Below are 57,671 nucleotides of genomic sequence, written 5' to 3' on the forward strand. Positions count from 1 at the left end.
CAGTTTTCAAAGAACTAAAAGCGGGTGAAGAGAATCGAACTCTCGACCAGAGCTTGGAAGGCTCTTGTTTTACCACTAAACTACACCCGCGTGGTCGGGAAGACAGGATTTGAACCTGCGACCCCCTGGTCCCAAACCAGGTGCTCTACCAAGCTGAGCCACTTCCCGTTATGGCGCGCCCGAGAGGAGTCGAACCCCTAACCTCTTGATCCGTAGTCAAACGCTCTATCCAATTGAGCTACGGGCGCTTATTCATGATGTTTTTTCGTCGTTGTATTTTGGCGACTCAATTATCTTATCATACTACATTTTCAAATGCAAGTACTTTTTTAAAAAAGATTTTTGATGCGGCCGAGAGGACTTGAACCTCCACGGGGTTTCCCCCACTAGGCCCTCAACCTAGCGCGTCTGCCGTTCCGCCACGACCGCGCGGAAAAAACAAAAGTGAGCCATGAAGGATTCGAACCTTCGACCCTCTGATTAAAAGTCAGATGCTCTACCAACTGAGCTAATGGCTCGTAAATGGCTGGGCTAGCTGGATTCGAACCAGCGCATGACGGAGTCAAAGTCCGTTGCCTTACCGCTTGGCTATAGCCCATCGAAATATTTATCATCTTTTCAAAGACAAATGTTATTGTAACATAATGTCCAATAAAAAACAACTGCCAAATAGCAGAAGTTAAAATGGCGGTCCCGACCGGGGTCGAACCGGCGATCTCCTGCGTGACAGGCAGGCATGTTAACCACTACACCACGGGACCATTTGGTTGCGGGGACAGGATTTGAACCTGCGACCTTCGGGTTATGAGCCCGACGAGCTACCGTGCTGCTCCACCCCGCGATGATATTACTTATATAATTTATATGGTGGAGGATGACGGGATCGAACCGCCGACCCCCTGCTTGTAAGGCAGGTGCTCTCCCAGCTGAGCTAATCCTCCGAAGTGGTGACCCGTACGGGATTCGAACCCGTGTTACCGCCGTGAAAGGGCGGTGTCTTAACCACTTGACCAACGGGCCAGTATGTATGGCAGAGAAGAAGGGATTCGAACCCTCGCACCGCGTTAGCGATCTACTCCCTTAGCAGGGGAGCCCCTTGAGCCACTTGGGTACTTCTCTGTATGGCTCCGCAGGTAGGACTCGAACCTACGACCGATCGGTTAACAGCCGATAGCTCTACCACTGAGCTACTGCGGAATAATAAAGACAATTTGTATCTTATAAAATTTCTCATCGTAAGTCAAGATGTTTTTTCATAACATCTTGTACAAACGTGACATGTTTATAATATACTGGATTGCGTTTTCACTGTCAAGATGTTTTCTTTATCAGGTTCAGTTTCCCTTTACACTTTCCGCAGACATATCTTTTTGTATTTATTTGACGTCTTCTTACATATTGAAGCGAACAGCCCATACATTCATACGTATAAACCTTTTTTTCCTTCTCTTCATTCATTATTCGTTTACAAAAGCGTGGCGCATCAACTTCTTTTAACAATTCACGAAAATCTCTATCCCGGTGCTTATAGCCCCTTCCTGTAATATGCAAGTGATAATGACAAAGCTCATGTTTAATGATTCCAACTAACTCTTCTTTCCCATACATTTCGTAATATCGATAATTCACTTCAATATTGTGTGTATTCAATAGATAACGTCCACCAGTTGTACGCAACCTACTATTGAACATAGCTTTATGTAAAAATGGCATTCCGAAGTATTGTAGTGATACTTCTTCCACCAGACGCTGTATTTCTTGCTCATCCACTCTCATTCCTCCTAAACTAAAAAATATTTTTACACTTTTCTCCTCCCTTATACATATATTAAATAGTACATATACCCATCCTCATTCAAGAAGCGTGGTTTCTAAAAATATAGCATGAATAGAAATCCACTCACCAACCTCTCATCAATAGTACCTTAGATTGTTGAGAGTAGGATTAAACAAGGAGGGATTCCTATGCCTACGTGGCTAAAAAAACAAATGCAACGCGCATATTTTGAAAAAAACCGGTATCAAATTAAATTACTAAATGAATGCTGGTTTTATTATAGCAAAATACACCAAAGCTCATAATCCATTACACGTTTTATCCCATAAAAAAAGAGAGCAGTTTCATCCGCTCTCTCCTCTTACTATTCTATCGGCAACATGGATAGTGCAACGCGACCTTTTTTCGTATCAATATCATCTACCCATACCTTGACGATTTGTCCGACAGATACAATATCTAACGGATGCTTCACATACTGTTTGCTTAGTTTAGAAATATGTACTAAACCATCTTGTTTTACACCTACATCAACAAAAGCACCAAAATCAACAACGTTACGAACTGTTCCTTCCAGTTCCATACCACGTTTTAAATCTTCTAATTTCAAAATCCCTTTTTTCAGAAGCGGTTTAGGCAACTCATCCCTCATGTCTCGCTCCGGACTAATGAGCGCATCTATAATATCTACTAATGTCGGCTCCCCAACTCCCGTTTCTTGCGACAACTTAGAAATCTCCACTTCTTCCAAGCTCTTTTGTAATTGCAATTGCCCTACGTCATCTTTTGATAACCCTAGACTCTTCAATAACAATTCAACATTTTTATATTGTTCTGGATGAATACCCGTTCGATCTAACGGATTTGCCCCTTCTAATATACGTAAGAAACCTATGCATTGTTCATATGTCTTCGCACCTAGACGCGGTATTTTCTTTAAGTCTGTTCGTTTTGTAAATTTCCCTTCTTCTTCACGCTTTGCCACAATATTTTTCGCAACGGTTTTCGATAAACCCGAAACATATTGCAATAACGCAACTGAAGCTGTATTTACATTCACACCAACTTGGTTAACTGCCGTCTCTACTACAAATGTTAATGATTCATTCAACCTCTTTTGAGATACATCATGTTGGTATTGTCCAACCCCAACTGATTTAGGATCAATCTTCACAAGTTCAGCAAGTGGATCTTGCAGACGTCTCCCAATAGAAACAGCACTTCTTTCTTCAACCTGCAAATTCGGAAATTCCTCACGAGCTAAATCAGAGGCCGAATACACACTCGCACCAGCTTCGTTCACAATAATATAGAAGACTTCTTGTTTCACATTTTGTAATACATCAACTATAAATTCTTCCGATTCTCTAGAAGCTGTACCATTCCCAATCGCAATCATTTCAACTTGATATTTATCTATAATAGAAAGAACTTTCGTTTTTGCATCTTCATATTTACGAACAGGTGGATGCGGATAAATAACATCAATATATAGAACCTTCCCCGTATCATCTACAACAGCTAATTTACAACCCGTTCTATATGCAGGATCTACAGCTAACACAACCTTTCCTTTCATTGGAGGTTGTAATAATAAATTACGTAAGTTCTCAGAGAAAATATGTATCGCTTGTTCCTCAGCTGTTTCTGTTAATTCTTTTCGAATCTCTCTTTCAATGGAGGATTGAATTAATCGTTTATAACCATCCTCAATTGCTAACTTTACATAATGTGCACTTTTCGAATCGTTATCACGAATTACTCTCTTATATAAGAAAGTTACTATCTCATCTACTGGTGGAACAACAGAAACTCTCAATATATCTTCTTTCTCACCGCGATTCATCGCTAATACACGATGCGGTACTACTTTCTGCAACGGTTCTTCATAACTGTAATACATTTCATATATATTCTTTTCATCTTTCTCTTCATCTTTCACGGACGAAGACATAACACCTTTTCTAAAAGTAACATTCCGAATCCAACTTCGATAAGCTGCTTCATCTGAAACGATTTCTGCAATAATGTCTTGGGCACCTTGTAATGCTTCTTCTGCAGATTGCACTTCTTTCTCTGCGTCAATAAACTCCACTGCCTTCTGATTTGGATCTTCTTTCTTATATAACAATAACCATTCAGCTAACGGCTCTAGTCCTTTTTCTTTTGCAATCGTTGCTTTCGTTCTTCTTTTCTCTTTATATGGACGATATAAGTCTTCTACTTCTTGCAACTTTACAGCTTTAACAATTTGCTGACGTAACTCTTCTGTCAGTTTCCCCTTCTCATCAATAAGACGAAGAACCTCTTCTTTCCTATCTTCAAGCTGCATCATATATTGCCATCTCTCTAAAATTGTACGAATTTGCACCTCATCTAAAGAGCCTGTCCATTCTTTTCGGTAACGAGCAATAAATGGAACTGTGTTACCTTCTTCTGTTAATTGAATAACATGACGAACTTGCTTTTCGGTAAAGCCTAATTCCTTCACTAACATTTTCATTAACGCTTGTCGATTATCTACCATTTCCATATACAACCGTAACCTCCTCTATAATAAAAAAAAGTTGCCCTGTAAAGAGAGCAACTTAAACTGCCGATTTAAAAATCTATTAGTCCTAAACTAATTTGTAGCGCTTCATCTACACGAATCATCATCACTTCATCTAAGTGAGTGATTTTGTCCGTTAAGCGCTGCTTATCGATTGTTCGAATCTGCTCAAGTAAAATAACAGAATCTCTCTCAAAACCGTACTTTTTCGCATCAATTTCCACATGAGTGGGTAATTTAGCTTTTTGAATCTGTGCAGTAATAGCCGCTACAATCACCGTTGGACTAAAACGATTTCCGATGTCATTTTGAATGACAAGAACCGGACGAACGCCTCCTTGCTCAGAACCAACAACTGGGGAAAGGTCTGCAAAATACACGTCGCCGCGTTTTACAATCAAAATATTACCCCCCGCTAACTAAGCGTTCTACTGTATGAGCTGCTTCATACTCTGCTAAGAAAGCTTCCGATGCAATACCAAGATTAATTTTTCCCATTTCAATGTACCCACGTCGCATTGATTCATGTTGGTAGCGTTTCTTCGTCTTATGTTGACGCAATAACAGTTGTGTTGCCTGGCAAATTAGTTCATGGCGATTCTTATTCTCTTGTTTTCCAATTCCGTCCAATTCCGTTACCATTTGCTTTGGCAACCGAACCACGATTTCAGTAGTTACACTTGATTCGGACACAAAAATACACCTCCACCGTCAACTACACACCCAAATATATATATGACACCTATTGTAATAATACCATTGTATGGAGCCTGTTGCAAAGACTTCCTTATTCCTTGCTTATGTTTTCCAATTCACAAACAAAACATTCATATTCTTTTATTTTTATCTTATTACAAACAAGAAACGAAAGAGTTTCCCAGCAAAATTCACTTTAAATTATGTTAAAAGTAATGATAAGTAAAAAGCTTCTCATCAAAAATGAGCTTATTCTTAACCAATGAACAGTCCTCTCAAATGACAAGAAGCAAATCATACTACCTTCTATATATTGTTCAAATAATTGATTACTTCTACAACCTTGCCGTGCCGTATGAATATTCTCGGCACACGGAAGCTTATCGTTGCAATAATTTCATAATTAATAGTCCCAGAATATTCAGCAACCTCAGTAGCACTAATATACTCATCACCTTGTTTTCCAATGAGTGTAACTTTCGTACCAAGCGGCACTTCACAAGGAAGGTGTATCATGAATTGATCCATTGTTACTCGACCTACAATCGGTACCCTTTTACCATTTATAAGCACTTCGAACCCTTGTAATCTTCTAAGCCATCCATCTGCATATCCAATTGCAACAGTTGCAATCCATTCCTCCGTCTTCGTTCGGTAAGTGACGTTATAACTAATCCCATCCCCTTTAATCACCTGTTTAATATGAGCAACTTTCGTATGCAATGATAGCGCTGGTTCTAATTTAAACGGTAAAAAAGGGCGTATTTCTACAGACGGGGATAACCCATACATCGCAATGCCAATTCGTACTGCATTAAATGTAATCCCTTGAAAACGTAGCGTTGCAGCACTATTAGCTGTATGGACAAACTTAGGATCCACTCCGAACTCTTTCAACCAACTTAACTGCTGCAAAAATGTGTTATATTGCTTATCAAAGTAAGAAGTCTCCACCTCATCCGCTGTTGCAAAATGTGTATAAACTCCTTCTAATTCTAAAAATGGTGCACCTTCTAAACTTTTTAAAAACCCTTTTAATTCTTTGCGTTCGCGTATTCCAATTCTCCCCATACCACTATCGAAATTAATATGGTATTTCATTGTAGATGAACCATCCCAAAGTTTGATCGCTTCATCCACCCATTCTTTTTGAAAGACAGTTAACGCTACATCATTTTCAGCAGCTACATTGACATCACGAGGCGGGGAAGGACCTAACACTAAAATTGGCACAGTAATACCAGCCCTTCGGAGCACTAGAGCTTCATCTAAAAAGGCAACCGCTAACCTTGTCGCCCCTGCTTCTAATGCCGTTTTAGCCACCGGTACATAATCGTGTCCATATGCATTCGCTTTAACTACAGCAAAAATCTCTACATCACTTGGAATGAGATCTTTAATGTGTGTAATATTGTTATAGATCGCATCTAAATCCACTTCCACCCAAGTATCACGGTAAAATGGTGCTTCTTCCATAAATACACTTCCTTATACACGATATGCGAAGCTTATTCTTTTATATGCTTCTTTTATGAAATCCACCTTCAAACTAAGAAAAGACGTGGTGCACATATATCACCACGTCTAAGAAGTTTACTTCACTTGCTTCTCTGTAACTGAACGAGCAACCATTAACAGCTCCTTCGGCTCTAAACCTTTAGACACGAGCATATATTCTACTCCGTTATGCGACCACGTTAAAGAGTCTTTCGTCAATGCACCAATCGTAAAGCCAAGATCAACCAATTCTCCACTCACACTTATCGCTGACGAAGCCTCTGCAACTTTTGCCTTTTCTTGTATTAAAGTAAAGGATTTCTTACTTCCAGTGTATGTGAGTATCGCACGCTTGCCACTGTCTGTCTTCAACTCTTTTTCGTCTTTCAAAACCATACCTTGCGGCGTATCACGCGGATACAAAACAGCAAATGGTTTGTCTTCTTTCGCTGTCGTTTGAACATCTACTTGCGCTCTAGACATATTTTGTTTCGTATCAAATGCACCTTTATCAAATTTCGCATCAAATTTCACTTTTGAGAAATCTACTTTCACAAGAACATTTTGATCATTATCCATTAACTTCACCGAAACTGGTGTTAAATCACTTTTCTTCAATGTAATCTCTTGTTTTGGCAACATGTTTTGATGTTGATAGTTTGTTTTTGTTTTAAAAATATAATACTTATCTGTTTTTTCAAAAGTAAGGTTTTTCTTATCCTGTAAAATGTCTCTCACAAGTGATTCATATAAATAAGCCTGGCTACTATTTTGCGGCCAATCACTTTGGAAACGGAAACTCTTATTAAGCGCTGGCGTTAATACAAATACCCCTTCTTCATTTCTTAAAATAATTTGGCTTTGATCTTTTTTCGCATTCTGCAAATTCACACGATAAAAAGAAGGTTCCTTATGCCATATTTCTACCTTGTACTCCTGAGGCTCATTCCCTGTTTTAATAGATAATTTTGCTTCAGCTTGATAACTTTTCATCCCTTTTACTTTCGCCTCTAAATCTCTCACAACATCATCTTGTTTCTTTTCCATACAACCCGCCAACACAAAAACGGTTAATAAACCGACAAGAACTAAAAACAGACGCCTTTTCATCACTTCAGCCCCTTTGCCCCTATAAATGAATGGAAGATGTACCTTCCTTATCGCTACATCAAATATATGAGACAAAGATATAAAATATGCAGACTAGCGTGACGAGCTTTCTAAAACAACTTGAGCAACAGCAAATTCCTTACTATGACTAATTGATAAATGAACAATATGCTCTGTACTTGTAACAAGAATTGGCTTACCTCTATCATCATTTCTTACTTCAATATCTAAAAAACTTACTTCTTTCCCGATACCAGTCCCTACCGCTTTTGAATACGCCTCTTTTGCTGCAAATCTTCCAGCCACAAACTCTATAAGGCGACTTCCTTTCAACTCCTTAGCAACATTACGTTCATTTTCATTTAAAATACGTTCCATAAATTTAAGTTTTCCATCTAGCATTTTTTCAATTCGATTCAATTCAATAATATCGATTCCAATCCCTACAATCATTTCAAAATCCCCTTCTTCTATTTAGCTTTCTTCTTTCATATTGTAAGAATAACAGAGAATCTTTCTGATGCAAAAGGAGTGATACTAACAACATGCTAATACCATCTTTCCGCATTTCCTTACAACCAATCGTCATCGCTTTACTTCTCATACAATTAGTCATGATTATGTTAGGCGACTTTTTTCTCTTTCCCATGGCAGCCTATAATGAATATATCGCTAAAGGAGAATGGTGGCGTCTCATAACTTCTCTACTTGTACATGTAGACTTACAACATTTCCTTTCTAATAGTATTTGTTTATTCGTGTTTGGCTCTTCTATTGAAAAGCAACTAGGGCACTTTTCTTTCATCATTATTTTTTTCCTTTCTGGCATTCTTGGAAATATTTCTTCTTATCTTATTATGCCTCTTGAATATATTCATGCCGGGGCATCTGGTGGTATTTTTGGATTGCTAGGGGCACAATTATTTCTATTATATAGTCGATATCGTTCTTTCAATCCAAGAGACATTGCTATTTTTTCAATTATGATATGTATATTACTCCTATTCACTTTCTTCAATCCCTCCGCTAACCCCATAAGCCATTTAACAGGATTGATCATTGGCGGTATTTGCACCCCTTTTTTAATAAAGTGAAACTTTAATCAACCCACAAATAGCGGGATAAAAAAACTCGATGGTGCAGAGCTTATTTAATATAAAAGCTTGCACCATCGACAATTTCTACATCTGTTTGTTTACTTAAATCTCTCATTAGTTGAAATAAAGACTCATCCTTCTTCTTCGCCTCAATCATACAATCAATTTGCGAAACACTTCCCTTTATCTTTTTTAAAAAAGATAAAAAAGTATCTACATCAATAAAGTCCGCGTGTGCTCTCGGGTCTTTTCCCTCTCTAGGACTAGAAATGTGCATTTTCACTGGTAACAAAGACGATTCCCACGTATGTACAACACGAGCCCAATCTTCATGCCAATCTTCTCGATCATGATTCATCATATGGTGATGCAAATCAAACACGACTGGAATATCTAACTTCTCACCCAAATACAATGTTTCTTCTAAAGAAAAGGTCGTATCATCATTTTCTAATATGACCATCTCTTGAATACCTCTTGGGACATTCGACCAATTTTCTATAAAACGTTCTAATGCAAGTTCCTTATCGTTATAACCTCCACCCACATGCAATACACACCTCTGTTTATGTTCAATCCCCATACCTTTTAATAATTTTTTATGCATCTGCAATGTCTTTACGGATTGTTTAAAAATACTCTCTTCAGGTGAATTCAGTACAACAAAATGATCTGGATGGAAATCAATTCGCATGTTCATACGAATTGCGTATTCACCTAGCACTTTTAAATTTTCTTTCAACGGACGAATGTAGTTCCACTCTAGCAACTCCTCATGATTCGCTAAAGGAACAAGCTTGGAACTAAGCCGAAAGAAAGATATATCATGCCCTTTATTATGCTTTAACAACCGTAAACAATTTTCTAAATTCGAATTGGCAATTCTTTCGAGTTTACGAATTGCAGCCTCCCGATCATCAATTCGTTGAAACTGCGCATATGTCATCGTTTGAGATGGAGATGCATTCTTTAAATGTACACTCATCGCAACATACCCAAGTCTTACAAGCATGTAGCACCTCTTTTCTACACAAGTTATTATGTAGTATGTACAATTACAGAAATAAAAAAAGAGAATACCCGCAAAGGGCATTCTCTTTTTTATTAAGCTTGTGGACGGCTATGATGTTTTCTTTCGCCACGTCCATTTGAAGATCCAGGGCGACCTTGACCTTCACCTTTACGACCACGGCTACCACCATCACGATTACGATCACGGTTACGGCCATCGCCACCACCGCGTCCATCACGATTGCGATCACGGTTACGACCATCGCCACCGCCGCGTCCGTCACGACTACGATTACGGTTACCATCACGGTATCCGCCTCCGTTACCGCCGCGTTTTTTAGAACCGCCACCTCTTGAAACAACTGGTGGTTCTGATGTTAAAGCGATTGGAGTTGTATCTGGCTCTTTTGTCATCATTTTTAAAGCAGCAGCTACTACTGTTACAGAATCATTCTCTTCTAACATTTCTTCTGCAATACGCTTGTAGTATGATAAGTTCTCATTTTGGATTGTGCTTTGAAGCTTTTCAGCGATTAAACGTTGTTGACCTTCTAATGCCTCGTCAAGTGTCGGTGCTTCCATACGGTCAACTTTACGTTTTGTTGTGCGCTCGATATTTTTTAATTGTCCTGATTCACGTGGTGTTACAAATAACATTGCAATACCTTTTTTACCCGCACGGCCAGTACGACCGATACGGTGAACGTATGATTCTGGATCTTGTGGGATATCGAAGTTGTATACGTGTGTTACACCTGAAATATCAAGACCACGTGCAGCAACGTCTGTTGCAACAAGAACTTCAATAGCACCTTCTTTAAATTTACGTAATACAGACATACGTTTCGCCTGTGTTAAGTCACCATGAATACCTTCTGCTGCATAACCACGTAAGTTTAATGCTTCTGATAATTCATCAACACGACGCTTTGTACGACCGAATACGATTGCAAGCTCTGGAGATTGAATATCTAGCAAGCGTGTTAACACGTCAAACTTTTTCTTTTCTTGCACTTCTAAATAGAACTGCTGAATGTTTGGCATTGTTACTTCTTTTGCTTTTACTTTAATGTGTTGAGGCTCAGTCATGAAACGCTCAGCAATACGACGGATTGGATCTGGCATTGTCGCTGAGAATAATAATGTTTGATGTGTTTCTGGCACATCTGTTAAAATCGCTTCAATATCTTCAATGAAGCCCATGTTTAACATTTCATCTGCTTCGTCAAGAACAACAGTCTCTACGTTTTGTAAGCGAAGTGTTTTACGGTTAATATGATCTAAAATACGACCCGGCGTACCAACAATAATGTGTGGGTGTTTTTTTAGAGCACGAATTTGGCGGTTAATATCTTGACCACCATAAATTGGTAGAATACGAACGCGCTTATGTTTACCAATTTTGTATAACTCTTCTCCAACTTGAATTGCTAATTCACGCGTTGGCGCGATAACAATACCTTGAACTGCTTCTTTATTTGTATCCACTTTATCTAATAGTGGTAATCCGAATGCTGCTGTTTTCCCTGTACCTGTTTGTGCTTGCCCAATAATATCTTTACCCTGCAATGCATGTGGAATTGTTTCAGCTTGAATCGGCGTAGCCTCTTCAAAGCCCATACTTTCAACAGATTGTAGTAAAGACTCACTTAATCCTAATTCTCGAAATGTTGTCAATGTTACTTCTCCTTTTCTATCCTATACTTATCATTTAAAAAAAGGCGTTTTCCGAATTTGCGGAAAAGCCCTTTTCCTGAATGCTCACGTATATAAACGGGCGTATATTCTTCGCGAAAATACTTCTAAACGTTATTACACTTTATCAATTATAAGTTTTGTATGTGTAAAAAGCAAACCCAACTGTTACCTTATTTTCATATTCAGAGTTTTTTTCTTCACTTTTATTTTTTTATATTTACTGTAAGCGCTTATTATAAGTTTCTTCTATTTTCGTGGCTATCATCCCTATTTATATACACCAATTATTTCAACATAGTAATTACTTCTTCCAATTTCATACCGCGAGATGCTTTTATTAATACAACATCTTTCACATCGACTACTGCTTGCAACTCTTTTACTAACTCTTCTTTATTATCATACGCCTTTACACGTTCATTTGGGAAATTAATTTTCGCTCCTTCAGCAATTTGAGCTCCTAATTTACCATATGTGAACACATATGAGATTTTTGCTGGATCGATTAATTTACCTACTTCATAATGAAACTGTACTTCTTGATCTCCAAGCTCTAACATATCGCCGAGCACAACAATTTTTTTAGCAAATCCATCTAAACCATTCATTAAATGGAATGCTGCTTCCATAGCTGTCGGACTTGCATTATAAGCATCATTGATAATTGTTAATCCACTATCCGTTTTTACAATTTCCATACGCATGCCCGTCATTTGAAGTGTTACTAAACCTTGTTTCATTTCTTCCCATGTTACACCAAAATGTTTCGCAATTGCCATTGAAGCAAGTGTATTATACACATTATGTTTTCCCAATACTGGTAAGTAGAATGAAATATTTTCATCTCTATTCATTTTAAAATGTGTCCCAGTCGCCTGTAATGCTACAGTCGTTGGATAATAATCATTTGCTCTAGCATCACCAAACGTAACTGTTTCAGCTATTAAATTCATTTCGGGAACACGATTTGTTAATAATGGCTCATCTCCGTTATATACGAATACTCCACCTTCTTGTAATCCTGTCACAATTTCTAATTTCGCTTCAGCAATTGCCTCACGAGAACCTAAGTCCATTAAATGTGCCTCACCAATGTTTGTAATGATAGCTGCATTTGGACGAGCTAACTTAGATAAGAATTCAATTTCCCCTCGGCTTGACATACCCATTTCTAATACAGCTACTTCTGTATTTTCTTCTAAGTTTAAAATAGTAAGAGGTAATCCGATATGGTTATTGAAGTTTCCTTCTGTTTTTTGAACTTTGAATCTAGTCGCAAGAAGACTTGTTACAATATCTTTTGTAGATGTTTTACCGTTACTACCTGTCACACCAATAACTTTAACATCCAATTGATCGCGATAGTTTTTCGCTAACATTTGTAATGCTGATAGCGTGTCTTCTACAAAAATAACTGGAAGATTCTCAGGTGGATTTGCTACATTTTTCATCCATAATGTCGCCACAGCTCCATTTGCAACAGCTTTATCTACAAAAGCATGTCCATCGAAACGTTCACCTTGAATCGGAACATATAGGTTTCCTTTTTCGATTTTTCTCGTATCGATAGACACTCCTTGTATAGTAATTCCCTCATATTGCGCTGCTAATCCCGTACCATTTATCATCTGTTCTACTTGTTTTAACGTTCGATTTATCATGAAAACACTCCTTACATAGAGGAAGCACTATTCCTGCGAATAGTGCCTCCTCCTTTTTTGTTAGATTGTATATTTAATTTTTTGTTTTTCTTCGTGACGCTCAATCGCTAAACGAATTAGCTCTTCAATTAATTCCGGATACGGTAATCCAGTATGTTGCCATAGTAGAGGGAACATACTAAACGGCGTAAATCCTGGCATCGTATTCACTTCGTTAATATATACTTCTCCGTCTTTTGTTAAGAAGAAATCAGCTCTTGTTAAGCCAGCACTATCTAAAGATTGGAATGCAATAATCGCATCTCGCTTAATGACATTAGACTCTTCTTCTGTCATTTCAGCTGGAATAATTAACGCTGTATCGCCATCGATATATTTCGACTTATAATCATAGAAGTCTTTTTTCGGTACGATTTCACCTACAACTGAACATTTCGGTTCATCATTACCTAGTACACCAACTTCTACTTCACGTCCAACAATATTTTCTTCTACAATAATTTTACGGTCAAATTGGAACGCCTCTTCAAATGCATTCTCAAGTTCTTCACGATTTTTACACTTATTAATACCAACACTTGAACCAAGGTTTGCTGGTTTTACGAAGCAAGGATATCCTAATACTTCTTCTACTTTTTCATATGCTGTTTCACGATTTTTTTCCCATACGCTACGAATAAATGATGCATATTTTGCTTGTTTTAATCCAGCTTCTGCAAAGATGTTTTTCATAACAACTTTATCCATACCAGCAGCAGATGCTAGAACACCATTTCCTACATAAGGAATGTTCATTAATTCTAATAATCCTTGAACCGTTCCATCTTCACCATTTGGTCCATGTAATAATGGAAAAATAACGTCGATAGCATTTTCCTCAGAAGCTGCAGATGGAATGATTTCTGTGCTTAATGATAACGGAGAAATCGCATTTTCTGCACCGCTCATTTTTAGAACTTCAACATCTGTTACTTCACCTTCGATACGCTCACCGCGCACCCATTGACCTTGTTCTGTAATATAAATTGGATGAATCTCGAATTTATCTTGATTTAATGCTTTAATAGCAGCAAGAGCCGTTTGTAGCGAAACTTGATGCTCAGCTGATTTTCCACCATATAATAAACCTAATTTAATTTTTGTCACTGAAATCACCCTAACCAATTGTTTTCATTTTTCTATTTTAGCACTTTTTATAAAAATAGGTAGTTCCTATTTGAAATAAAATGTAACTTCCACAAATAAATAAATGACTCCACTTATTGGTTTTCTATACTTTTTCCACTTAACTTTCTTCATAAATATATAAAATTGCACCCCACTCTAGTTATGTACCTAGAATATGTAGAAATCCCCTTTTTGTGTATGTCATCTACTCATTAAGAAGATTGTTTGGTCATTGTGCCTTTTTGCCTTTCTTCAACGAGATGATCTAAAGAAACATATACAATACCTGCAACTACACATCCTACAGCTAAAATTGTAAATAGAAAGTGGCCAAGTAATCGATCCAATAAAAAACCTCCAAGAAGCGGACCGAATGCACCTCCTGTAATCCACTGCAAACTTGCAGCTCCCATATAAGTCCCTCTCAAGTGCTCAGGGGCCAAATTCGCTACAAACGTCATCTGTACAGGCGACATAATCATCTCACCTAACGTATATATGGCATAAACGAACAACAACGTTATTAAAATAATCGTAGCATTTGCATCGAATTCTCCAAACCACTTCGGTAACCATCCTATAAAGAACAAACCAATCCCGAACAAACATGCGCCATATAACATCGTCTTTCCGACAGGTTTATCTGTGGCCCATTTTGAAATTTGAAATTGGAACAACACAACTAATAGTCCATTTAAAGCCATTAAATATGGGTATGGATTGTTAATCCCAAAAATGCCTTTCATTTCATTATCAAAGTGCAGCGGCAACATGCCTTCTGTTTGAGAAAATCCCATCGAAATAATGATACCTGCTAACAAATAAATCATTAGTGCCTTATCTCTCATTACAATTTTCCAAACCGCCCCTGATTCCTTTTCTTTATTCTCTTCTTTATTCGCGCTCTTTGGCATTGTCTCTTGAATAAGAATGAATACAAGTAATGCATAAAATAACATCGTAGACGAGGCAATAATAAACACAAGGTTCTTCGACAACATAACTACTGAAGCGCCCATTATCGGGCCAATTGCAGCACCTATATTGTGCCCCATTCGTAATAAACCGTATGCTTCTGTTCTTTTTTCTGGCGTTGTTACATCCGCAACCATCGCTGATGCAGCTGGATGAAATAGCGAATTACTTAACCCTAAAAAAATAGATAAAATCGCATACGGAATAAATCCTTCTATAAATAAAAAACCGAGCATTAACACCGCATTACTCGTCATCGAAAATATCATAATCGGCTTTCTTCCATATATATCAGCAATTCTTCCCCCTATAATTGATCCAAAGCTTGCTGCAATTGGAGAAAGCGCCATAATCACTCCGACCTGCAATAACGAATCTACCTTATCTTTTAAATATAATGCAAAAAAAGGCATCAACATCATCATCGCAATTCCATTTAACGTCTCTCCAATAAATCGAATCCATACGTTACGGTCCATCTCCCTTAACTCACGCCACGTATTTTTCATCATTTCACCCCTTTCGTTCGCCAACAATTATCTTATAACTAATTCAGAAAAATGTAAATTTTCAAAATAAAAAATCCATCCTAACAGAATTAGAATGGATTTTTCGACTTATAAATTTGCTGCATCTTCTTCGTCTTTACTATTATTTAACGCACTATGTTTTCGGCTATATAAGAAGTAAACCGCAATACCGATAACCATCCATACCCCAAAACTAATCCAAGCAGTCCCGGATAACTGAAGCATTAAGTATAAACAAAAAATCACCGTTAATGCTGGTAAAAATGGTACAAGCGGCGCCTTAAATGCCCTTGGTAAATCAGGATGAGTTCTTCTCATTACAATAACAGCAACAGCTACAAGTGCAAAGGCTGACAAAGTCCCCATATTTACAAGATGCGCTAACACATTTAAATCTATTAATCCTGAAATAAGTGCTGCAATAATTCCTGTTGTCCATGTATTTAAAAATGGTGTTTTAAATTTCGGATGGACTTTAGCAAGGCGCTTCGGCAATAATCCATCTCTACTCATTGCATACGAAACACGTACTTGCCCATACATCATAACTAACATTACTGTTGTGATTCCCGTAATTGCCCCTACTGAAATTACTCCAGCTAAACTATCTTGTCCAATAAATTGAAGTGCAAAAGCAACTGGATCTGATATATTCAACTGTCCGTATGGAACAATTCCTGTCAAAATAAGTGAAACGACAATATAAAGAACCGTACAAATTAATAAAGATGCAATAATGCCAATTGGTAAATCACGTTGTGGACGTTTCACTTCCTCTGCAGCTGTTGAAACTGCATCAAATCCTATGAATGCAAAGAACACCGTAGCAGCTCCAGCCATTACACCATCTAAGCCAAACGGCATAAAAGGTGTCCAATTTTCAGGTTTTACATAATTAAAACCAGCAAAGATAAAAATAAGAACAACCGCTAATTTAATAAACACCATAATGTTATTTATTCGTGCACTTTCACGAACACCTCTAGATAAAAGAACTGTCATAATTAAAATAATTAAAACTGCAGGTAAATCAATTATTCCACCCTTCCCTGTACCAGGTGCTGAGGAGAGAATAGTCGGAATATGAATCCCAAATCCCTTTAATAAAGATTGAAAATAAGCGGACCAACCGTTTGCTACAGCAGATGTAGCGAGTAAATATTCAAGCATTAAGTCCCATCCAATTAAAAATGCGAATACCTCTCCCATCGTCGCATATGTGTACGTATACACACTGCCTGAGACGGGAACTGAAGAAGCGAATTCAGCATAACAAAATGCAGCAAAGGCACAGGCTAACGCGGCTATCGCAAATGATAATATAATAGCTGGTCCAGAGTGTTTTGCTGCCACCACGCCCGTTAGAACAAAAATACCTGTTCCAACAATTGCCCCGATTCCAAGCATAGTTAAATCCAATGCGCCCAATGTTCTTGCTAATGTCTTTTGCTTACTCTCTTGCATTAACTTTGCAATAGGCTTCTTTTGAAAAATTTGCTTCATAGCATGCTCCTCCAAGTTTTAAATTTTCTGAAAATTTTTAATTCGCTTTTTTATTTTACTCATAGCACTTTTCCTAGTCAATACTTTTGTCGAAATAAGTAGAAATTCTTCTGAATATGTCCTATCCTTATCCTTCTTTCTATATATCTTTCTATAACTTTTTTTGGTATTATTATACATGTCGATTCCATAAAAGAGGCATGCTCACTAAGTGAGCATGCCTCTTTTTACTTATTTCACAGTATGTGAACCTTCTTCAATCCAGCTATACATATATTTTTCATCTTCCGTCTCATGTGCTTGTTTTACAATACGAAGCGGACGGAATGTATCTATCATAACAGCTAATTCAAGCGTTTCTTTCTTCCCTATACTCGCCTCTGTTTTCCCAGGGTGCGGCCCATGAGGAATTCCGCTCGGATGAAGTGTAATAGAACCTTCTTCCACACCTTTCCGGCTCATAAAGTTTCCTTCTACATAGTACAGTACTTCATCACTATTCACGTTACTATGATAATATGGTGCCGGAATAGATTCTGGATGATAGTCGTATAAACGTGGTACGAAAGAGCAAATAACGAAATTGTGACCTTCAAACGTTTGATGTACTGGAGGTGGCTGATGAATACGGCCTGTGATCGGTTCAAAGTCCTCTACATTAAAGACCCACGGATATAAATAGCCATCCCATCCAACAACATCTAACGGATGGTGCCCTAAAACATGTTTATGCATATACCCTCGCGACTTTGTCATTACGACAAACTCACCTTTTTCATCATACGTCTCTAATTTTTCAGGACCACGAATATCCCTCTCACAAAACGGACTATGCTCTAACAATTGTCCGTATTCATTGCGGTAGCGACGCGGCGTTGTAATTTGACTATTTGCCTCTACAACAAGAAACTTAGTCTCTCCTTCATCTGGAATAACACGATAGATTGTGCCAATTGGAATCGTTACATAATCACCTTTTCGATAGTGAATCGTTCCAAACATCGTTTCAATTTTCCCTGTTCCGTAATGAACAAATAACATTTCATCTCCATCGCCATTACGGTAGAAATAGTCCATTTTTTCTGTTGGAGTCACTACTCCAATTAATAAATCCTCATTCCCAAGCATAAAGTTTCTTCCACTTACTGCATCACCAGTTTTTTTATTTTCTTTCGTGCGAAAATGACGGTGAGCAAGAGCTACATCTTCTTCATACTGCAACTGACAGGAATGTGATACTGCCGAATGCGATACTTCCGTTGGCATATAATGATGATACAAAATAGACTGCGTACCAGAAAAGCCTTTCGTTCCCATTACCTGTTCACGATAAAGCGATCCATCCTTTTTACGGAATTGTACATGTCGTTTATGAGGTAGCTCCCCCATGTGACGATAAAACATGCCCATCACCTGCTTCCATTTCTTTTTTGACCGTATTACGTAACGTACCTAAACCAGTAATCGTAAGTTCTACAACATCTCCATCTTGCAGCCACTCTTCCGTACCCAGTTCTAAAATACAACCTGTTCCTACTGTCCCAGAACCAATCACATCGCCTGGATATAAAGTAACGTCTTCTGAAGCACGTTCAATCATTTCAGCAAATGTATAGTAAATATCTTGGAAGTTCCCCTTTGATAATAGCTTTCCATTTACATGAGCAGTCATTTCTAACTCATAGCGGTCACCGTTACGATACACAGCTAGTTCCTCTTTCGTAACAAGGTGCGCTCCTAATGAAGTTGCAAAATCTTTTCCTTTTGCCGGACCGAGTCCTACCTTCATTTCTGTTGCTTGTAAGTCCCTTGCACTCCAGTCATTCATAATACAATAACCAAAAATGTATTCTTCTGCTTGCTCACGAGAAATATTTCTTCCTTCTTTCCCGATTACGCAAGCAATCTCTAACTCATAATCAAGTTTTTTAGATTTCTTCGGACCGATTACAAAATCATCAGGACCAATTACAGCACGATGGTTCGTAAAATAAAAAACCGGGAAATCGTACCATTCAGGTACAACATCTAGCCCTCTTCGGCCACGAGCCGTTTTTACGTGCTGTTCAAACGCGTAAAAATCCCGAATACTACTCGGATTAGGAATTGCCGCCGCTAATTGTACTTCCTCTAAGGAATATACACCCTTTTCCGGATTCTTAATCTTACGCAATACTTCTACATACTCATCCGCTTTCTCTAAAAAGGCGAACATAGAAGAAGGTAATTTCCCATCACTAGCAAGATTCATATCAATTACTTTGTCACCTTCAAGCCATCCAGCTCGCATTTCTTTTGAAGGAAGACGAAATGTAACAAATTTCATCATGATTCCTCCCTATGAAAATGAAATTTCCACCAACAAAATAATTTTTGCTGGTGGATATAAATTTTATAAATTTCCGCGACGCTCTTGTTCTCTTTCAATTGATTCGAATAATGCTTTAAAGTTCCCTTCTCCAAATCCGCGAGAACCTTTACGTTGAATGATCTCAATAAATAAAGTTGGACGATCTACAATTGGTTTCGTAAAGATTTGTAGTAAGTAGCCTTCCTCATCACGATCTACTAAAATCTTTAATTCTTTTAACCTATCAATTTCCTCATCAATTTTTCCAACTCGTGCACTTAACTCATCATAATAAGTATCGGGTGTATCTAAAAACTCCACGCCATTTGCACGAAGCGCTTCCACTGTTTTAACGATATCGCTTGTTAGTAAAGCAAGATGTTGTACACCTGCTCCATTATAGAATTCTAGATATTCTTGAATTTGTGATTTTCGCTTTCCATCTGCCGGTTCGTTAATAGGGAACTTAATACGACTTCCATTCGTCATTACTTTTGACATTAACGCCGAGTACTCTGTACTAATGTCGTCATCATCAAAATGGATCATTTGTTTAAAGCCCATAACGTTCTCATAATAACTAACCCACTCTTCCATTTTTTCAACATTACCAACTACATGGTCTACAGCAATTAACCCTGACTCTTCAAATGGAATATTAAACTCGACCTTTTGGAATCCTGGCATAAATGTTCCTTTATAATTTTTACGCTCTACAAGCGTGTGAATTGTATCACCATACGTACCAATAACTGCTTTTTTCAATGTACCGTCCTCGTCCGTTAACTCTACAGGCGGAGCAATTGCGACGGCACCACGTTTTACTGCTTCCGAGTATGCTTTATCAACATCATCAACAAGTAATGCCACGTCTTTCACACCATCACCATGAGTCTTTACAAACTCTGCGATACGATTGTCGCTACTTAAAGCTCCAGACACAACAAAACGCATATTTTTTTGCACAAGAACATAAGATACCTTTTCACGGTTACCAGTTTCTAATCCAGAGTAAGCCACAATTTTGAATCCGAATGCTCTCGCAAGATAATAACTTGATTGCTTTGCATTCCCTACGTAAAATTCCAAATGATCTACATCACGTACTGGAAAAAAGTCCTCCATTTGTGCAGCTAGCGTATCCATAGATTTTTGTTTCATAAAATCCTCATCCCCCTGTAAATAGATTAAATGGTCCATACTTAAAACCAACCGAAAACGCTTCCAACATCGATTAATAGAAATTAGTTAGCAAGCTAACAAATTCTGACCTTTAAAATTTTCTATCTTTTCTGTCAAATTCCTCTTTTTTTCTTACATATAAAATTCGACTTTTTTCTCTTTAAAATAAAGTGAAACTTTAATCAATGAAGTTTTACAAGATAAAGGGAGACTGTTAATACTTGAAGGAATATATAGAAGAAAAACAAAAAAGACCCCAACATATTAACTACTTACTAATATGCTAGAGTCTTTATTTTTTTTGAATGATTGTATTTATATGTCTCATACTAATACATTTGCAAGGAATAGAATAAATGATGTTAATACTACCGCTCCACCTAATGATCCTAATAAATCTGTTTTTGTTACTTGTAACACTTGTTCACTGTTCATATTCCTCATTCTCCTTTCATTTTGTGAGATTTAAAATTTTTATTATACTAATACGCTTGATAGAAATACGATTAACGCTGTTAATACTACTGCTCCACTTGCTGATCCTACGATGTCACCTTTTGTTACTTGTAATACTTGCTCTTTCATATCTTTCATTCTCCCTTCTATTTTCTTTTGTCACAAAACTTTTATTATACTAATACGCTTGATAGAAATACGATTAATGCTGTTAATACTACTGCTCCACTTGCTGATCCTACGAAGTCACCTTTTGTTACTTGTAATACTTGCTCTTTCATTTTATGTATCCTCCTTTTTAATAAGTTATCTATATGTAATTTCTAAGAAATGTTTATTTCATAGTTTTTATGTTAGCGTTACATTAAATTTAATAACGTAACGTTTGTAACATTAATGTAACATAACTATTATTACGTTGCAATATAATTACGTAAATTTTATTACACTTTTTTTACGTTTTTTTATAAACACCCTCAAAAACCTTGTTTTAATGCACTTTCTACTAAGTTCACGTTTGTAACATTCGTGTAACATTACAGTCATAAAACGAAATATAATCATTTCTCTCCCTACTTTTGTTACAAATCAAAGTAAAACTCTAATAAATGACAGTGAACCTATTGAAACTTTACTGACAGTTAATACGGGATAAAACACCATCTTTCCAAGATAAGTTTATATGTTTCCTCTATATAACTATGTATAATAAAAACAAAGAGGTGGTCATTTTGAAATTAATCGCATTAGATATGGATGGTACGCTACTATCATCTAATCTCGAAATCTCCAAAGAGAACTTACAAGCAATCCAAACTGCAAAAGAAGCCGGTCATATCGTAATGATTTGTTCTGGCCGTGCAAAAGAGGATGCTTTGAAATTATTGGAAGAATATAAACTATCTCTTCCAGTTGGAGCGAGCAATGGGGCAATTGTTTATGTGGATGGAAAAGTAATTAACTCGCGTTGTTTACAAAATGATAAAGTATACAAGCTTGCAAAATTACTAGAATCTGAAGGTTTTCCTTATAAGCTATATACGAATAAAGGAGTTTATTCTCCATATACATGGCAAAATCAAGTCATGCAAGCGTTCGAAGAAAACAAGCATGCACTAGATGTTACACTTGAGGAACTCGAAAGAATTACAGAAAAACAAAAGAAATCAAACTTAATTACTGATTTCCAAAAAATCGAAGATGTTGTAAATAATCCAGAACTAGAAATATCTAAATTCTTTATTTTGACATTTAATGCAGAGCATCGCGCACAGCTATTAAGTATGTTACAAGAAGACACTGATATTATGGTTACAGCATCTGCTCCTACTAACTTAGAAATTATGGATAAGAATGGGCATAAAGGGAATGGGCTGAAACAAATGGCAGCCCACTTTAACATACCAATTGAAGATACAGTTGCTATCGGTGACAATTTTAACGATGTACCCATGTTAGAAGTAGCTGGTTTATCAGTTGCAATGGGAAATGCTGAAGAAGATGTAAAAAAACTATGTGATGTTGTGACATTAACAAACAATGAACACGGTGTTGCTCATGCAATCGAGCAATTTGTATTGAAACAAACTTCATCTAGTAAATAAAGTGAAGCTTTAATTAGAGAGGGGTGTCCCTCTGATTATTAGTTGAACCAATCGGGCTTTTACGGGCAGTTAATGCGGGGTAAAAAAGGGACTCTTTCAACTTCTGAAAGAGTCCCTCTCTTTTATACATGATGACAAGCAACAAAGTGCTCTTCACCAACATTACGGAATTCTGGTACTGTTTGTTTACAAATATCCGTCGCAAACGGGCAACGTGTATGAAAGCGACAACCCGAAGGTGGATTTGCTGGACTTGGAATGTCACCCTCTAGTATAATTCGCTCTCGCTTCACTGTTGGATCTGGTATTGGCACAGCCGATAACAATGCTTTTGTATACGGATGAAGTGGGTTCGTAAATAACTCATCACGCGGCGCTGTTTCCACAATCGTTCCTAAATACATAATCCCAATTTTCGTACATAAGTGCTCCACTACGCTTAAATCATGTGAAATGAACAAATAAGATAGTCCCTTTTTCTCCTGTAACTCACTAAACAAATTAATGATCTGTGCTTGAATAGATACATCTAGTGCTGCCACAGGTTCGTCAGCTACAATAAATTCTGGATTTAATACCATAGCTCTCGCGATAACGATACGCTGACGTTGCCCACCAGAAAACTCGTGAGGATAACGGTCAATATGATATGGAGCTAGACCGCATAACTCTAATACTTCTGTCACTTTTTCACGAACGTTTTCTTTCGTCGCTAGTCCGTGAGCCAACATCGGCTCGCCAAGCGCTTCTCCAATTCTCATTCTTGGATTTAATGAGCTAAATGGATCTTGGAAGACGAGCTGCATATTAGGACGATGTTTTCTCAATTCCTCTTTTGATAGAGAATGAACATCGTGTCCTTTAAACTTCACTTCCCCCTCCGTTTTTTGGACGAGACGTAAAATTGTTTTTCCTATCGTCGTTTTTCCGCTTCCTGATTCACCAACGAGACCGAACACTTCGCCTTTATTAATAGTAAAGCTTACTCCATCAACTGCTTTTACATGTCCAATTGTTCGACTAAATACGCCACCTTTAATGGGGAAATATGTCTTTAAGTTTTTTACTTCTAATAATGGTTCGCTCATTGTTCCGCACGCTCCTCATATAACCAGCAAGCTACTTTATGATTTTCATCATGTACATTTAGATTCGGTGCTTCTTCTTTACATATTTCCATACAATGCTCACAACGACCGCTAAAGTAGCAAAATTCATCCAAACCGACTAAATTAGGAACTTGCCCTGGAATAGAATATAGTTTATCTATTCGTTTTCCCATCACTGGTTTTGATTTCAACAATCCTTTCGTGTACGGGTGTTTCGGATTTTGGAATATCTCCAGCACTGGTGCTTCTTCAATAACTTTCCCGCCATACATAACGACAACGTAATCAGCCATTTCTGCTACAACGCCTAAATCATGTGTAATTAATAAAATGGATGTTTTAAATTCCTCTTTTATTTGTCTTAATAAGTCTAATATTTGAGCTTGAATCGTAACATCAAGAGCCGTTGTCGGTTCATCAGCAATTAATAACTTTGGATTACAACTAAGTGCAACAGCAATCATAATACGTTGTAACATGCCACCACTTAGTTCGTGCGGATAAGAATGGACGATTTCATCCGCACGAGCTATGCCGACTTTACGAATTAACTCAATTGCTTTCTTATACGCTTCATTTTTACTAAGTAATTCATGCTCTCTTAACGTTTCTACAATTTGTTCACCTACAGTGAAGACGGGATTTAGCGATGTCATCGGTTCTTGAAAAATCATTGCAATATCATTTCCTCGTAAACTACGAAGTTCTTTCTCTTTCATTCCTAAAAGACTTTTTCCTTCATATAAAATATCTCCACCTACTACACTGCCTGATTCAGCAATAAGTCCCATAATAGATAAAGCCGTTACACTTTTCCCGCACCCTGATTCACCTACAACACAAACCGTTTCACCTTCTCGAACTGCAAAGCTAACGTGATTTACAGCCTTTACTGTCCCTTCTTCTGTCTGAAAGTGTGTTTGTAAGTCTTTCAGCTCTACTACCGCTTTATTCATACCTTCTCACCTACCGTCTCATCTTTGGATCTAACGCATCACGAAGTGCATCACCAAGTAAGTTAATTGATACAACTGTTATAAAGATTGCAAAACCAGGCGGAATCCATAACCACGGACGCTTTTGGAAATCAATTAATGAGTTAGCTGCACTAATCATATTCCCCCATGATGGTGTAGGTGGGACGACGCCGAGACCTAAGTAGCTTAGTGCGGACTCCCCTAAAATTGAACCCGCAACACCTAATGTGGATACAACAATTAATATCGGTAAAACATTAGGAATTAAGTGGTATATAATTTTTCGGTAATCTTTTATTCCTAGCACATCAGCAGCTTGCATAAATGCTTGCTCTCTAAGTGATAAAATTTGACCTCTTACAAGACGTGCAAGCCCCGGCCAACCTACTAAACTTAAAATAATCATAATGACATACAGACGATAATCAGACGGTACTTTCCACTCTGATAAAATCGCTCCCATTATAATAAGTAATGGTAATCCTGGCATCGACATTAATATATCAGCAAGACGCATAATAATATTATCAACGATACCACGATAAAAACCTGCGATAGCTCCTAATACAGCTCCTAGTATCACTGATAAAACCATTGATGCTAGGCCAATCGTTAATGAAATTCGTCCCGCTTGCATAAGTCTTGTTAAAATATCTCTTCCTAATTGATCTGTACCGAGCCAATGAGAAAAACTAGGTGGTTTGTTAATTAACGCAACTTGTATTTTCCCTGATGCATATGGTGAAAAGAACGGACCGATAAAACAAAATAAAAACATAAAAATTAGTGCATACAACCCTACGAGCGCCATCTTATTTCTCTTTATCCGTTTAAGAGCTTGTCGCCATGGCGATGATTCATTTTTTCTTCTCTTTTTTTCTTTCTTCTCTGTAATTACTGTAACAGTCTCCATTTCTTTCCCCCCTTACTTCAACCGAATTCGTGGATCAACAACTGCATATACGATATCTGCGAAAAAATTTGAAACGATTGTTAAACAAGAAAGAAACATCGTAAATGCCATCAATACTGTATAATCACGGAAATTTAGTGCTTCCAATTGAATACCGCCAATCCCTGGCCAGTTAAAAATTTGTTCAATAATAATTGCCCCAGAAAACAATCCAGGTAACTCAAACGCAAGCAATGTAATAGCCGGTAAAATGGCATTTTTTAATGCATGCTTATAAATAACAGTCTTCTCTTTTAACCCTTTTGCTCGTGCTGTTCGTATGTAATCTTGTCTTACAACCTCTAACATACTTGTTCTAAAGTAGCGAGTTAATGAGCCCACACCAAGAAGAGTCAAAATAAATACCGGTAAAACCATATGCTTTGCAACTTCTATCACATAAGCGAATCCGGTTGAATTACTACCAACATCAATCATTCCACCTATTGGCAATAACTTAAGATCAACTGCGAACACCTTAATTAAAAACAGACCTATAAAAAATGAAGGAAATGACATTGCTGCAAAGATACCAATTGTTACAAGCTTATCGAATAAAGAATGTTGTTTTGTCGCTGAAAATACACCGATAATAAGTGCAATTAGCCAAATAAAAAACAATGCAATAATTGCTACACTAAAAGAGTTCCAAATAAATTTATTTAATAATGATGTTACAGGTTCTTGATACTGCAACGAAAAACCAAAGTCGCCTTGTAACGCATTACCTAACCAATGAAAATAGCGCTCAACAATTGGCTTATTTAATCCATACAATTCCCGAAGCTCTGCCGCCCTTTGCGGTGTAATCTTAGGATTCGAATCAATATAATCCCCTGGAAGAAGTGCAAACAGGAAGAAAATAACAATTGACGTTCCCAAAAGTGTAGGAATCATTTGTAACAACCTACGAACGATATACGTTTTCACCCTTTTTCTCTCCAATCTTATGCTTAAAATAGAAGAACATTTTTTCGAATCAGCATATTACTAGCCGAATGAAAAAATGTCTTCTACTTATACATTCTTCTCGTTATTTTTCAATAGATAATACTGGCGAGTTCGAACTAATACTGTCATACTTCTCAGGATCAATTCCTTTAATGTTTCCATTGTAAGCTGTGATGATTCTACGATAGTTTAATAAAATTACTGGCGGATCATCACTTAGTTCTTTGTACAGTTCTTTGTAAATTGGTTTACGTTTCTCAATATCTACGGTTTCAATTCCTTTTTTAATTAATGCATCTACTTTTTCATTTTTATAACCTAGGGTATTATCATCACCTTCTGAAGAGTAACCACTTACAGTTTCACTTGGATCTGTTGTAATTGGTGTTGCAACAGAAGCTAAATCATAATCGCCTTTTTTCACTTTTGATAGCATCGTATTAAAATCCATAAATTCAGGATTGAACTCAACACCTAATTCTTTATAGTTCTCTTTTGCGATCGGAATAAATAAATCACCTTCTTTTGCTGAGCTTGCACCATAATACGTTAATTTAAGTTTTTGACCATCTTTTTCACGAATTCCGTCTGAACCAGCTTTCCATCCAGCTTCATCTAATAATTTCTTCGCCTTATCTAAGTTATATTCGTACTTATTAATACCCTCTTCTGTATAAGCCCAAGATGTTGGATGAATTGGAACATTTGCTACTGTACCGTATCCTTTCAAAGCTGTATCTACATATTTTTTACGATCCAATCCATAAATAAGAGCTTGACGAACTTTCTTATCTTTTAAATACGGTTTTTTACTATTCATTCTTATATAACTAAATGAAGCAGCCGTCTCTATTTCAACATTTGCAAACTGTAAACTCTTCACTTGTTCTAGAATTTCATCCCCGTAGCCTACTCCTGTATAATCTATCTCACCTGTTTGGAATAATTGGAATTTTGTATCCGGTGAAGTAATCTTATAAATAAAGTTTGGGATTTTTGGTTTGCCTGCATAATAATTTTCATTTGCTATAAAACGAACTTCTTGTCCTGGGATATACTTTTCAAACTTATATGGCCCCGCAGCTATCGGTTTTCCATATAACTCTTTTAAATAATCTAAACTAGTATTTTGTTTATACTCTTTTCCATAATAAGCTTTCGATAATACTGGACCACCTAAAGCAATTAGCGCTTGTGAGTTAACTTTTTCAGTTGTAATTTTAATTGTTTGTGGATCAACAACTTGAATTCCTTCAATAGACGTCGCTTTTCCTTCTTTATATTCCTTTCCACCTTTAATTGCATATTGTGAAATATCATCGCCGCCTTCATACGCTTTATCATGTAGAAGTGATAATGTAAATGCTACATCGTCAGCGGTTAATGGCGATCCATCACTAAATTTCAAGTCTTTGCGTAAATGAAATGTATATGTTAATTGGTCTGAAGAAACATCCCACTTCTCAGCAAGATCTGGTATAGGTTTTCCTTGTTTATCTGTTGTAACAAGGGAAGCAAAAATAACCGATGTCACATTCCCATCCCAACCGTTCTCTTGAAAGTAAGGTAAGAAAACTCCCCCAGGCTTTGAGATACCAGAAATAAACGTATCTTTTCTATTTTTTGCCTTATCAGGTACTTTCGTTTTATCTGTAGCCGCAATTTTTTCAACTTTTACATTTTTTAAATCCTGCTGTTTTACCGGTTCTGTAGAAGCCGTATCCTCCTGTCCCCCACAAGCAGATAACACAAGTGAACTACTCAGTAATACCGAAAATACACCAGCCCATTTTTTTGTCTTTTTCTTCATTGTCCCCACCCTAACTGTTTAATAGTGATACCCTTTGAACTTATTAGCTTATGTATGCCTCCCACAGCACATTTATAGCCAATCGGAAAAGTCGGTTTTAATCGTAAAAAAACAGATGTTTTTGAGGGGTAACAATCCTATTCCGACCTTTCCGGTAGACTTTATGGTTATTAGCTTATATCGTCCGTTATATTTTGTCAATTCTTTCTAAATAAATATTTTGAGAATTTTTCCAAAATTATTGTTCTATCTTTAATTTAGGTAAACTTAACAAGATACCGTTATAGTTATCTTCTTGCAATCCTTGAATGCGTGCATTATGTGCAGACACAACTTTACTATTATTTAGGAAAATAACAGGCGGATCTTCGCTCAACTCCTGGTACAACTTTTTATAAATTTCTTTTCGTTTTTCAATATCTAATGTTTCTAGTGCCTGCTTAGCTAATTCATCTACTTTTGGATTATAGTATCCATCATAGTTTCGTTTACTTGTCGAAACAAACTCCTCAATTGTTCCACTTGGATCATCAATCATTGGCGTAGATACCATCGCCAAATCATAATCACCTTTTATCACTTTTGAAATCATCGTATTAAAGTCCATATATTCCGGGTTGAACTCTACACCAAGCTTTTTATAATCTTCTTTCATCACAGGAATCATTACATCATTTATTTTACTTGCTGATGAGGCAAAATAACTTACTTTCAGTTTTTGTCCGTCCTTTTCACGAATTCCATCCGAACCTGCTTTCCATCCAGCCTCATCCAATAATTTCTTTGCCTTCTCTAAATTATACTCATATTTATTAATGCCCTCTTCTGTATACGCCCAAGAAACTGGCGTAATCGGTACATTAACAAGTGACGCATAACCTTGGAAATACGTATCAATAACCTTTTGACGCTCTAATCCATAAATAAATGCTTGGCGAACACGTTTATCTTTAAAGTATGGCTTCTTATAATTCATTTTAATGTAGCCGTAAGAGCTTCCTGTATACACATTAATATTAGCAAAACCTAAATCTTTTAATTGTTCAATTGTTTCTGCATTTGTAGAAAATCCGTCGTAATCCACTTCTCCAGCTTGGAATTGCTGCAACTTCGTATCGCCTTTTGAAATTTTATAAATAAAGTGCTCAATCTTCGGCTTTCCTTCAAAATAATTTTCATTTGCTACAAATCGAACTTCTTGACCAGGAATATATTGATCTAACTTATAAGCTCCTGCTCCCACTGGCTTCCCATACAACTCTTTTAAGTACTCCAAGTGTCCTTGTTTATACTCTTTCCCGTAATAAGCTTTAGATATAACTTCTCCGCCAATTAACGATAATGTTTGGGCATTTACCTTTTCGGTTGTAATCGTAATTGTTTTCGGATCAATGACCTGAATTCCCTCAATAGAATTTGCTTTTCCTTCTTTATATGCTTGCCCACCTTTTATTGCTGTTTGACTTATATCAGTCGCCCCACTATAAGTTGGGTCGTGTAATAAAGTTAATGTAAATGCTACATCATCTGCAGTTAACGGTGTACCATCACTAAACTTTAAATCATCTTTCAAATGGAATGTATATGTAAGCTGATCCTCCGAAATATCCCACTTCTTCGCCAAAATAGGAATTGGTTTCCCTTCCTTATCCAGTCCAACAAGAGGCGCAAATATAGCTTGCGTTATATTACCATCCCATCCATTCTCCATAAAGTGCGGAAGGAATATCCCCCCAGGACTCGGCATTCCAACTACAAAGGTATCTTTTCTTTCTTTTACTTTTGTAGGACTTTTTGCTTTGTCGCTTGCCTTAATAAATTCATCTTTTACTTTTGGTACGTTCCCGGCTTCATTTGTACTTGCTTCCTCTTGACCACATCCGGCTAGTAATACTGATACACTAAGAAATGTAACAAGTGCTCCTTTAAAAGCATTTTTCATTGCACTCTCACCTTTACCTTCCTAATTTTTAACGATGTAGGAACATAGGCCCCCTTCCTGTAACTATCTTTATTTTTCCTATAAAAATAGTATGAATTAATTTCAAGATTATTCCTTTCCTTTAAACATGTCAATCGTTCTCTTTTATTTCGTATTAAAAAATTGAAAATCCACTTCTATTCGTTCAGCATGAAACATAGAATACTAATAACCAATTACCAAAAAGGGGGCGAAAACATGGACAACCTATTCCAATACGTCCTGCACTACGTATTATTAACAATTATGATAGTTGGGGCGCTATTACTATTCCCATTCTTCCCAAAGTTCGTCCTCTTTTTAGCTTTTTTTATTATGCTCGGGATCGCTATTATCATTTCAACAAAGGAAGATACCACACAAAAAGAAAGCAGAGTTCAGCGTGTAAAGCTGTAACTCTGCTTTTTTCAATCGTAACGTATTCTTGTTAAACCAATCACGAAAAATACTCCTGCAAATAAAATGAGTATACCAATATAGCTTCCTATATCTGCTAATGCACCTCCTCTTACAATCAACTCCGTAAATCCACGCATTGCCCAAGTTTGCGGAACAAAGTTTGCTACTGTTTGCATCCATGCTGGTTCAATTTCAATTGGCCAATAAAGACCACCAATCATGCATGTTGAAATCACAACGATATTCCCTAGCGCTGACTGCTGTTCTGTTGTTTTTACGATGCTTGCTAATAATAAGGCTAGACCAATGACAGCTAGTAATAACGCCGAGGTGAGGGTAATAACTCCTAATAAATTTCCCCACTGCACATCAAATAAGGAATGCGTTAATATCATTAAAACACCAAATTGAATCCACCCTATTAAAAAGAAGGAAAGGATATATCCCGCCAGTATTTGAACTTTTGAAACTGGCGCTTCTAATAAACGAGACCAAACACCAAGTTGCCTAGCTTTTAAAATAGTCCCCGTCGCACTTAACATAACAATCATAACGAATAGAATGGAAAAGCCTGCCGCTCGTCCTGTAACGTTATTTAACTTTTGATCATCATGTGAAATTGACTCTTTTTGAATCGAAACAGGTTCTACTTTTGTATAGGTTTCTTTATACATCGTTTCCCACGAAGTGTTACTTTTCTTCTCAAAATCTCTTGCCGCACTAACTTCTATCTCCATTTTTTTTAATGTGCTTGTCAATACTTGCTCTACAGAAGTTCCACCAGTAAAATCAGCACTGGCCTGAAACTGAATATTTTCTATCTTCCTATCTAGCATACTCTTTTGAAAGTCTTTCGGAATGATAACTATACCCGATGATTTTTTATTTTCAACCTTCTGTTTTCCTTCCTGATACGTTACCTTCTCTATAGAAATTAAGTCACTTTTCTTTATTTCCTCATAATATTTGCTAGATAGTACAGAACCATCTTCATCTACTAAGCTAACATTTACTTTCTCATTCCCACTTCCACCTAAAAGTCCTCCAAAAATGAGTGTAAAAATAATAGGCATTCCAAACATGAGTATATAACTTTGTGGCTTTATTAAAATTTGTTTTAGCTCTAACCAACAAAGCGCCCAAACCTTCTTCATCATTTCCCCTCCTATCTCGTACGTAAACGTAATGTTCCAACCATAACGGAGACAATTCCTGCACTACATAAACTAAAAATAACAGGGAGTAGCACATCCCAAGATGTTCCCGACATAATATTTAAGAAGCTTGTAAGTGCCCATTTATTCGGAGTAACATTTGCAATGGTTTGAAGTGTATCAGGGAATACGTAAATCGGTAACATTGATCCCCCTAATATAGCGAGTATTTGAATACCGATTCCTCCCATTACATCTGCCGTTTTTTCCTCATGGATAAAAGCCGCAATTAACATAGATAAACCAGAAACACAAATTGCATACGAAATTCCCAATACTACTATTTGAGACACATCTTCTCCCCATTCCACATGAAACATAAAGTGCGTAGCAGCTATAAATATTCCAAATTGTATACAAGCAAATAGTAATGTACCTAAAAACTTTCCAAATAAAATTGAAAATGAGCTCGTCGGTGTACTGAACAAACGCGCCAACGTTTCAGTTCGTTGCTCTGTTACAACTGACTTTGCACCTACTGTTATGTTATATAGTAAAAACATGACTAACATCGCTGCTGCATAATATTGCATCGCTGCAACTGTTTTTTTACCTATCGTCCCTCTTTTAATGTTATCCGCATTTGTAGTTGCTATCGCCTGTAAACTTCCACTTACCTCTTTTGCAACTTGTGCTACATCACCCTGCTGAGATTTCACTAATTCTGTTACAACACTTTTAGTAGATACTGCGACTGTTTGAACACGTTCTGAAAAGGATCGGATCATTGATTCAGCAATTTTCGCTTGTATATTTTTTGATGGGTCTATAAGCACCTTTGGTTCTTTTAATTTTCCATCTTGTACTTGTTCGCTCCATTTATTTGGGATGACGATTCCCACATCGATTTTCTTTTCCTTTAACATATCTTCAAGCTCTTCCTGAGAATGAACTATCTTTACTTTCACATCATCTTTTATTTCTTTAGATTGCAATACGTCTTTTTGAAAGACATCTGCCAATTCATCAGTTCCCACTTGATAATAGCCAATCACTGTTTTCGGTAGTCCACCATTATCAAATATATTACTTAACGCTGAACCTAAAATCGCTGTTAATAAAAGCGGCATAATTAACATCATCATAAATCCGCGCCGATCAATTAAACGTATTTTTAAATCCTTCCATGCAATAATAAAACTTTTCATCCCACACTAACCTCCTTAATCACGAAGTGAACGTCCTGTTAATTGTAAAAAGAGTGCCTCTAAATTTGGTTCTTGTACTTCAAGCTTTAAAATTTGAGCGTTGTTCTCAACAACTACTGACACAACTGTACCAATAGACTCGCCACCATTTAGTCCAATATCAATCGTGCTATTATCTTCATCAAAAATAATCCGTTCAACAACAGATAGTGATTTCAACTTTTGTAGCAATTCCGTACTATAACGATTTAATTGCAATCTCACTATAAACCCATCTGCCAGGCGATTACATAGCTCCCTTTTCGTTCCTAATGCAATTACCTTTCCGTGATCAACAATTGCAATTCGTTCACATAAATACTCTACTTCTTCCATGTAATGACTCGTATAAATAACCGTCATACCTTTTTCATTTAATTTCTTAACAGTTTCTAAGATATGATTTCTCGATTGTGGATCAATCCCGACTGTCGGTTCATCCATAATTAATAACTCTGGTTCGTGCATAAGTGCTGCACCAATATTAATACGCCTTTTCATGCCACCTGAAAATGTTTCAATTTTATCTTTTCCGCGGTCCTGTAAACCGACGTAGGCTAATACTTCCTCTGCCCTCTCTTTTGCAACTTTTCCATTTAAACCGTACATCTTTCCCCAAAAAATCAAATTTTCCTTTGCTGAAAGTGTCGGATACAAAGCAATGTCTTGCGGAACAATACCAATTTTCTTTTTCGCTTCTAATGGATATTCTTTTACAGATTTCCCACCAACTTTTATATCTCCACTATCATACGGAATTAATCCACAAATCATTGATATTGTCGTTGATTTTCCCGCTCCATTTGGACCAAGCAATCCAAATGTTTCACCTTTTTTCACTTCAAAAGACACATTCTTTATGATTTCCTTCTTGCCAAATGATTTCGTAATATGATCTATGACTAACATACTGATTCAGCCCCTTTGCATTCATCTACACTTTCATTGTAGAAAATTTTTTTCTTCTCTCCATCACCCTTGAGATAGAAATACAAAATAAAAAAGCAGCAAATTCTGCTGCTTTTTCACAATTATATATGCCAAAAGTCATGTGTACATCGTGATGCCATACCTTACTGCATATATGGCAGCTTGCGTTCGATCTCTCAGTTCTAACTTACTAATTAAATTAGAAACATGATTCTTAACAGTCCCTTCTGTAATAAATAGCTTTTCCGCAATCTCTTTATTATTTAAACCAAGTCCAATTTCTCTTAAAACATCTACTTCTCGCTCAGTTAATTGCGCTAATTGTTCTGGTGTGGTGCACTCTACTGCTACTTTTGTCTTTTTTAATTCTTTTATGATTTGCGCTGTTATATCCTGAGGAAGCACAGCCCCTCCACTATGCACCGTTAAAATTGCTTGAGCAATTGCATCTGCCTCCATATCTTTCAATAAATAACCACTCGCTCCTTGCTCCAATGCTTCAAAAATAAGCTCACTATCACTAAAAGTCGTCAGCATAAGTACCTTTATATGAGGGAACTGTTCTCTAACTAAACGTGTTCCTTCAACACCATTCATACGAGGCATCCTAATATCCATCAAAATAATTTCAGGATGTAGCTCTTTCACCTTTTGTATCACTTCGTCTCCATCCGTAGCCGTTCCCACTACATCGAGTTCCGGACTTAAATTTAATAACATCGCTAAACCATCACGAATGAGCGATTGATCATCAACAATCATAATCCGAATCATACAGTTCCCCCTATTATCCACGTTTTCTCCTGAAGTGGAAATTCAATCTGTAACCGAAAGCCTTTTTCTATCTCACTCTCAAATTGAATAGTTCCACCATGTTCCTCTACTCGTTCTTTCATATTAAGTAAACCAAAACCCGGGCTTACCTCGTTAACTCCCACGCCATTATCCAAAATACATAGTTTAACTTGTTTCGCCGAACAAATTAAACTCACTTCACATAAACTCGCTTTCCCATGCCGCTTTGCATTTGTTAAAGACTCTTGCATAACTCGGAGCAGTGTAGGTTGTAGTGACAACGGAATCACAACCGGATCCCCTTCTAATTGAAAAGATACTTGTACTTTCGTCGCTTTAGAATATCCATGTAACATTTCACGCATATTCTCTATTATGTTCCCTAGTTTACCTTCTTCTTTTAAAGCATGTACAGAAGCTCTAACCTCTTGAAGTGATTTTCTGGCTAGCCCATGACATGTATGTAAAACCTCTTCCGTAGCGTCCGATTTTTGTTTCCACAAAGCCTCTGCCAGTTGTAATTGAACAAGTAAGGCTGTCATATTATGACCGACAGTATCATGAATTTCTCGGGCAATATCATTTCGCTCCCGAACAGCTGTCAATTCTTCTACCTCTTTGGCATATAGACGTAATTGTTCATGCGCTTCTTTTAAAGCTGTATGAGATAATGCTAATTCTCCATATTGCTCATCTACCATTTTCCGAGCAGCTGTAAGTTTTTTTATTAAGCTTCCAGCTAAAGCACTAAAAACGATGAACATAAAATTAATGGCATTACTCTCCAATTCTAAACTACCTGTATGTTGATATGCATGTAGTATATTAATAAGCCAACAAAGAAAGAAAAAAGTAATAAAAAAGTACGTCATGCTTCTACGAAATTCATGAATAAATAGTCCTACTGCATCAATTCCAAATATAATTAAATATAAACATGTCTCAGGAAATAAAAAACCTAATAAAGCTGTGACTATCCCATTTGCTAATAGTGTATAAAAAACAAGCTTTTTACCTCCACTTACTTTTACTAGCAAAATATGATTCACAATATAAATAAAAAGTGCTGTACCTACAAAAAGTTGCAAATGTGCTGTTTCACGTGAAACATGGTTTGCATAAACAAAACAAATCATAACGATTGTAGCAATCCGTGCGTATCCTAACATAACATTCTCCTCACGTTTTAATAACTTAAAGTTCTTCTCTTTATTGCAACAACAAGAAAATTATACCAATTTTTATCTTTCCGTACACAAAAAGAGCAAGCCTCCCTCAAAATATGAGAAAACAACTTGCTCTTTCATTCTAATTTCTTTACTCCACAATATTCTCTAACTCATTATATAACTCCGCTCGCAACAACTCTTTCTTCGTTTTTTCTTCATACAATTGTTCAAGCATTTCAACATCAACTACATGCTCCATCTTACACTCAAGCGCATATATATCCTCTTCTACATGCATTAACTCCGTTTCAATATCCTCAACATTCCTAACTTCTTTCTTTTTTACAGGAGCTGTTTCAATATTTTTTCTTCCTTGGCGTTGCTGCTTTATTACTTGTTTCTCGAGCTTTTCTTCCCACTTTTGACGAGCCCATGCGTAGTTCCCTGCAAACTCAAATAATTTATGCTCATCAATCCAATACGTCTTTTCAAATAACTTATTCAAAAAATAACGATCATGTGAAACAGCTAAAATCGTTCCATTATATTGCTCAAGAGCTTCCTCTAAAACTTCCCTTGATTCAATGTCGAGATGGTTTGTCGGCTCATCTAAAATTAAAAAATTGATATCTTGATACATAAGTTGCGCAAGTCTTAACCTCATTTTTTCTCCACCGCTCAGTTGCGTTACTTTCTTAAACACCGCTGGACCATAAAATAAAAACTTAGCTAATATATGTCTCGCTTCTCCCTCTGTTACAGCTACATATTCCCTGAAAGCCTCTAATACATTACTCTTCATATTTCCGTACGCATGTTGTGATAAATAACCGATTTTCACACTACTACCAATACGGATCTCTCCAACGTCTGGTTCTATTTCTTCTAATAATAACTTTAGTAGCGTTGTCTTTCCTGTACCATTACGACCAACGATCGCCGTACGCTCTTGAAAACGAACATGTAAATTCGCTTCGTTAAATAAAGGGTGGTCAGCAAATCCTTTACTCACTTCTTTCATTACAACAACATCTTTCCCACTTCTCTCTTTCCCTTCAAACTGAAGTCCCATTTGTTTTCGTTCTAAAATAGGTTTCTTTAGTTTCTCTATACGTTCCAGTGCACGTTCCATACTTCTCGCTCTCTTATGCAATCCTTCATTCGGAGGATTCGCCTGATTTGCCCATTCACGTAGTCGTTTAATTGCTTCTTTCATTTTCTTTATTTTCTTTTGCTGTTCTTGATAAGCCTGAAACTCCTGAAGTAACCGTTCTTCCTTTTCCTCAACAAACTGAGAATAGTTTGTATGATACACGTGAATCTCTCCATCTTCTAAATCAAAAATCTTCGTTACAACTTCATCAAGGAAATAGCGATCATGTGAAATGACCATAACCGTTCCATTGTATTCTTTTAAAAATTGCTCTAGCCATTCTACGGCGAATAAATCTAAATGATTGGTTGGTTCATCTAATAGAAGTAAATCTGGTTTCTGCAACAACATGTATGCAAGGCTTACTTTTGTTTGTTCCCCACCACTTAACTCGGAAAATGATCGGAGAAATAGTTCTGTCACCTGTAGACCGTTTGCTACCTTCATCATATTCGCTTCTATTTCATAACCACCAAGAAACGCAAACTTTTCTTGGATTACTCCGTATCTCTCCATTAATCTTTGTAAAGCAGACGGTTCCCGTTCTTCTGCCATATGTTTTTCTAAAGCACGCATTTCTCTTTCTAATTCCTTTTCTGTTTTAAAGGCGGAACTCAATACATCATATATAGTCATACCCTCATCAAATTTCGGAATTTGTGCCACATGACCAATACATGTACCTTTCTTCATATGAATGGCCCCTGCATCCAAACTTTCCATTCCAGTTAGAAGCTGAAAGATTGTTGTCTTCCCACTACCGTTACGACCAACTAATCCAACACGTTCACCATTCTTTATTTCAAGCGATATATTTTCAAATATGATGTTTCCACCAAAAGATTTCGTTACATTATTTACACTACAAATTGTCATTTTCCGTACTCCTTTCAATATAAAAAACCATGGGAAAGAAACATTCCCCATGGTTTTCGGCATAGAAAAAGGAAGCCAAATAGCTCCCTTTTCACACGTTTATTAAAAATGGGTGAAGAGATTTCTATCGTTCAATAGCTACTATGCAATTGTTAAAAAAGGACAGACGTATCCCGTTAACAACTACATCATGAAAAATCGCACGACAAAAATAGATATAATCTAAAAATTTGGCACGTGCAGCTAAAGAACGTTTCATCTCATTCACCTCTTTCGTACGGAATTTAATACTTACTTCTTTATTATACTTCCCCATTTCATGTTTGAATAGTCATTTTTCTGAAAATAATGAAGATAGACTAAACATTTCAATAAGTGACATCAAATCTTACAACACTGTTATGTTCACGTAATGGAAAGCGATAGTACGAAAAAGCGCCTCCCTATACAATAAAGATGTAAACAAGAGAGACAACAAAAGGAGGAAAACAATCATGATGAAAGAAATCGTAAAAGCAATCTTTGAGGTATTAGTGAACGGACAAGCAGTTGTAAAAGAACTAAACGAACTATAAAAAGGAGTGAAGGAATATGATGAACATGGTAAAAATGATTTTACACGCTCTAGTTGATGCAAAAGCAGTTAGCCAAGAATTAAACGAACAATAAAAAAGGGGTAAATGAATATGAAGAAAGCCATTATTGTAATCGCAAGTACAGCAATTGCCTTATACACAATAAAAAATAGAAAAAAGAAGCACAATAAAAACGATCTATATTATCCATACACATTATTAAAGAAAAAATAAAAGACAAGGTACCCTATCTTAATGAGGATATCTTGTCTTTTATTTTTCCTATCCCCTTTAAAGGATTTCCTTCTCCTTTTCCCGAATGTATTAAGCGGGATTTTTTACACATATTTTAAAGGGGCACATATACAAATGGATACACAACAACTATACTTTTTAAACGATATCGGCAAACAAAAACCAGAAAGCATCCGGAATAGAAGCGCTGCATGTCCTTTTTGTGACAGAGAAAATTTAACGGATATTTTAGCTACTGAAGACTCAATTATTTGGCTAAAAAACAAATTTCCTACATTAAAAGATACATTTCAAACGGTGCTAATCGAAACAGATAATTGTGAAGACCATATTGCGACATATACAGAAGAACATATGAGATCGCTAATCCGTTTCTCCATTCAACATTGGTTAGACTTACAGAAGAATGAAGAATTCACATCTGTGATTTTATACAAAAATCATGGTCCATTCTCAGGCGGAAGTTTGCATCATGCACACATGCAGATTATTGGAATGAAATATGTAGACTACCTCGATAACGTAGAACAGGAAAACTTCCAAGGAGTAATTGTGCAAAAAAACGAACACATTGAACTCAATATTTCAGATCGTCCTATTATCGGTTTTACTGAATTTAATATCATCATTGAAGATGTTGAATGCATAGATGAACTAGCAAATTATATTCAACAAACTGTACGTTACATACTGACAGATTTCCATAAAGGATGTAGTAGTTATAACTTATTCTTCTATTACTTAGACGGAAAAATCATTTGTAAAGTTGTTCCTAGGTTTGTCGTTTCACCATTGTATGTAGGATATAAAATACCGCAAGTTTCCACAAAACTAGAAGACGTGAAAATACAACTCGCGCAGTACTTCACGAGCGAAAAAGATACAATTATTCACCAAAAAACAGAGTAGGTATAGAAAACCTACTCTTTGATTACACCTTTATTTCGATAGTACACGTCCTCTAACCCGACGTTATACTTCATGTTATTATCCGTCCACTCTGGTCCTAAATTTCCCGGCCATCCAGATGTATTTGCTATATATTTTAGTAATGCAAAATCAGTCAAACCTTTTTGCACCCCGCGCTTATATCCTTTCATTAAATGCGGCATTGCAATTTGCGCATTTGTACGTGGATCTTTCAACTCTTCATCAGTTAAATGCTCTGGTGCAAGTCCACCCCCGCGATGCAATTGAAACAATCCGAATGAAGTTCCATTATCTCCAACACTTCTTGGATTTAACCGGCTTTCATGTTCGGCAATTGTAAGAGGTATCCATTCTGGAAGATTGACTTTCTTTGCTTCCTCTATAATAATTTGTTTCATCTGTTTTGCTTCTTCTGAGTCAACATAGCTTGTCTCATTCATTAACTTGCCCATTCCTTCAGACTTTCCTTGGAAATATAAGTACACCCCAAGAACAACTAAAAATCCTACAAAGAATTTCTTCACTACCTCTACCTCTTTCTCCGCTGAAATTTGTCCCCTTTCAGCCTTCTTCCCTTTACAATTACCAACATTCTATCATTCTCTTACCCTTTTATCATAGCAAATAACTATACATATTATCATCATGCTTTAGACCGATTTTGTGAAAAAACAGCTGGTAAATACGTGCAAAAATGTAACTTTCATAGACCACAACGTATTTTTTGTATATAATTGTAAATTGAACTCTACATATAGAATAGGAGCAAACCAAATGAAAAAGTGCATAATACTCTTGTTCAGCATTTTACTTCTTATGCCTATCCACACCTCTGCACAAACGTCACCAAAACCAAAAGTACTTGTTTTATATAGTACAAAAGACGATAAAATTACAAATAATATTCAAATACTTAATACTCAATTAGGCCATTTTACAAACGATATAACTACGAAAAGTTTAAAACAAGCTAATGAAATTACTAATTCATCTTCTTATACACATATTGTCTATATCGGTGAACAAAAGGAAGAGTTTCCTGCTGAAGCAAAACAACTGATAGAAAATTTCTCAGGCCCAGTATTAGTTCTAGGACAAAATGTTGAACAATTATCTAATCGCTTTTCTTTCATTACTCTAAAGGATAATGAGATACGAGTTAATAAAATCGAATATCCAAGCCATAAACTAAAAAACACTTTAGAAGAGGAACGGTTGATTCAATCCTTTGATACAAACGGAACTGTTCTTGCTAACGCTGTAAGCTCAAATAGCAAGAACCCACTTATCGTTCACCATGAAACATCTTATTACGTTGCAACGCCAAATCTCTTTGACTGGATGTCTCATTACGTCGGTGAAATGTTATTTTCTTACTTTGGACAAAAATCGACGACAAATAAAGTAGAAGCTTATTTACGTCTTGAGGACGTTCATCCAGCCGCAGATACAAATCAATTAAAAGAAATTGCTGAATTACTAAAAGAGAAAAAGATCCCTTATATGATTACAGTCATACCGGTATATAAAGATCCGGATACAGGAAAGACCATACATTTAAAAGATAAACCTGAGCTAGTCGATCTTTTACGCTCTATGCAAGATGATGGTGCAGCAATTATTATGCATGGTTATACTCACCAATTTTATGATAGTGAAACTGGTGAAGGTTTTGAATTTTGGGACGTAAAAACAGATCAACCAATTCGTCAACCGAAGCATGAAAAATCAAAAACAAAAGATGACTTTCCTAATATAGAGGCATATAATGCATACGTAAAAAAAGGAGAAGAGTTTGAAGAAAAATATACGACTGATCATATTGAAAAAGGCATTCAAGAACTTGTAGATGCCAAACTATATCCTGTCGCATTTGAAGCACCTCATTACACGATGTCTCAAAAAGGATACGAAATATTATCAAGGTACTTTTCAACTTATGTAGGACAACTACAGTTAAGTGATACAACTTGGAAATCCATGCACTCACCATTTTATACAAGTACCCCATCATTTTTACACGGAATGAAATTAATGCCTGAAACAGTCGGCTTTATCGAAGAAGATAAGCCACATGCTATTGCAAAGATGAAGGAACGTGCTGTATCTGTTGCTAAATTATCCGATGGCGTTATTGGTGCATTCTATCATCCTTACTTAGGTGTGAAACCATTAAAAGAAGTATTAAAGGATCTAGAAAGTATTCCAAATATAGAATGGATTGATTTACAAAAAGAAACAAATGAAGTGAAAATGAAAAATATTCATATTACCACTAACAAAGATGGCATTCATGTTGAAAAACCAACAAGTGCAGATGACGTAATGGATTATATAAAACAATATGGGTTCTTCCTTATACTTGGTTTCTTCGTCATTGTCTTTCTTTTCCTATTAAGACGCGCGAAAAAATTAGAGTCATAATACAAAACCACCAAGTAGAATGCTTGGTGGTTTTTTTAACTTAAACCAAAACGTGGCATGTTATTAATAACCCATTGATTATTTTCATAAACAAATTCAACTTCTACTTTTTCCGTTACATTATCATAGTCATTATACGTTTCTACCTGCGCTTTTATTTTCCCATCCTTCAAATCGGTAGAAATAATTTTTGTAAATTTAGTCGCTGCTTTTGACCCTGGATCTCCAATAGCATAGTGCATTTTTCCATTTAACTCTTTAATATACTTACTCTTCATATACTCTGCTATAAATGATTTTGAGAAGTACGTAGATAGCGTAGTCTCTAAAGTATCCCTCGTATTATAAATAGGATTCACTAATTCCCCGTACGAAAAATCCCCTACTCGTTTTGGGTTTCCTGTTAGTGCAGCCATTTGAATATTAGTAAGTTCCTTCTGTGCATTCCATACTTTCTGTAACATACCGTCATCTGCTAACTTCTTATCTTGTGCTTCATTTGATTTCTTTGTATCTAGATTCAAAATAGTCCCGTTATCCGTATAGAGATACATATCTCCTGCTACAAAATATAAATAGGATTTCGTTGGTTCAACCGCTTTATTATAAATCACTTTTTCATTTCCACCATTCATTTTCTTCTTATATACTCCGTCCTTTTTTAAATAATAAAAAGTATCCCCTTTCACATTCATCTGCAAGGCATCCTTTACCAATAGCTTTTCATTATTTTGTTGAATGTCTATTTCATATATGCCATGCTCAGCTTCATTTGTTTCAAAAGGTAACGAGAAGTCGACAACAGCATATAATTTTTCATTATTATACGTAGCACTAGATATTGTTGCATAATTTTCTTTTGACCAAGTTTTATTATCCTTTGTCACTTGCGTTCCACGATTTTTATTCCAATGTAGAATACTATCGTCTATCGTTCGAGACCAACCAGAGTTTTTAAATGCCGCTTCTTCTTCCTGTCCCGTTTTCAAATCCATTTTTACAATCCCTACAATATCAAAGCCACCATGCTCAGAATATTTTTTCGGATAAAATAAAGTTTGGTCTTTTATATAAACATAATTTGTATCATCTTTTAACGTGTCTAGCTTTTTGCTAGATATATCATACTTCATTAAAGAAGATAATCCTGCATTCTTATCTTTATCCGTATGAATAAAATATAAAGATTTATCTTTTATATTTATGTAAGAAGCATTTACACCTTTTACTACAGGCTCTGCTGTTTGAAATTGATCTTTCGTACGATAAATGCCTCCTGTATTTTTATCACCATTCACCGCATAGTAAATCCAGCCGTTACTTTCTGCCATTTTCCCTTCATTAGAACTGTTTCCAACCGTATTCCCATTCTTCTCATTTTCTTTCATCTGTTTTTCAACTACTGGATCAATTTTTTCTTCCTTATTTTCTTGTTTTGCGTTTGGATTTATAGCCTTTGTTTCTGCTTCACACCCAAATGCTGCAAGTGAAAGTGCACCGACCATCATTGTAATAGCTATTTTTTTATATGCTTTCCCCATTTTTCCCCCTACTTCCTTCATCAAATTAAACACATCATAAATTATAGAAAATATTAGAAAAAATATCCATAATAAAAAGGATAAGAGTAACTCTCCTATCCTTTTAAGTAAAATTGAATCGTATTTTCATATATCGTTTTCGTAACCCTATCAACAGATATGTTTTTTATAACACTAATTTCCTTTAATACCTCTCGAATCATCCTCGGATGCGTCATAACATCCTCTTGAAATTCCCACGGTCCATCTGTTTCTACCATCATATATTCAAGTGGATAATACGAAACAATTTTTCTAATCTTCTCCTTATGTAAAACATCTGGTGTGATAGAAATATAATAACCGTTCCTCATCATCCGTTTCATTGTTGTTTCACTTCCCTTAAACCAATGAAAGTGTGCACGCGAAACTTTATGTTCCTCTAGTAAATCACATACGATATCAGCATCTTCATAAACAGCGTGCAAAACAATCGGCAAATCGTACTTCCTCGCTAACTCTATAAACCTTTTCAATACCGCTATATATGGCTCTAGAGTAATATCTTTCTCTTCTTGCCTTAAATAATATGGTAATCCCACTTCACCAATCGCAACTATGTCCTCTACATGATCTTCAATTAATTTATACATTTGCTCACAGTCTTCTTTATGAATCGGTTGCTCCGGATGAAAACCTATTGCTGGATGCACAAAAGGATATCGCTTTGCTAAAGATAAAGTTTCTTTACATGATTGATAATTCATAGATACCGCAATAAGCCCCTTTATCTCTTTACTATTTTCCACATCTTTAAGTAATCTACTTTTTTCTTCATCCTTATATTGATCAACATGTATATGACTATCAATCCATTTCATTTTTATTCCCCCATAAAAAAAACAAGAAAGGATCTCCCTTCTTGTTTTGTCATCTATATTATTTAACAATTAAGTTTGTTATGATATCAAATAATCCAATACATACTACGGCAACAGTAAAGTAGCTACAGAAATCTTTAATTGGAAACTTCACTACTTCTTCTTTACGCATCCCAGTTTTCTCCCTTCTTACTATATCCCTAATTATTTTTATCTATTTGTATCTATTATGCAAAAAATATGACAAATTTACTATCGAATTAACTTACGTAAACCTTACAATGTTGTAAGGTTTATAAAAAGAGCCCCATCTACATACAGATGAGGGCTATTAAAAAGTAGTTGGTTTTTCATTCTTCATTAACATTACAAACAGAAAGTAATACAGTGCGACTTTCTAATTACACTATATGAAATTCACTATCTTTTAACTATCGAATTACATTACAGAAGACTTACATGTTTGTAAGCTATGTGTAATGTAATTCGATAGTTTCCCTTGCCTACATCTCGTACAATGAAGTTAGAAAGTAAGCCAAATAAGAAGAACACTCACATAACCAAATTACATTGCTAGTAGCTACTCTTCTTATACCTTTCACTCATGCTACTACAATGTACCCCCTTCCCCTTTATATAATAAATAAAGCCTTAGTCCATATGGATTAAGGCTTTTTTACGCATATCAATATACCCCTACCTTGTATTTTTGTTTTCGACAAAAAATAGGCAGGGGTATATTTCGCTATCTCATCGCTAAAAGTTTACTCTTCGCATTAATAGGAATATTTACAGCTTCAATTTCTTCAATTGACTCACCGTAGCGTCCTTTTGCGTACACCTTTAATGCTTCATCTCTCTTTAACATATGCTTAACAGTCTTCTTTATTTTTTGTTCTCTTCCACGTTCGTCAAATGCAATAAATTCATATTCATACCACTCATCACCAACATGCTGACCAATTGTATTCACAACCGTATAGTATTCTTTCGTCTTATAAAGCGGATTATATTTATCGATAACTGGTCCAAGTTTCGTAGGCAGTAACATTACTACTATCACTAGCATCGCTATTATAGTAGTGATCATTTTTTTCTTCATACTAAACATTCCTCCTCTGCAGGATATATATACATCCATTTTAAAAAGAAGGAATAAAATCTACTATTGAATCTCATTACATTACACTTACATTTTTGTAAGAATAAAAAAAAGGTGAACGAATTTACTCGTTCACCTTTTAGCTCGCTTTAAAACCACCACCAAGCACATCACGTACATCGTGAATAACAACGAAAGCATCTTCATCTACTCGGCTAATAACTTGCTTTAACTTAACAAGCTCTTGTTTATTAATAACAACATATAAAACTTCTTTATTTTTACCAGTATATCCGCCGCGTCCTTCTAATACAGTGACACCGCGTGTCATGTTTTTCGTAATAGCCTCACGTATTAAGTCTGGTTGATTTGAAATGATTGTGACAGCCGTTTTTGTATCCATTCCTTCTACAATGAAATCAATCACTTTGGCTCCGATGAATACTGCAACAAGTGTGTACATCGCTTTTTCTTGTCCTATTATAAATACAGAACCACCAATTACAACGATATCAATAATAAGTACACCTTTACCAACGCTCCACCCTAAATATTGATTTGCTAACCGTGCTAAAATTGCCGATCCTCCTGATGTACCTCCAGCTTTGAACATACAGCCTAATCCGATACCTACAAACAAACCAGCAAATAAAGCTGCTAATAGCGTATCACTATTTACATGATACTCAATATGTTCTGTAACATATAAAAACAAGGATGTTTCTACAATCCCTAAAATTGTATAAACCATCGTTTTTTTATCAAAAAACTTATAACCAATAGCTAGTAAAATTGCATTTATAGCAAAGTTCACAATCCCTGGTGACCAATCAAATAAGTAGTACGTAACAACCGTTAAACCAATAATTCCACCTTCCGATAAACGGTTTGGAATTGCAAAGTAATTAATACCAATTGCGAATAATAATGAACCAATTGTAATTAGTGTTATTTCCTTTATACGTTGATTAACCATAGTTCATACCCTCCCCCCATTTGACATTGTATCACTATCTCCTAGAGGTTTAGAAGTGGTTTTTATTCCGCATTTTACCTCTTAAAAATCGAGATATTATGTTTAAACAAAGGGGTGGTTAATTATTCATATTCATTCTCACTGTACGGACAAATCGCTCCACATTCCCTTTCTGAATATGCTTAGCTCTAACCGTTTCATGATTACAAGTAAACTCAAAGTACGGATGAAAATCTATGCTATCTATATGCAAATATGAGTACTCTTTAAATGTTGAAGGATAGTACGGAAATTTCCCGTAAAACAGGAGACGTCTAGTAGTGGCAACAAAAATTCCATGTTGATAACATAACATAAAATTATCCTTCTCAAAGACCCCTACTACAAAGGCTAAAATCTTTTCGTCATCCTCTATATACTTTTTCATACTTAAAAAAAGTTCATTCATGCATATCCCTCCAAATATTATTCTTGAAAAGAATCCATGGATTGTTACAAACCGGTTTAACTTCTTTATAAAGTATGAAACGCGTTTCCTGTCAAAGATATTTCAAAAAAATAATCCGTTATGTGATGTACACATAACGGATTAAAATTAAACTGTAGAGCGTTCCACAAGTTCGTATGGAATTTCCAACTTTTCTTGTTTAGAACTTTCATCACTTATTTGCCTATAAAACATTTCAAAGGCCCTTTTACCTATCTCCTTTAAATTTTGATCAATGGTTGTAAGTTGCAACACTTGCGAAATAGGTTGATTATCAAAGCCAATAATCGCTAAATCCTCAGGAACTTGAATACCTAATTTTTCAGCTTCTGTCATAACTCCAATCGCAACTTCATCTCCTGCTACTATTAATGCTTCGGGAAGATCCTGCATCCCCTTTAATTTATGAGCCACTTTCACACCATCTTCTAATGTAAAACATTCTGTGAAAATCCACTCTTCATTCACTTCTTCATCTATAGATTGCAATCGTTGTTTATAAACATCAAAACGCTTTTGACTACTCGGTCCTAATTTCCTTCCCGTACAATAACCAATTTTTTTATAACCTTTCCCAATTAAATAATCCATTCCTAATTGAAAAGCTGCCGAATGGTTCGTATATACACTTGAGATATTTGAAATATCATTATCTTCACAAGCAACAATCGTCCCATAGGAAGCATACGGCTCTATCGTTTCCCATTCATTCGCACGAGAACAAATAATCAGACCATCCAATTGTTTTGTTTTTAACATATGTAAACTTTTCATTTCTTCTTTTTCATTATAATTCGTTTGGCAAAGTAGCACTCTGTAATTATGAGCTAACGCCACCTCCATCATCCCGCCCACCATCGCATCAAAACATGGATGATTAATATACGGTAAAATCACACCAACGATATTCGTTTTCCCTTTTGATAAATGAACAGCATTTGCGTTTTGTGAGTAATTCAACTTCTCAACTATCTCTATAACCGCTTTCCTTTTCTCTTCACTTACGTACGGATGATCATTCAATACTCTCGAAACAGTCGTAACTGAAACTCCCGCCATCTTTGCGATATCTTTAATATTAGCCATACACTCACCTCTACTTTTAACTTAATGAATCCCATCAACATATGTCAAATCTTCTTATCATTACAACTTCATTCGTTTTTCTTACAAAAGTGTAATTTTCCTGTAAGCTAATTCGATAGTGACTCTCCGCAATATTTCATACAATTAAGTCAGAAACAGGGCAACAATTACTCGAAAAGGAGCGGATTCATATGATGAACACAATGAAAATAAACAATTTCTTCAATACAATGGGCATGGTATTTTCCGCTCTTATCGATGCAAAAGCTGTTGCTTCTACATTAAACAAGTAAGGAGAATGCATGATGAATAACATCACTTTTAACAAATTAGATTTTGTAGGATTAGCTAGTGGCTCGATTCTTCTTACTGCTTTTATTTATGCCGCTACGCTTGTATAAATTTTGTGTCCCCTTTCCCCTTTATTATAAATAGTAATAGAAAAGACGACCGTCTATGCCCGGTCGTCTTTTCTTACTTTTGATGTGATTGCAAAGTTTCCTTTAGCTCCTCAAACTTCTCATTTAATTGATCTGTCATCATTTTCATAGCTGTTTTTCGATCTATTTGTTCTCCGGCATCAATTTGAATTGGATCACCAAAAACTAATTGCGCTTTTTTCCCTTTTATCAATTCTTTTACACTTGATGGACCAATATAAGCTGCCGGTACTAACGGAACGTTAGAACGCAGCGCAATCGTAACAGCTCCAGCTTTTAATGAAACGTCTTCTGTTGATCTCGTCCCACTCGGAAAAATCCCTACTACTTTTCCTTCTTTTAATAGGCGTGATGGAATTTTAAGTGTACTCGGTCCTGGATTCGCACGATCTACAGGGAATGCATTCACATTTTTAAAGAACCAATTTTTGAACTTCCCTTCAAATAACTCTTTTTTTGCCATGTAATGAATTTGGGTCGGGTACATCCCTGTAGCTAACATTAATACATCCATAAAACTTGTATGTGTACATGCAACAACATATGGGCCACCTTCTGGTAACTTTTCTCTTCCTTGCACTTCTACTTTCCCAGCTGTTTTAAATATATATTTCAACAAAAATGTAATTGGTTTATACATTTGTTTCGTTCCTTTCTGAATATCCGAATTATAATCATTCTCTTACAACGATTATAACACTAAGTTTTAGGAGTTGGTAATAATTTTAAGTATTAATTGTTACATTTCAATTCTTACAAAAGTGTAATTTTCTTGTAAGCTAATTCGATAGTTACTTCCCAAAATATTTCATACAATTAAGTCAGAAAGAAACAACAACTATTCGAAAAGGAGCGGATCAATATGATGAACACGATGAAAACGAATAATTTTTTAAATACAATGGGCATGGTATTTTCCGCTCTAATCGATGCAAAATCTGTTGCTTCTACATTAAACAAGTAAGGAGAATGTATCATGAATAACATCACTTTTAACAAATTAGATTTTTTAGGATTAGCTAGCGGCTCTCTTCTTCTTACTGCTTTTATTTACGCTGCTACGCTTGTATAACTTTGTGTCCCCTTTCCCCTTTATATAGAAAAAGACGACCGTCTATGCCCGGTCGTCTTTTTACATTTTTCTTTCTTTCAATTCTTTTAAAAGCTGTATCATCTCAGCTTGTTGTTTTATCTTTTTACGACCATTTCGGTTAATTGCTGCAAGCTCGCAGGCAACTCCGACGGCGAAGAAAAACAATAAACTTTCTAACATGTGAAATCCTCCAATTGCCTATTAAACAGCTTGGCGTAATTGCTCTTCTTGTAAAATCTTCTTATTTATATTTTCTTCTTTTCTCTGACAAACGTTATTGCGAATAAGTGCCGCAATAACAAGTAAAGTTCCTACAATATCAAACATCGTTATTTGATATCCTTGCATCATCATAATCATTAAAGTCGTAATCGGTACAAAGTTAATAAATAAAATCCCATTAATAGATGATAAAATTTTCACACCATAGTTCCAAGCGAGTAACGCTACGATACCTGGTAATGTCATCATAAACAATAAATCATATTTCACAATAGAAATCGTTCCCACACTCGGAACCGATACGTATCCAAGCGATGTAATAATTACAGTTATAATCCCTGTGACAGTCGTACCGAATACACACGTCAACGTAGAATAACGTAATGTTGACCAATCGCTACACGTTTGACCACCCATCGTATAAATAACCCAACCTACAACACCAACAAATATAAAGGCCAGTGAAAACATGTTATCTTTCAATGTTAAAAAGAAACTCACATCACCTTTCGTAATAACGAATACAGCTCCTACAAAAGCGATAATCATGCTCGTTATCATATACTTTTTCGGTTTTACATGCTTATATCCCCATAGAATACAAATAGAAATCATCGGCATAAGTGCTTCCATAATAGAAGCTACCATCACGCCTGATTTCCCCATTAACATTTGACCTAAAAATATAAGTACATTATATACAGTAAACGCCATCGTTCCGAAAAAGACGAGTAACTTTCCTCTTCCCTCTAAACGAAATGCCTGTTTTCCTTCTTTCATTAACAACAATACAATAAGTACGATCGCCACCGCTCCATAGCGAATGAGCGAAAAATAAAATGGATCTATGTATTCTAGCGCATGATCAGCAACCGGAAACATTGCCCCCCATGACATACTTGCAATTAAACATGCTAAAGCCCCTATTATCATTTGACCTTTTCTCAACACAATTCCCCCGCTTCTTTCTATTTGCACAAAGAGAATTGTAAAAGAAAAAATATATCACGTAAAATGATTCAAAATGATGTTAACTATCACTTATAATGATAGTTAACATCAAGGAGGATCATACTATGGAATTAAGAGACTTACAAATCTTCCAAAGCGTTGCCGACCGCGGTAGTGTAACCGGTACAGCAAAGGAATTAAACTACGTACAATCAAATGTAACTGCACGTATTAAACAACTGGAAAACGAGCTGAAAACACCGCTCTTTTATCGTCATAAAAGAGGCATGACTTTAACAGCTGAAGGAAGAAAAATGCTCGTTTATGTTAATAAAATTTTGCAAGATGTTGATGAGCTAAAACAAGTATTTTTAGATAGTGAAACACCCTCTGGCATATTAAAAATCGGTACTGTCGAAACAGTAAGTACATTACCTACCATTTTATCTTCTTACTATAAAAGCTATCCGAACGTCGATTTATCATTACAAGCGGGTCTAACAGAAGAATTAATTAGACAAGTACTTGATCATCAATTAGATGGTGCCTTTATATCAGGTCCTATTAAACATCCACTAATCGAACAATACGATGTTAGTACAGAAAAATTAATGCTTATAACACAGAATAAAGCTTTTCATATAGAAGAATTTACAACAACACCCCTACTCGTTTTTAACCAAGGATGTGGATACCGTTCCAAACTAGAACGATGGCTGAAAGACGAAGGTTTGCTACCAAAAAGAATTATGGAATTTAATATATTAGAGACAATATTAAACAGTGTTGCACTCGGCCTTGGGATTACACTCGTACCCCAGTCTGCTGTCCATCATCTTTCTAAAGCAGGTAAAGTGCATTGTCATGCAATCCCTGAAAAATATGGTAGTATTTCAACGGTTTTCATACGTCGTAAAGATAGCTATATGACGAATTCAATGCGCAGCTTTTTAAAAACAATTGAAGAGCATCATCATATCAACATGCTTTAAAGGACATTCTTACGCGAATGTCTTTTTTTCTTACAAAAGTGTAAGCCTTCCGTAAGCTAATTCGATAGTTGTAACCGATCATATTTCCTATAATTAAGACATAAAGCAGGGCAACAACAATTCGAAAAGGAGCGGATACGCATGATGAACAAAATGAAATCAAACAAATTTTTAAATACAATGGGCATGGTGCTATCCGCACTTGTCGATGCAAAAGCTATTGCAACTACATTAAACAAATAAGGAGAGATTATAATGAACAACATTACTTTCAACAAATCAGACTTTTTAGGACTTGCAAGTGGAGCGACTCTTCTTACAGCTTTCATTTACACACTTGCTCAAGGTCTTGTTTAACACTTTGTTTCCCCAAACCCCTTTATATATAGAAAAAGCTGCTCGTCTTATAGACAAGCAGCTTTTTAGTTTATCCCGCTTTAATGGGCAGTAAGACCCCCACCTCAAAATTCAGCGAAAGCAAAGAAGTTTGGTGGGGGATCAACTGCCCATAAAAGTCCGATTGGTTCAACTAATAATCAGTGGGGGATGAAGAAAACCCCCACTGATTAAAGTTTCACTTTATTTCATATATAATTTGACCTGTTTTCGTCATATCGTATCCGCCAATTGCTTTTAATTCATTATGAAATTCTTCCGATTGTAGAATGTCTTTCACGACTTCAATCAGCTCTTCATTTTCTTTATTCTTCAAAATCACTAAATCATACTGTTCTTTCATGATTGGAATAAAATCTACATTTACAATTTGCGAAAATTTTTCTGAACCTACTCCCACATCAGCTTTTCCATTCGCGACTTGCGTGGCAACACCAAGATGATTTGATTCTTCCCATTCATATCCACTAATACGTTCTTTATTTAACTTTTGAATTCGCAATTGTTCATCGACTAACACCCTAATGCCAGAACCTTTTTCTCGATTTACAAATCGTATAGACGATTGAGATAAATCAGCCCATGTTTTTATATTTTTTGGATTCCCCTTTTGCACATAAAACCCAACGTTCCTTGCTAATAAATTAATCATAATACATGGTTGTCCAACTAAAATACGTTTTACATACGGAACATTATATGTATCCGTTTCTCCATCAAACAAATGCAAGCTAACGATACTTCCTTCTCCTTGATACATCTTTACTAAACTCGTTAAACTACCTTGATATGCCCGTAATATATTTGAACTTGGCAGGCGATTTTCTATACGTTTTGCCAGCATATCTAATGTTAGTTCTTGCCCGCTAATAATACATGTACCCAAGCCTCTACTATCTTCGCTCTTTACAGGAGTACCTTGTATTTTCCCCGTTTTCATTTGCTTAATATATTGTTCTAAATCTTCTGCATCAATGCGCATCTGTCTACCAACTCTATAAGAAGGAAGTTCTCCTTTTTTAATTAAGTCGTATACAGTTAATTTCGATACTTTTAATCGCTTTGCTACTTCTTCCGTTGTGTAGGAATGATGATCCATAGACGATTCCTCACTTTCTTTCTTCATTGTAACAAAGAAAAGAATATTTCTCCTATATTTTAAAAACAACTACATCGTTCAAATTATATTCAATTATAACTAGTTATATTTAGTTATATTTAGTTATAATTGAATATGTCAAAACGAAAGGGGATTTTTTTATGAATAAGTTTACATTACGATCCATCGGGGCACTTATACTTTCTTTTCTTCTTATATTTAGTGTTGCATGTACAAGCGGAGAGAAGAAAGAGAAATCAACTGCCAAAGAAGGAAAAACAGTCGAACTTACTATATCAGCAGCTGCAAGCTTACAAGATGCATTAAAAGAAATTGAAACAAAATATAAAGAAAAAGAACCTACTATTAAACTTTCTTTTAACTTCGGCGCTTCTGGTGCACTTCAACAACAAATTGAACAAGGTGCACCTGCTGATTTATTCTTCTCAGCAGCTGAAGATAAATTCCAAACTCTTGTTAAAAAAGGATTCATTAATGAAAAAGAAGGGAAAAATCTTCTTGGAAATGAGCTCGTTCTAGTCGTCCCAAAAGATAGTTCTCTTACAAAAATTCAAGATTTAAAAGATGAAAAAATTAAGAAAATCGCACTTGGTACACCTGAATCTGTACCTGCGGGAAAATACGCAAAGGCTTCTCTCACCCATGAAAATCTATGGAATGACATTCAAAGTAAAATCGTATTTACAAAAGATGTTCGCCAAGTGTTAACATATGTAGAAACAGGTAATGTCGATGCTGGTATTGTATATAAAACAGATGCTCTCATTTCAGACAAAGTAAAGATTGGTGAAACAGCAGCAGCGACTTCTCATGAACCAATCCACTATCCTTTAGGTATTATAAAGGAATCTAAGCATAAGAAAGAGGCGACTTCATTTTATGAGTATTTGCAGTCAAAAGATGCACAATCTATCTTTAAGAAATATGGATTTACAGTCCTATCATAATTGCCATGAGCTTTGATGTTATTTTGTCACCAATCTTTCTATCTTTACGAGTAGCTGCATGTGCCACCATTATCGTTACAATTTTAGGAACGATTATCGGACGAGCACTAGCACGCTCCTCATGGAGATATAAAGTAATATTAGAAACTATTTTCTTATTACCAATGGTACTTCCGCCAACTGTAATCGGCTTTTTTCTCATTATCATTTTTGGAAATAACAGTCCCATTGGAACGTGGATAGAATCAATATTTCAGCAGTCTATTATGTTCACATCTACTGCTGCTATCATTGCTTCTACAGTTGTTGCATTTCCGCTTATGTACCAATCAGCAAAAACAGGATTTTCTATCGCGAATGTACAAATTGAAGAAAGTGCTCGTGACCTTGGTGCAAGTGAATATCAAGTTTTTCTACACGTCACACTTCCGCTTGCATTTCCTGCCTTACTAAGCGGAATGATTTTGAGCTTTGTTCGTGCGTTCGGTGAGTTTGGTGCTACACTCATGTTTGCTGGGAACATTCCTGGTAAAACACAGACGATCCCAACTGCAATTTACATGGCAATTGATGCAAGTAATATGCAGCTCGCCTGGACACTAGTAGTTATCACTATTAGTATGTCCCTCCTATTTTTGCTATGTATTCAGCTTATTAATAAAAGAATCACTAACTCTTAAAGCAGCTTTTTTTGAAGCTGCTTTTTTTATTTCTTAGGAAATAAAATATACCATCGGGAAATAACTGAATTTTACCTTTTATTTAAATATACATTTTATTTGAATTCACTTTCTAAAATAGGCAATTTCCTGTTATTATATGGAGGTGTTTCAAAAAATGAAGAAATGAAAACGCATTTATATCGTAAGTTCTTCATCCTGTTTTAGCGATCGGTAATCTTCTACTCTATTAGTGGGGCATTACCGATCGTTAGAACGATATGTAATTATATTGGTATAGAAAACCGAAGGGAGTCTTGTAATGGACATTTTATTAGCGCTTCTTCCTGCAATTGCATGGGGAAACATCTTATTAGTAAGCGTAAAAATGGGCGGTGGTGCATATAGCCAAACGGTAGGTATGACAATCGGTGCTCTATTCTTCGCAACAATTATGTATGTATTTACTCAACCGGCTTTAACAATGACAATCTTGATTGTTGGTTTTATTTCAGGTTTATTCTGGGCTTTAGGACAAGTAAACCAATTAAAAACAGTTGAAAAGTTAGGTGTTTCTACTACTGTAACGATTTCTACTGGTATGCAACTTGTTGCAACTTCTATCTTTGGGGTTATCGCTTTCCGTGAGTGGACTACTACTACTACAATCATTATGGGAACGATTGCAATCCTATTAATCGTAGTTGGTGTTGTATTCACATCACTAGATGACAAAGAAAATGCTCAGCCACCAGGACAATTGAAAAAAGGACTTCTTACTTTAATTGTTTCTACTTTCGGCTACCTTGTATATGTAATTATCATTCGTTGGTATAATATCGATGGTTGGTCTGCTATTTTACCACAAGCAGTTGGTATGTTTGTTGGTGCGGTTGTACTGACATCTAAACATAAGCCATTTAACAAATATGCAATCCGTAATGCTTTATCTGGTTTACTATGGGGAACAGGAAACTTATTCTTACTTCTTTCATTACCACGTGTTGGAGTGGCAACAAGCTTCCCATTATCTCAAACTGGAATCGTTATCTCAACATTCGGTGCGATTGTCTTCTTAGGTGAAAAGAAAACAAAACGTCAATTGATCTTTATTGCACTAGGTAGTGTTTTAATTATCGGCGGCGCTGTATTACTTGGTATGACAAAAGCATAAACTTATAGTCTATTAATCCCTGAAGCAATTATGCTTCAGGGATTTTTTATTACAACTATTTTTTAAATATAATAATATTTATAACCTTATTTGCATTAACCCTCCTCCCTCCATTTTCATCCTTTTCACGATAAGTCTTTTCTTTTTACAAAATTCTCTTAAAAATGGTATCGTTTTTTATAACATATCTCCACTAGAAAGGAATAAAGGATATGCTAACTAAACATCGAATTTTATTTATTGGTGCTGGTCGTATGGCAGAAGCTATATTTTCCGGATTACTTAAAACAAGCAAAGAATACATCGAAGAAATTATCGTTTCTAACCGTAGCAACGTAGAAAAGCTAGAACAATTACAAGGGTGCTATAATGTGTCTATTACAACAGATTGGAAGCAGCATGTTACATCTGTTAATACGATTGTTTTAGCAATGCCGCCTTCTGCACATGAAGAATTATTAGCAGAGTTATCTCCGTTACTATCAAATCAACTTGTCGTAACGGTAGCTGCTGGCATTGGCCCATCTTATTTAGAAGCTAGACTACCTAAGGACACGCCTGTTGCTTGGATTATGCCAAATACAGCTGCTGAAATTGGGAAGTCAATCTCCTTATATACAATGGGACAATCAGTAACCGAGATGCATCAAGAAACCCTGCAACTGCTTTTAAGAGGCATTGGTACTTCGCAACTTTGCACTGAAGAGGAAGTTCATCAGCTTACTGCAGTTACTGGAAGTGCACCAGCTTTCCTTTATTACTTTGCTGAAAGCTTGATTGAAGCAACAAAAAGTTATGGAGTCGATGAAGCAACCGCAAAACACCTTGTCATTCAAATGATTTCTGGCTCTGCTTCTATGCTTGAACAAACGCAAAATCCGGCTAACCTCCGCGAACAAGTAACAACGCCAGGTGGTTCCACAGCTGAAGGTCTCAAAACTTTATATGAGTATAATTTTTCAGAGGCAATTCAAAAAGCAGTAGAAGCAACAAACAAAAAAGCTAGGGGGAAATAATATGAGTTTAACAAGTTTAAAAGACTATACAACATTACATAACGGTGTAAAAATGCC

59 protein-coding genes and 12 tRNA genes (1 of these 71 running past the window's edge) are annotated in these 57,671 nt (G+C 36.1%); 16 read left to right on the forward strand and 55 right to left on the reverse strand.

Annotation, left to right across the window (positions count from 1 at the left end):
• Window positions 1-19: 19 nt before the first annotated feature.
• From ACXY7N_RS24665 to ACXY7N_RS24725, 13 genes are all read right to left on the reverse strand, one after another.
• A tRNA-Gly gene (locus ACXY7N_RS24665) sits at window positions 20-90 on the reverse strand.
• Between the two features lies 1 nt (window position 91).
• Window positions 92-168, reverse strand: a tRNA-Pro gene (locus ACXY7N_RS24670).
• Window positions 169-171: 3 nt separating this feature from the next.
• Window positions 172-248, reverse strand: a tRNA-Arg gene (locus ACXY7N_RS24675).
• Window positions 249-346: 98 nt separating this feature from the next.
• Window positions 347-429, reverse strand: a tRNA-Leu gene (locus tag ACXY7N_RS24680).
• Between the two features lie 16 nt (window positions 430-445).
• A tRNA-Lys gene (locus ACXY7N_RS24685) sits at window positions 446-518 on the reverse strand.
• Window positions 519-523: 5 nt separating this feature from the next.
• Window positions 524-598, reverse strand: a tRNA-Gln gene (locus tag ACXY7N_RS24690).
• 87 nt (window positions 599-685) lie between these two features.
• A tRNA-Asp gene (locus tag ACXY7N_RS24695) sits at window positions 686-761 on the reverse strand.
• A 3-nt stretch (window positions 762-764) separates the two neighbouring features.
• Window positions 765-841 (reverse strand) — tRNA-Met (locus ACXY7N_RS24700).
• A gap of 24 nt (window positions 842-865) precedes the next feature.
• Window positions 866-941: transfer RNA gene (locus ACXY7N_RS24705), tRNA-Val, on the reverse strand.
• Window positions 942-945: 4 nt separating this feature from the next.
• A tRNA-Glu gene (locus ACXY7N_RS24710) sits at window positions 946-1,020 on the reverse strand.
• Between the two features lie 8 nt (window positions 1,021-1,028).
• A tRNA-Ser gene (locus ACXY7N_RS24715) sits at window positions 1,029-1,119 on the reverse strand.
• A 3-nt stretch (window positions 1,120-1,122) separates the two neighbouring features.
• Window positions 1,123-1,197 (reverse strand) — tRNA-Asn (locus ACXY7N_RS24720).
• A gap of 114 nt (window positions 1,198-1,311) precedes the next feature.
• A complete protein-coding gene (locus tag ACXY7N_RS24725) occupies window positions 1,312-1,776 on the reverse strand; it encodes a SprT family protein (RefSeq protein WP_116329675.1) in 465 nt (154 codons plus the stop codon).
• A gap of 189 nt (window positions 1,777-1,965) precedes the next feature.
• Between ACXY7N_RS24725 and cmpA the strand changes: the two genes are divergently transcribed.
• On the forward strand, window positions 1,966-2,082 hold the full coding sequence (gene cmpA / locus ACXY7N_RS24730) for a cortex morphogenetic protein CmpA (RefSeq protein WP_001143642.1): 117 nt from the start codon (window positions 1,966-1,968) through the stop codon (window positions 2,080-2,082).
• 59 nt (window positions 2,083-2,141) lie between these two features.
• On the opposite strand, the gene ACXY7N_RS24735 is transcribed toward cmpA, so the two are convergent.
• The 6 genes from ACXY7N_RS24735 to acpS form a co-directional block, all read right to left on the reverse strand.
• Window positions 2,142-4,310 carry a Tex family protein gene (locus tag ACXY7N_RS24735; RefSeq protein WP_016089587.1) on the reverse strand — a complete coding sequence of 723 codons (2,169 nt, stop codon included), beginning with the start codon at window positions 4,308-4,310 and terminating at the stop codon, window positions 2,142-2,144.
• Between the two features lie 68 nt (window positions 4,311-4,378).
• Window positions 4,379-4,729, reverse strand: coding sequence for a type II toxin-antitoxin system endoribonuclease NdoA (gene ndoA / locus ACXY7N_RS24740; protein WP_000635963.1), 351 nt, complete (start codon window positions 4,727-4,729; stop codon window positions 4,379-4,381).
• Window positions 4,730-4,733: 4 nt separating this feature from the next.
• On the reverse strand, window positions 4,734-5,021 hold the full coding sequence (locus tag ACXY7N_RS24745; protein WP_000004570.1) for an antitoxin EndoAI: 288 nt from the start codon (window positions 5,019-5,021) through the stop codon (window positions 4,734-4,736).
• 309 nt (window positions 5,022-5,330) lie between these two features.
• Window positions 5,331-6,500 carry an alanine racemase gene (alr, locus tag ACXY7N_RS24750; protein WP_116363815.1) on the reverse strand — a complete coding sequence of 390 codons (1,170 nt, stop codon included), beginning with the start codon at window positions 6,498-6,500 and terminating at the stop codon, window positions 5,331-5,333.
• A gap of 117 nt (window positions 6,501-6,617) precedes the next feature.
• The gene (locus ACXY7N_RS24755; RefSeq protein ID WP_080118126.1) at window positions 6,618-7,631 is read right to left on the reverse strand and encodes a LolA family protein; all 1,014 of its coding nucleotides are present in this window, start codon (window positions 7,629-7,631) and stop codon (window positions 6,618-6,620) included.
• A 93-nt stretch (window positions 7,632-7,724) separates the two neighbouring features.
• Window positions 7,725-8,084 (reverse strand): holo-ACP synthase, encoded by a 360-nt coding sequence (acpS, locus tag ACXY7N_RS24760; RefSeq protein ID WP_016089589.1) that lies wholly within the window; start codon window positions 8,082-8,084, stop codon window positions 7,725-7,727.
• Window positions 8,085-8,176: 92 nt separating this feature from the next.
• On the opposite strand from acpS, the gene ACXY7N_RS24765 reads away from it, so the two are divergent.
• Window positions 8,177-8,725 (forward strand): rhomboid family intramembrane serine protease, encoded by a 549-nt coding sequence (locus tag ACXY7N_RS24765; RefSeq protein ID WP_016089590.1) that lies wholly within the window; start codon window positions 8,177-8,179, stop codon window positions 8,723-8,725.
• A gap of 52 nt (window positions 8,726-8,777) precedes the next feature.
• Here ACXY7N_RS24765 and uvsE read toward each other — a convergent pair whose 3' ends face one another.
• The 12 genes from uvsE to ACXY7N_RS24825 form a co-directional block, all read right to left on the reverse strand.
• Window positions 8,778-9,740, reverse strand: coding sequence for a UV DNA damage repair endonuclease UvsE (gene uvsE, locus ACXY7N_RS24770; RefSeq protein WP_016089591.1), 963 nt, complete (start codon window positions 9,738-9,740; stop codon window positions 8,778-8,780).
• Between the two features lie 92 nt (window positions 9,741-9,832).
• On the reverse strand, window positions 9,833-11,416 hold the full coding sequence (cshA, locus tag ACXY7N_RS24775) for a degradosome RNA helicase CshA (RefSeq protein WP_000206603.1): 1,584 nt from the start codon (window positions 11,414-11,416) through the stop codon (window positions 9,833-9,835).
• A 305-nt stretch (window positions 11,417-11,721) separates the two neighbouring features.
• Complete coding sequence (murF, locus tag ACXY7N_RS24780) at window positions 11,722-13,098, reverse strand: UDP-N-acetylmuramoyl-tripeptide--D-alanyl-D-alanine ligase (RefSeq protein ID WP_016089592.1); 1,377 nt, start codon at window positions 13,096-13,098, stop codon at window positions 11,722-11,724.
• 60 nt (window positions 13,099-13,158) lie between these two features.
• Window positions 13,159-14,244, reverse strand: coding sequence for a D-alanine--D-alanine ligase (locus ACXY7N_RS24785; protein ID WP_016089593.1), 1,086 nt, complete (start codon window positions 14,242-14,244; stop codon window positions 13,159-13,161).
• A 233-nt stretch (window positions 14,245-14,477) separates the two neighbouring features.
• Entirely contained in the window at window positions 14,478-15,749 is a 1,272-nt protein-coding gene (locus ACXY7N_RS24790) for an MDR family MFS transporter (RefSeq protein WP_033659611.1), read from the reverse strand.
• 108 nt (window positions 15,750-15,857) lie between these two features.
• Window positions 15,858-17,273, reverse strand: coding sequence for a branched-chain amino acid transporter BcaP (bcaP, locus tag ACXY7N_RS24795; RefSeq protein ID WP_016089595.1), 1,416 nt, complete (start codon window positions 17,271-17,273; stop codon window positions 15,858-15,860).
• Between the two features lie 231 nt (window positions 17,274-17,504).
• Window positions 17,505-18,677, reverse strand: a complete 1,173-nt coding sequence (locus ACXY7N_RS24800) for a homogentisate 1,2-dioxygenase (RefSeq protein ID WP_000499922.1) — start codon at window positions 18,675-18,677, stop codon at window positions 17,505-17,507.
• The gene (locus ACXY7N_RS24805; RefSeq protein WP_016089596.1) at window positions 18,643-19,599 is read right to left on the reverse strand and encodes a fumarylacetoacetate hydrolase family protein; all 957 of its coding nucleotides are present in this window, start codon (window positions 19,597-19,599) and stop codon (window positions 18,643-18,645) included. Before ACXY7N_RS24805 ends, ACXY7N_RS24800 begins: the two co-directional genes overlap by 35 nt.
• Window positions 19,600-19,665: 66 nt before the next feature.
• Window positions 19,666-20,784: a 4-hydroxyphenylpyruvate dioxygenase gene (gene hppD, locus ACXY7N_RS24810; RefSeq protein WP_016089597.1), complete on the reverse strand. Its 1,119-nt coding sequence runs from the start codon at window positions 20,782-20,784 to the stop codon at window positions 19,666-19,668.
• A 345-nt stretch (window positions 20,785-21,129) separates the two neighbouring features.
• Window positions 21,130-21,240 (reverse strand): DUF3948 family protein, encoded by a 111-nt coding sequence (locus ACXY7N_RS24815; protein WP_001083700.1) that lies wholly within the window; start codon window positions 21,238-21,240, stop codon window positions 21,130-21,132.
• 42 nt (window positions 21,241-21,282) lie between these two features.
• Complete coding sequence (locus ACXY7N_RS24820; RefSeq protein ID WP_488592660.1) at window positions 21,283-21,399, reverse strand: DUF3948 family protein; 117 nt, start codon at window positions 21,397-21,399, stop codon at window positions 21,283-21,285.
• Between the two features lie 35 nt (window positions 21,400-21,434).
• Window positions 21,435-21,542 (reverse strand): DUF3948 family protein, encoded by a 108-nt coding sequence (locus ACXY7N_RS24825; protein WP_000664237.1) that lies wholly within the window; start codon window positions 21,540-21,542, stop codon window positions 21,435-21,437.
• A 450-nt stretch (window positions 21,543-21,992) separates the two neighbouring features.
• Here ACXY7N_RS24825 and ACXY7N_RS24830 point away from each other — a divergent pair, with 450 nt between their 5' ends.
• Window positions 21,993-22,865 (forward strand): Cof-type HAD-IIB family hydrolase, encoded by an 873-nt coding sequence (locus ACXY7N_RS24830; RefSeq protein ID WP_016089598.1) that lies wholly within the window; start codon window positions 21,993-21,995, stop codon window positions 22,863-22,865.
• A 122-nt stretch (window positions 22,866-22,987) separates the two neighbouring features.
• On the opposite strand, the gene ACXY7N_RS24835 is transcribed toward ACXY7N_RS24830, so the two are convergent.
• The 6 genes from ACXY7N_RS24835 to ACXY7N_RS24860 form a co-directional block, all read right to left on the reverse strand.
• Window positions 22,988-23,953 (reverse strand): ABC transporter ATP-binding protein, encoded by a 966-nt coding sequence (locus ACXY7N_RS24835; RefSeq protein WP_016089599.1) that lies wholly within the window; start codon window positions 23,951-23,953, stop codon window positions 22,988-22,990.
• Window positions 23,950-24,930, reverse strand: coding sequence for an ABC transporter ATP-binding protein (locus ACXY7N_RS24840; protein ID WP_016089600.1), 981 nt, complete (start codon window positions 24,928-24,930; stop codon window positions 23,950-23,952). The genes ACXY7N_RS24835 and ACXY7N_RS24840 overlap by 4 nt, the downstream gene beginning before the upstream one ends.
• 10 nt (window positions 24,931-24,940) lie before the next feature.
• Window positions 24,941-25,864, reverse strand: coding sequence for an oligopeptide ABC transporter permease (gene opp4C / locus ACXY7N_RS24845; protein ID WP_016089601.1), 924 nt, complete (start codon window positions 25,862-25,864; stop codon window positions 24,941-24,943).
• 12 nt (window positions 25,865-25,876) lie between these two features.
• Window positions 25,877-26,833 (reverse strand): ABC transporter permease, encoded by a 957-nt coding sequence (locus ACXY7N_RS24850; RefSeq protein WP_016089602.1) that lies wholly within the window; start codon window positions 26,831-26,833, stop codon window positions 25,877-25,879.
• 103 nt (window positions 26,834-26,936) lie between these two features.
• Window positions 26,937-28,664, reverse strand: a complete 1,728-nt coding sequence (locus ACXY7N_RS24855; RefSeq protein ID WP_016133461.1) for an ABC transporter substrate-binding protein — start codon at window positions 28,662-28,664, stop codon at window positions 26,937-26,939.
• 238 nt (window positions 28,665-28,902) lie between these two features.
• Window positions 28,903-30,606 (reverse strand): ABC transporter substrate-binding protein, encoded by a 1,704-nt coding sequence (locus ACXY7N_RS24860; protein ID WP_016089604.1) that lies wholly within the window; start codon window positions 30,604-30,606, stop codon window positions 28,903-28,905.
• A 237-nt stretch (window positions 30,607-30,843) separates the two neighbouring features.
• Here ACXY7N_RS24860 and ACXY7N_RS24865 point away from each other — a divergent pair, with 237 nt between their 5' ends.
• Window positions 30,844-31,041 carry a hypothetical protein gene (locus tag ACXY7N_RS24865; protein ID WP_000369250.1) on the forward strand — a complete coding sequence of 66 codons (198 nt, stop codon included), beginning with the start codon at window positions 30,844-30,846 and terminating at the stop codon, window positions 31,039-31,041.
• Between the two features lie 11 nt (window positions 31,042-31,052).
• Here the strand turns inward: ACXY7N_RS24865 and ACXY7N_RS24870 are convergent, their stop codons facing one another.
• The 7 genes from ACXY7N_RS24870 to ACXY7N_RS24900 all read right to left on the reverse strand — a co-directional run bounded on the left by ACXY7N_RS24870 (window position 31,053) and on the right by ACXY7N_RS24900 (window position 38,627).
• Entirely contained in the window at window positions 31,053-32,198 is a 1,146-nt protein-coding gene (locus ACXY7N_RS24870) for an ABC transporter permease (protein WP_016089605.1), read from the reverse strand.
• Between the two features lie 11 nt (window positions 32,199-32,209).
• Complete coding sequence (locus ACXY7N_RS24875; RefSeq protein ID WP_016089606.1) at window positions 32,210-33,406, reverse strand: ABC transporter permease; 1,197 nt, start codon at window positions 33,404-33,406, stop codon at window positions 32,210-32,212.
• 15 nt (window positions 33,407-33,421) lie between these two features.
• Window positions 33,422-34,354 carry an ABC transporter ATP-binding protein gene (locus tag ACXY7N_RS24880; protein WP_016089607.1) on the reverse strand — a complete coding sequence of 311 codons (933 nt, stop codon included), beginning with the start codon at window positions 34,352-34,354 and terminating at the stop codon, window positions 33,422-33,424.
• 138 nt (window positions 34,355-34,492) lie between these two features.
• On the reverse strand, window positions 34,493-35,149 hold the full coding sequence (locus ACXY7N_RS24885) for a response regulator (protein ID WP_016089608.1): 657 nt from the start codon (window positions 35,147-35,149) through the stop codon (window positions 34,493-34,495).
• A complete protein-coding gene (locus ACXY7N_RS24890; RefSeq protein ID WP_016089609.1) occupies window positions 35,146-36,339 on the reverse strand; it encodes a sensor histidine kinase in 1,194 nt (397 codons plus the stop codon). Before ACXY7N_RS24890 ends, ACXY7N_RS24885 begins: the two co-directional genes overlap by 4 nt.
• A gap of 148 nt (window positions 36,340-36,487) precedes the next feature.
• Window positions 36,488-38,368 (reverse strand): ribosomal protection-like ABC-F family protein, encoded by a 1,881-nt coding sequence (abc-f, locus tag ACXY7N_RS24895; protein ID WP_353811510.1) that lies wholly within the window; start codon window positions 38,366-38,368, stop codon window positions 36,488-36,490.
• A 124-nt stretch (window positions 38,369-38,492) separates the two neighbouring features.
• Entirely contained in the window at window positions 38,493-38,627 is a 135-nt protein-coding gene (locus tag ACXY7N_RS24900) for an RAxF-45 family protein (protein ID WP_046956655.1), read from the reverse strand.
• A 421-nt stretch (window positions 38,628-39,048) separates the two neighbouring features.
• Between ACXY7N_RS24900 and ACXY7N_RS24905 the strand changes: the two genes are divergently transcribed.
• Complete coding sequence (locus tag ACXY7N_RS24905; RefSeq protein ID WP_002006681.1) at window positions 39,049-39,177, forward strand: hypothetical protein; 129 nt, start codon at window positions 39,049-39,051, stop codon at window positions 39,175-39,177.
• A 135-nt stretch (window positions 39,178-39,312) separates the two neighbouring features.
• On the forward strand, window positions 39,313-40,107 hold the full coding sequence (locus tag ACXY7N_RS24910) for a DUF4931 domain-containing protein (RefSeq protein WP_488592663.1): 795 nt from the start codon (window positions 39,313-39,315) through the stop codon (window positions 40,105-40,107).
• 11 nt (window positions 40,108-40,118) lie between these two features.
• Here ACXY7N_RS24910 and ACXY7N_RS24915 read toward each other — a convergent pair whose 3' ends face one another.
• Window positions 40,119-40,652 carry a transglycosylase SLT domain-containing protein gene (locus ACXY7N_RS24915; protein ID WP_000713257.1) on the reverse strand — a complete coding sequence of 178 codons (534 nt, stop codon included), beginning with the start codon at window positions 40,650-40,652 and terminating at the stop codon, window positions 40,119-40,121.
• A gap of 250 nt (window positions 40,653-40,902) precedes the next feature.
• Here ACXY7N_RS24915 and ACXY7N_RS24920 point away from each other — a divergent pair, with 250 nt between their 5' ends.
• Window positions 40,903-42,552, forward strand: a complete 1,650-nt coding sequence (locus ACXY7N_RS24920) for a DUF2334 domain-containing protein (protein WP_016089612.1) — start codon at window positions 40,903-40,905, stop codon at window positions 42,550-42,552.
• A 35-nt stretch (window positions 42,553-42,587) separates the two neighbouring features.
• Here the strand turns inward: ACXY7N_RS24920 and ACXY7N_RS24925 are convergent, their stop codons facing one another.
• The 6 genes from ACXY7N_RS24925 to ACXY7N_RS24950 form a co-directional block, all read right to left on the reverse strand.
• Window positions 42,588-44,093, reverse strand: coding sequence for a DL-endopeptidase inhibitor IseA family protein (locus tag ACXY7N_RS24925; protein WP_016133458.1), 1,506 nt, complete (start codon window positions 44,091-44,093; stop codon window positions 42,588-42,590).
• Between the two features lie 95 nt (window positions 44,094-44,188).
• Window positions 44,189-44,953 (reverse strand): TatD family hydrolase, encoded by a 765-nt coding sequence (locus tag ACXY7N_RS24930; RefSeq protein ID WP_016089614.1) that lies wholly within the window; start codon window positions 44,951-44,953, stop codon window positions 44,189-44,191.
• Window positions 44,954-45,698: 745 nt separating this feature from the next.
• A complete protein-coding gene (locus ACXY7N_RS24935; RefSeq protein WP_000728436.1) occupies window positions 45,699-46,055 on the reverse strand; it encodes a YxeA family protein in 357 nt (118 codons plus the stop codon).
• A 139-nt stretch (window positions 46,056-46,194) separates the two neighbouring features.
• On the reverse strand, window positions 46,195-47,031 hold the full coding sequence (locus ACXY7N_RS24940) for a YitT family protein (protein ID WP_488592665.1): 837 nt from the start codon (window positions 47,029-47,031) through the stop codon (window positions 46,195-46,197).
• A 118-nt stretch (window positions 47,032-47,149) separates the two neighbouring features.
• Window positions 47,150-47,479: a PH domain-containing protein gene (locus ACXY7N_RS24945; RefSeq protein WP_098561106.1), complete on the reverse strand. Its 330-nt coding sequence runs from the start codon at window positions 47,477-47,479 to the stop codon at window positions 47,150-47,152.
• A 147-nt stretch (window positions 47,480-47,626) separates the two neighbouring features.
• Window positions 47,627-48,604: a LacI family DNA-binding transcriptional regulator gene (locus ACXY7N_RS24950; RefSeq protein WP_098561305.1), complete on the reverse strand. Its 978-nt coding sequence runs from the start codon at window positions 48,602-48,604 to the stop codon at window positions 47,627-47,629.
• A gap of 305 nt (window positions 48,605-48,909) precedes the next feature.
• Between ACXY7N_RS24950 and ACXY7N_RS24955 the strand changes: the two genes are divergently transcribed.
• Window positions 48,910-49,005 (forward strand): DUF3948 family protein, encoded by a 96-nt coding sequence (locus ACXY7N_RS24955; RefSeq protein ID WP_080118129.1) that lies wholly within the window; start codon window positions 48,910-48,912, stop codon window positions 49,003-49,005.
• A 73-nt stretch (window positions 49,006-49,078) separates the two neighbouring features.
• Here the strand turns inward: ACXY7N_RS24955 and ACXY7N_RS24960 are convergent, their stop codons facing one another.
• Entirely contained in the window at window positions 49,079-49,684 is a 606-nt protein-coding gene (locus ACXY7N_RS24960) for a lysophospholipid acyltransferase family protein (RefSeq protein WP_016089620.1), read from the reverse strand.
• A 336-nt stretch (window positions 49,685-50,020) separates the two neighbouring features.
• Here ACXY7N_RS24960 and ACXY7N_RS24965 point away from each other — a divergent pair, with 336 nt between their 5' ends.
• A complete protein-coding gene (locus ACXY7N_RS24965) occupies window positions 50,021-50,116 on the forward strand; it encodes a DUF3948 family protein (RefSeq protein WP_001060007.1) in 96 nt (31 codons plus the stop codon).
• Between the two features lie 60 nt (window positions 50,117-50,176).
• On the opposite strand, the gene ACXY7N_RS24970 is transcribed toward ACXY7N_RS24965, so the two are convergent.
• Entirely contained in the window at window positions 50,177-50,317 is a 141-nt protein-coding gene (locus tag ACXY7N_RS24970; protein WP_000894068.1) for a YrzO family protein, read from the reverse strand.
• 21 nt (window positions 50,318-50,338) lie between these two features.
• Window positions 50,339-51,307 (reverse strand): DMT family transporter, encoded by a 969-nt coding sequence (locus tag ACXY7N_RS24975; protein WP_033659609.1) that lies wholly within the window; start codon window positions 51,305-51,307, stop codon window positions 50,339-50,341.
• Window positions 51,308-51,435: 128 nt separating this feature from the next.
• On the opposite strand from ACXY7N_RS24975, the gene ACXY7N_RS24980 reads away from it, so the two are divergent.
• Entirely contained in the window at window positions 51,436-52,302 is an 867-nt protein-coding gene (locus ACXY7N_RS24980; protein WP_488592667.1) for a LysR family transcriptional regulator, read from the forward strand.
• A gap of 255 nt (window positions 52,303-52,557) precedes the next feature.
• The gene (locus ACXY7N_RS24985) at window positions 52,558-52,659 is read left to right on the forward strand and encodes a DUF3948 family protein (protein WP_016089624.1); all 102 of its coding nucleotides are present in this window, start codon (window positions 52,558-52,560) and stop codon (window positions 52,657-52,659) included.
• Between the two features lie 217 nt (window positions 52,660-52,876).
• Here the strand turns inward: ACXY7N_RS24985 and ACXY7N_RS24990 are convergent, their stop codons facing one another.
• Window positions 52,877-53,824: a substrate-binding domain-containing protein gene (locus ACXY7N_RS24990; RefSeq protein ID WP_080118132.1), complete on the reverse strand. Its 948-nt coding sequence runs from the start codon at window positions 53,822-53,824 to the stop codon at window positions 52,877-52,879.
• 134 nt (window positions 53,825-53,958) lie between these two features.
• Here ACXY7N_RS24990 and modA point away from each other — a divergent pair, with 134 nt between their 5' ends.
• From modA to ACXY7N_RS25015, 5 genes are all read left to right on the forward strand, one after another.
• Window positions 53,959-54,765: a molybdate ABC transporter substrate-binding protein gene (modA, locus tag ACXY7N_RS24995; protein ID WP_016133455.1), complete on the forward strand. Its 807-nt coding sequence runs from the start codon at window positions 53,959-53,961 to the stop codon at window positions 54,763-54,765.
• A gap of 5 nt (window positions 54,766-54,770) precedes the next feature.
• Window positions 54,771-55,445 carry a molybdate ABC transporter permease subunit gene (gene modB / locus ACXY7N_RS25000; RefSeq protein WP_488592668.1) on the forward strand — a complete coding sequence of 225 codons (675 nt, stop codon included), beginning with the start codon at window positions 54,771-54,773 and terminating at the stop codon, window positions 55,443-55,445.
• 301 nt (window positions 55,446-55,746) lie between these two features.
• Window positions 55,747-56,598, forward strand: coding sequence for a GRP family sugar transporter (locus ACXY7N_RS25005; protein ID WP_016089628.1), 852 nt, complete (start codon window positions 55,747-55,749; stop codon window positions 56,596-56,598).
• Window positions 56,599-56,810: 212 nt separating this feature from the next.
• Window positions 56,811-57,614 carry a pyrroline-5-carboxylate reductase gene (gene proC, locus ACXY7N_RS25010; protein ID WP_016133454.1) on the forward strand — a complete coding sequence of 268 codons (804 nt, stop codon included), beginning with the start codon at window positions 56,811-56,813 and terminating at the stop codon, window positions 57,612-57,614.
• 1 nt (window position 57,615) lies between these two features.
• A protein-coding gene (locus ACXY7N_RS25015; protein WP_016089630.1) for an aldo/keto reductase crosses the window boundary here: on the forward strand, window positions 57,616-57,671 show its 5' portion. It continues 778 nt past the right edge of the window; the window shows 56 of its 834 coding nt (coding positions 1-56); its start codon is at window positions 57,616-57,618; the stop codon falls past the right edge of the window.

It is taken from the genome of Bacillus sp. 5w2 (assembly GCF_054353775.1).

What these genes read in the sequence shown, in the direction of transcription:
- ACXY7N_RS24725 (WP_116329675.1), bottom strand. Translation starts at nt 1,776, where the DNA reads ATGAGAGTGGATGAGCAAGAAATACAGCGTCTGGTGGAAGAAGTATCA.
- cmpA (WP_001143642.1), top strand. Translation starts at nt 1,966, where the DNA reads ATGCCTACGTGGCTAAAAAAACAAATGCAACGCGCATATTTTGAAAAA.
- ACXY7N_RS24735 (WP_016089587.1), bottom strand. Translation starts at nt 4,310, where the DNA reads ATGGAAATGGTAGATAATCGACAAGCGTTAATGAAAATGTTAGTGAAG.
- alr (WP_116363815.1), bottom strand. Translation starts at nt 6,500, where the DNA reads ATGGAAGAAGCACCATTTTACCGTGATACTTGGGTGGAAGTGGATTTA.
- ACXY7N_RS24755 (WP_080118126.1), bottom strand. Translation starts at nt 7,631, where the DNA reads ATGAAAAGGCGTCTGTTTTTAGTTCTTGTCGGTTTATTAACCGTTTTT.
- acpS (WP_016089589.1), bottom strand. Translation starts at nt 8,084, where the DNA reads ATGATTGTAGGGATTGGAATCGATATTATTGAATTGAATCGAATTGAA.
- ACXY7N_RS24765 (WP_016089590.1), top strand. Translation starts at nt 8,177, where the DNA reads ATGCTAATACCATCTTTCCGCATTTCCTTACAACCAATCGTCATCGCT.
- uvsE (WP_016089591.1), bottom strand. Translation starts at nt 9,740, where the DNA reads ATGCTTGTAAGACTTGGGTATGTTGCGATGAGTGTACATTTAAAGAAT.
- murF (WP_016089592.1), bottom strand. Translation starts at nt 13,098, where the DNA reads ATGATAAATCGAACGTTAAAACAAGTAGAACAGATGATAAATGGTACG.
- ACXY7N_RS24790 (WP_033659611.1), bottom strand. Translation starts at nt 15,749, where the DNA reads ATGAAAAATACGTGGCGTGAGTTAAGGGAGATGGACCGTAACGTATGG.
- bcaP (WP_016089595.1), bottom strand. Translation starts at nt 17,273, where the DNA reads ATGAAGCAAATTTTTCAAAAGAAGCCTATTGCAAAGTTAATGCAAGAG.
- ACXY7N_RS24800 (WP_000499922.1), bottom strand. Translation starts at nt 18,677, where the DNA reads ATGTTTTATCGTCACATGGGGGAGCTACCTCATAAACGACATGTACAA.
- ACXY7N_RS24805 (WP_016089596.1), bottom strand. Translation starts at nt 19,599, where the DNA reads ATGAAATTTGTTACATTTCGTCTTCCTTCAAAAGAAATGCGAGCTGGA.
- hppD (WP_016089597.1), bottom strand. Translation starts at nt 20,784, where the DNA reads ATGAAACAAAAATCTATGGATACGCTAGCTGCACAAATGGAGGACTTT.
- ACXY7N_RS24815 (WP_001083700.1), bottom strand. Translation starts at nt 21,240, where the DNA reads ATGAACAGTGAACAAGTGTTACAAGTAACAAAAACAGATTTATTAGGA.
- ACXY7N_RS24820 (WP_488592660.1), bottom strand. Translation starts at nt 21,399, where the DNA reads ATGAAAGATATGAAAGAGCAAGTATTACAAGTAACAAAAGGTGACATC.
- ACXY7N_RS24825 (WP_000664237.1), bottom strand. Translation starts at nt 21,542, where the DNA reads ATGAAAGAGCAAGTATTACAAGTAACAAAAGGTGACTTCGTAGGATCA.
- ACXY7N_RS24835 (WP_016089599.1), bottom strand. Translation starts at nt 23,953, where the DNA reads ATGAGCGAACCATTATTAGAAGTAAAAAACTTAAAGACATATTTCCCC.
- ACXY7N_RS24840 (WP_016089600.1), bottom strand. Translation starts at nt 24,930, where the DNA reads ATGAATAAAGCGGTAGTAGAGCTGAAAGACTTACAAACACACTTTCAG.
- opp4C (WP_016089601.1), bottom strand. Translation starts at nt 25,864, where the DNA reads ATGGAGACTGTTACAGTAATTACAGAGAAGAAAGAAAAAAAGAGAAGA.
- ACXY7N_RS24855 (WP_016133461.1), bottom strand. Translation starts at nt 28,664, where the DNA reads ATGAAGAAAAAGACAAAAAAATGGGCTGGTGTATTTTCGGTATTACTG.
- ACXY7N_RS24860 (WP_016089604.1), bottom strand. Translation starts at nt 30,606, where the DNA reads ATGAAAAATGCTTTTAAAGGAGCACTTGTTACATTTCTTAGTGTATCA.
- ACXY7N_RS24865 (WP_000369250.1), top strand. Translation starts at nt 30,844, where the DNA reads ATGGACAACCTATTCCAATACGTCCTGCACTACGTATTATTAACAATT.
- ACXY7N_RS24870 (WP_016089605.1), bottom strand. Translation starts at nt 32,198, where the DNA reads ATGAAGAAGGTTTGGGCGCTTTGTTGGTTAGAGCTAAAACAAATTTTA.
- ACXY7N_RS24875 (WP_016089606.1), bottom strand. Translation starts at nt 33,406, where the DNA reads ATGAAAAGTTTTATTATTGCATGGAAGGATTTAAAAATACGTTTAATT.
- ACXY7N_RS24880 (WP_016089607.1), bottom strand. Translation starts at nt 34,354, where the DNA reads ATGTTAGTCATAGATCATATTACGAAATCATTTGGCAAGAAGGAAATC.
- ACXY7N_RS24885 (WP_016089608.1), bottom strand. Translation starts at nt 35,149, where the DNA reads ATGATTCGGATTATGATTGTTGATGATCAATCGCTCATTCGTGATGGT.
- ACXY7N_RS24890 (WP_016089609.1), bottom strand. Translation starts at nt 36,339, where the DNA reads ATGTTAGGATACGCACGGATTGCTACAATCGTTATGATTTGTTTTGTT.
- abc-f (WP_353811510.1), bottom strand. Translation starts at nt 38,368, where the DNA reads ATGACAATTTGTAGTGTAAATAATGTAACGAAATCTTTTGGTGGAAAC.
- ACXY7N_RS24900 (WP_046956655.1), bottom strand. Translation starts at nt 38,627, where the DNA reads ATGAAACGTTCTTTAGCTGCACGTGCCAAATTTTTAGATTATATCTAT.
- ACXY7N_RS24905 (WP_002006681.1), top strand. Translation starts at nt 39,049, where the DNA reads ATGAATATGAAGAAAGCCATTATTGTAATCGCAAGTACAGCAATTGCC.
- ACXY7N_RS24910 (WP_488592663.1), top strand. Translation starts at nt 39,313, where the DNA reads ATGGATACACAACAACTATACTTTTTAAACGATATCGGCAAACAAAAA.
- ACXY7N_RS24920 (WP_016089612.1), top strand. Translation starts at nt 40,903, where the DNA reads ATGAAAAAGTGCATAATACTCTTGTTCAGCATTTTACTTCTTATGCCT.
- ACXY7N_RS24925 (WP_016133458.1), bottom strand. Translation starts at nt 44,093, where the DNA reads ATGGGGAAAGCATATAAAAAAATAGCTATTACAATGATGGTCGGTGCA.
- ACXY7N_RS24930 (WP_016089614.1), bottom strand. Translation starts at nt 44,953, where the DNA reads ATGAAATGGATTGATAGTCATATACATGTTGATCAATATAAGGATGAA.
- ACXY7N_RS24935 (WP_000728436.1), bottom strand. Translation starts at nt 46,055, where the DNA reads ATGAAGAAAAAAATGATCACTACTATAATAGCGATGCTAGTGATAGTA.
- ACXY7N_RS24940 (WP_488592665.1), bottom strand. Translation starts at nt 47,031, where the DNA reads ATGGTTAATCAACGTATAAAGGAAATAACACTAATTACAATTGGTTCA.
- ACXY7N_RS24945 (WP_098561106.1), bottom strand. Translation starts at nt 47,479, where the DNA reads ATGAATGAACTTTTTTTAAGTATGAAAAAGTATATAGAGGATGACGAA.
- ACXY7N_RS24950 (WP_098561305.1), bottom strand. Translation starts at nt 48,604, where the DNA reads ATGGCTAATATTAAAGATATCGCAAAGATGGCGGGAGTTTCAGTTACG.
- ACXY7N_RS24955 (WP_080118129.1), top strand. Translation starts at nt 48,910, where the DNA reads ATGAATAACATCACTTTTAACAAATTAGATTTTGTAGGATTAGCTAGT.
- ACXY7N_RS24960 (WP_016089620.1), bottom strand. Translation starts at nt 49,684, where the DNA reads ATGTATAAACCAATTACATTTTTGTTGAAATATATATTTAAAACAGCT.
- ACXY7N_RS24965 (WP_001060007.1), top strand. Translation starts at nt 50,021, where the DNA reads ATGAATAACATCACTTTTAACAAATTAGATTTTTTAGGATTAGCTAGC.
- ACXY7N_RS24970 (WP_000894068.1), bottom strand. Translation starts at nt 50,317, where the DNA reads ATGTTAGAAAGTTTATTGTTTTTCTTCGCCGTCGGAGTTGCCTGCGAG.
- ACXY7N_RS24980 (WP_488592667.1), top strand. Translation starts at nt 51,436, where the DNA reads ATGGAATTAAGAGACTTACAAATCTTCCAAAGCGTTGCCGACCGCGGT.
- ACXY7N_RS24985 (WP_016089624.1), top strand. Translation starts at nt 52,558, where the DNA reads ATGAACAACATTACTTTCAACAAATCAGACTTTTTAGGACTTGCAAGT.
- ACXY7N_RS24990 (WP_080118132.1), bottom strand. Translation starts at nt 53,824, where the DNA reads ATGAAGAAAGAAAGTGAGGAATCGTCTATGGATCATCATTCCTACACA.
- modA (WP_016133455.1), top strand. Translation starts at nt 53,959, where the DNA reads ATGAATAAGTTTACATTACGATCCATCGGGGCACTTATACTTTCTTTT.
- modB (WP_488592668.1), top strand. Translation starts at nt 54,771, where the DNA reads ATGAGCTTTGATGTTATTTTGTCACCAATCTTTCTATCTTTACGAGTA.
- ACXY7N_RS25005 (WP_016089628.1), top strand. Translation starts at nt 55,747, where the DNA reads ATGGACATTTTATTAGCGCTTCTTCCTGCAATTGCATGGGGAAACATC.
- proC (WP_016133454.1), top strand. Translation starts at nt 56,811, where the DNA reads ATGCTAACTAAACATCGAATTTTATTTATTGGTGCTGGTCGTATGGCA.